Below are 57,671 nucleotides of genomic sequence, written 5' to 3' on the forward strand. Positions count from 1 at the left end.
CTTCTAGATAGTTGTTAGTAATGGTTTGATCGCGGTTAATCACGCGGATCCCGCCAGTATGTTCAACGCCATTACCCAAAAACACATTACTATCGATAATATTACCGTTACCGTGCCTTAAGGTTAATGTGCCTCTTGATTCATAAAATACGTTATTTTGAATACGGTTTTTACCCGATTTGACTGAAATAATTTCGACTTCGCCATCGCAGCGATCAAAATAATTATTTTCAACCACGGTAAAAGAATCCGTTAGTGAGTAATGGCTGGTGCCAATTCTGAGGGTTTCGCCACCATTAGAGCCTAAGATTGGGCGAGGACCAAAATAGTTATGATCAATTCGGTGATGGTTTTGCTGGCTGTTCTCACTGTCTAAACGCACCGCAACAGTTACGCCAACATTGCGTTTACCAACAAAGTGGTTGTGATCAAGTCGGTTATTTTGTCCATATAAGCTGACCCAATAATCAGACTCTTGGCGATCTAGATTGCTGTAGTTATCGATAACCACTTCGGTTACTCGTGAGTGATTGGCTAACTGAGTTTTACTTTTACGAAAAGCAATAACTTCATTACTTGGCGTAGAGCCATTTTTAAATACTAGCCCCGATACCTGTAAATATTCACCAGCCAGTTTAAGGTTCGATTGGCCAGACAGGATCACTTTACCTTTAGTTTCGGCAGTTAATTCAATAGGCGCATCGGCGGTGCCTGTCGCCATAAACAACACTTCAAAATTTTGCCATGTACCATTTTTTAAAATGATTTTATCGCCAGGCTCAACCAGCTTGAGTGCTTGTTTGTACTCAGCCTGGGTAGTCACTAAGCGATCTTTTGCCTGCACATAGATTGATGGGGTGCAAAGCATTAATAAGACTAACAACTGCGTGAATAACCAATGCCTTGACGATGACGTATTGTTATTTGAATGATTCATCTAGTCTCTCGTTTAATACTGTTAAAATGATATCCCCATGGCTACATTAAGTAGTTATCAAGGGGGAAAGGCTCAAAATTACTTTTTCACCTTAGAATTCGTTAGCGCCATAACGTGAATAATCAGCAACTGTGGTGTTGTTTTCACGGGGAATTATTTTGAGTTTACCCAACATGTTCAGGGCTTTGAAACAACGTGACCAATAATCTGCCACTGTAACGTTAGCCAACAAATTGAGGTCGCCCACTGTCATGCGCATAGTGATAAGTGCTGTCTGGAAATGGTAAGTTATTTGGCTGGGTGTCACTCTCACGGTATTGCTAAGTAAGCGTAACCGTAATTAAGCGTAGCCTAGTCCAATTACCTAGCATTTAAGAGACTGTGACGTGCTGTTTTTGTATTGACTCGTTTGTCTCTGTTGCACGTTCATGATTGCTTAATAGAGATATTAGTGTCGCGTCGTAAATTGCTGATCTTGATTGCGACTTTAATCCTGTTAATCTCAAAGTATTGCTTGTCTTAATAAATTTCACGTTAACCTCCCCAGATTAGTTGATTTCCTTTCCTTTCCTTTTCTTTACGAACACACAAAATTTAAATTATTCTGTTAAATGATCATTTGTGCTTGAATAGAAACTAACCAATCATTAAGATTATGTCAATAAATTGTTTTACCAATTACTATGATTTTACATTTTTAGTCTATTACCAATATTTTTAAAGGTATGACAATGTGCTATTATTTTTATATTGAGATTAACATAACATGTAATTTAGTTGTTTGCTGCTAAGGTATTAACCGATAATATGTCAGCATTAACCAGTAAATTGGTTTTACTTTTCGAAGGAAGGTATATGAAAAACCGTCGTTTATTTTGGCGAATAGTCGATACGATTGAAGCCGCTATCGCCAGTGGCGAGTATCCGGTAGGCAGTCGTTTACCCCCAGAGCGTGAGCTTGCTGAAAAGTTTGAAGTAAGCAGGCCAACCATTCGTGAAGCTATTATTGCACTAGAAGTGCGTGAAAAAGTGGAAGTGAAAACGGGTTCTGGCGTGTACGTGGTTGACCATCAGCAAAAACCGGTAGCGGTGAATAATGTTAACGCATTTGAATTAACCCAAGCACGTGCTTTAGTTGAAGGTGAAATAGCTGCTTTAGCAGCAAAAACCATTACTGCAGAAGAACTTGAAAAACTCCATGACACATTAGTAATGATGAAAGATATGCAAAATGTCGAAGAGGCAGACGAGCTGTTTCATCAGATCATCGCATATTCTACTCGTAACGGCGCGTTGATAAATTTGTTTGAAAACATGTGGGCGCTGCGTTCATCAAGTAATGAAATCATTGAAGATTATAATATTGTTTGTAGCACAGATAATAATAAAACCTTAGCAGAGCATACCGCAATTTATCAGGCATTATCACTGCACGATGCCGCTGAGGCTCGTTTAGCAATGCATAAGCATTTTAATCGCTTAATCAATGTATTATTTGATAAATTAGAACAGCAGGCATTAGAAGAAGTACGCCGCAAAAATAGTGCTAATCGCGACTTGTATTCAATTGAGAGTTTAGTAAAAACAAAAGGTTAATGCTTTTAAAGCGGATTAGCTCATTGCGATACAATTAACGCGCTCACGCTTAAGTGTTAGCGCGTTTTTTATGGTTTTTTATGAGTAATGTTATGAGTAATGTTATGAGGGATGTTGACCATAATATCGGTAACGATGACTTCATGATTTCAACTGCCAGCTTGAGATAACAAGCCATTTAGTTAACGCCATCAATAATCCTATCCCCAATGCAATGATGTGTCGCATTTTCAGCGGCCACTTTAGCTATTTTGTTACGTGACTTGTTTCTTGCGCTAATGGAGTTGCAACATTCCACATAAATGGCGACCAATTAAAGCAACTTGGTTAGGGTCTGCTGATCTTCATGGTCAACTTACAAAGAAAAGAGGCTGTTAAATTGGTCTTTCAAAAAACATAAAAAACCACTATTAACTTTAATATTATTGCAGAAAATTAGCTTGATTGTTTATTACAGCGGCTATTCTACCTAGGGAAATATGATTGAGTTCTATTGTTAACGCCATTTATACCCAGTTTGGTAATGTTATTAGAGGCGTATTTTATGCTTTCGTGTTAACCAATTATGTTTTCTTGGTAATGCCTGATGTGGATTGTTAAGGCACAGATTGGCGTTCGTCATAAGGTCATTGTGTCTATTTATCATTGTGTTCATTATCATAGAGGCTATTTATGCCTCGTTATTGCCAACGAGTGCTCAAATCAATGCGGCATATAGTTATTTATTCAAGGGATATGCACATCTAAAAGCGATTTGCTTTTGGTCACAACAAACCAGACCTGTATCGCCGTTTACACTGATGAATGTTCAATGGTTATTAATGCTCGTTAATGTGAGTGTACGAAATAAACAAGGTGTAGCGAGTAGCAAATACATACGAGTGAAGGGCTGCACATAAATTGTGTCGGCCCTCGCTCGTTACTATCAATATTGGTTTAGTTTTATATGCAGGGCCATGCAGGGCCATTTAGGGGAACATGACCTTAGTACCTCATTCAGGACATTATTTTATTGCTTGTAAAATGACAAACTTACCATTAGAGGCAACCGTGGTGCAGTTTTTAAAAATGCGGTTTATTTTAACGTGGTAGGCTAAATGTCGATTACCAACGATATGTAATAAACCGCCTTTTTTTAGGCGCTTATGTGCATCAACAAACATTTGCCAAGCGATATGGTCGGTAATGGCTTCACCTTGATGAAACGGAGGGTTACATATCACTAAATCTGGTTCAACATCAGCTGGTAAATTACTCAGGCAATCGTCCCAATGGAAAAAAGCTTGTGACGTTTGTTCAGTTTGAGGATCTTGGGATTGAAGATCTTGAGATGGAGTATCTAGCGCGTTCGCTTGCCAATTATGCTTTGCCGAGGCGATGGCCATATCAGAATCATCCACAAAGTGGATTTGCGCATTGGGATAACATTGCTTGGCGTGTAATCCTAAAATACCGTTACCACAGCCTAAGTCTATAATGTGGTTGAATTCACCTTTGGGCATGTTGTCGAGCATAATCCTTGCGCCAATATCGAGCTTATTGGCAGCAAATACATTCGCAAGGTTACTGATAGTGAGTTTTAGCTCATCGACATTCCAATTCACGGCTTTTGCTAATGGTCGTTTTTTACCATCGCTAATACAGCTAATTACTCGTGTTTTTTTCCACGCTAAACTGGCGGATGCGGGACCTAGATTTTTTTCAATACTGGCCAATAATGCTGGATTGATTGACTTGGCTTTAGCACCAATCAGTATTTGGGTTCCCGCAGGAAGCACCGTTGATAAACGCGCAAGCTGCTGGCCAAAGTAGTGTAGATTTTTTGGTAACTTCATCAGCACTAATTGAATATCTTGTGGCAGCGTTTCGCGGCTATTTAGCCAATGTATGTTGGTTGGTGCGAGTTTGTTGTGTAATAAATTTTGCTGATAACCTAATAAGCTGGTTTTAGCATCCGTTTCGACAAGCAATTCACTGTGTGGATGTTGCATGGTTAATGCACACGTGAGTGCCCCAAAGTTGTCATTAAGAATGGCGGTTGTGGTTGCTGTTATTTCGGTGTCGATTAAGTACTTTACTAGGTGTTCATCAGCGGCATCCCATGCTTGTAAGTTTGATGCTTGTTGGCTTGGATAACGAAAAAGCTCAAGCTCTATACCTGAACAAGCAAATTGGGTTGTCATAACGGTGTTACCTAATAAAAAAGAATATCGATAAAATAGCCCGATATTATCTCAGATATCACTTACCAGCGCGAGGCTTAGGCTTAAACAAGTTGATAAGGGGAATTTTGTGGAGTGGCGCTAGTTTTATTGAATATCAAAGTTTCTCTGTTTAACTCGTGTTAAACGACATGTTGAATGTAGGATACAGAACAAGATGATATTGATTGTTAACTTTGAAACTAAAACCTAATATCACGAACATGATTGTACTGCAGAGATGATTGCTATTAATTGTACGGTTCAGTAACATCAATATACTGACTTAAAATAATGGTTTTCAAGGGATATTGATGAAAGGTGCTGGTGGAACGTCAGGTGGAATGGGTCAGTTCTTTATTGGGCTAGTGATGATGTGCGGTGGCTTTTATATGCTATTAAATGCCATTAAAGTGACAAGCTCATTTGGCTTTAGCAGCCATTTATATCAGCTTGGCGGCTTTGGGCTTACCAGTGGAATGGTGATGATACCCTTTATGTTTGGTGTTGGACTGATGTTTTATAATGGCAGAAACATACTTGGGTGGTTACTGACATTTGGCTCATTAGTGGCATTGATTTTTGGCGTGATAAGCTCGATTAATTTTAGATTTTCTTACATGAGTGCATTTGATTTAATCGTTATATTGGTACTTTGTGTGGGGGGGATAGGGTTGTTTTTACGTTCGCTAAAAGCGATTGAAAAACGTTACCCTGAGTCTTAATGTTATGGTTTTTTAAACCCATTGATGTCTAACATCCGCTTGTTTGAACATCTATAACAGGTCGTGCGGTGGCTGATGTTACTTGCCTGTAACGTAAATAACATGCAGCAACGCCCGCATCCTCTTTAATGACACCATGCCAATATACCCATGCAGTTATAGGCAATGTACTTTTGCGTTGTTGCCAATCACCTTCGGGAATATTCATTAGCATTGCAATACCAGCGGCTGTTCCATCGGGATAGCCATAAGCTAAGTTAACATTGACCCCATCAATATTAAGCGTCGTAGTCGCAAGTCTTTCTACACCAGCAATAGCGGCTTTTGAATAGGTTAACGTTGCAGCTGATTGCATTGCTGTTTCCATTCCTACCATGGTAGATACAATTGCATCTTTGCGTAAGCTAATGAATTTACTGCTCGCGACAACGGCCAATAAGGCCAAAATAATAATCACAACAACCAACTCTATTAATGTAAAACCGTGCGATGGTCTTACATTATTTCTCATACTATTTCTCATACTATTTCTCATCTTATTGCTCATGCTATTTTTCATGTTATTTTTTAGTCGATACTAGCATCATTTTTTCGGCGGTCGTAATCCTGCCGTGCCGGCGCCTTATTGTTAAGGCATCTACAATGTTGTGTTTTATTGGTACTATCAGAATATCTTAGTTATATATGCTGGTTAATACTGTGACGAATCCAACGACGACTTCAACTGAGTCAATATCTTCTGCTAAACCTCCTTTAAAACATTCTGTTCTACCTTGGATTTTACAATTTCTGTCTCCTTATCGTATGAAAGTAGTGGCGGCGATTGTATTTCTGTTTATTGGATCGCTGGCATGGTTATCGCTTGGCCAAGGTGTTCGGTTAATGGTCGATGAAGGATTTATTGCCGATAATGCAGGGCGATTGAATGAGATCATGTTGTTTATTATTGCTATTACAGCAATCAGTGGAACTGCGGTTTTCTGTCGTTTTTATCTGATGACTTGGCTTGGCGAGCGGGTCAGTGCGGATATTCGGTTACAGGTTTACAATCATTTATTATCGTTATCGCCAGCTTTTTTTGCGACTCAGCGTACCGGTGAGGTTATTTCACGTTTTACGGCAGACAGTACCTTGTTACAAAGCGTTGTCGGTTCAAGTTTATCTATGGCGTTGCGTTCAAGTGTGACCGTGATTGGTGGCATCGTTATGATGGCGTTTACCAGTGTTAAGTTGACAGCATTAGTGTTGTTAGCCGTTCCTTTGGTATTAGGCCCGGTGATCTTTTTTGGCCGAAAAGTCAGAACCTTGTCGCGTAAAAGTCAAGATAGGGTAGGCGATCTTGGTGCTTATATTGATGAAACCTTACATGAAATTCATACCGTGCAAGCGTATACCCACGAGGCTAAAGACCGCCAGCTATTTGCTGACAGAGTCGAGGCGGTAATGGATGTGGCTAAAGGCCGTATTATGTATCGTGCGCTGCTTATTTCAACGGTAATGTTTTTAAGCATTGCAGCAATTGCTTTTGTTACATGGATTGGGGCGCAAGATGTGATGTCTGGCAGTATCACCGGTGGTGAGCTGTCTGCATTTATGTTTTATGCCGTGATGGTTGCAGGTGCTGTAGCGACCATCAGTGAAGTGTTTAGCGAAATACAACGCGCCTCTGGTGCGGCTGAACGTTTAGTTGAATTAGTCAAAACGCCCGTTGATATACCTCAGCAAGTTGTACCAAATAAGTTATTGTTGCCTGTTAATGGCTTGCTCAGTTTTGATAATGTGTGCTTTGCTTATCCATCTGATCTGGGTCAAGACGTGATCCGCCAATTGTCGATGGACATTGCACCGGGAGAGCGAGTCGCGTTAGTGGGCCCAAGCGGAGCAGGCAAAAGCACCTTATTTGAACTGATGATGCGTTTTTACCAGCCTAAACAGGGGCGGATATTATTAGATGGTATTGATATTTCGACGCTGTCGTTGGCAGATTTACGCCAACAGTATGCTCTTGTGCCGCAAGAGTCGGTGATTTTTGCCATGAACGTACTCGATAATGTGCGCTATGGTCGCTTAGATGCTAGCGATGAAGAGGTGAAGCAGGCTTGCATTGCGGCTAAAGCGGATGAGTTTATTCGCGAATTTACTGATGGTTATTCGACTTATTTAGGTGAACGTGGCGTACGTTTGTCGGGTGGGCAAAAGCAACGTATTGCAATCGCAAGAGCGATTCTTGCTGACAGACCAATATTACTACTTGATGAAGCGACGAGTGCGTTAGACGCGATAAGCGAAATCAAAGTAAAACAGGCCCTCGATTCACTTATGGCCAAACGTACCACTGTGATTATTGCCCATCGTTTAGCTACCGTGATCAATGCAGACCGGATTTTCGTGATAGATAAAGGACAACTTATTGCCAGTGGTACTCACAACGAATTAATGGCAAGTAATGAGCTATATCGCGAATTTGCTAGTTTACAGTTATTGATGGATAACGAGCCGTCATAATGGTTACTGCTTGGTGCAGTGAGCGTGTCGTTGAGAAATAAAAAAAGATGCCGAAGCATCTTTTTTATTTTCGAATCAATTAACTGTTTCAAATGATGTTAATCGCAGTTTGATAAGCAGTTATTGTTCTGCATTGAGGTTAGTTGCATAGCGTTTTAAGCAAGATAATATCTACTCTACTAGCGCAGTTTTTTTCTTGCTTGTGAAGCTCTTACTTACGTAGCTCTTATAACGTAGCTCTATTTACGTAGTTCTCGACGCAAAATTTTCCCTACAGCACTTTTCGGTAATTGTTCAGTAAACTCAATAATGCGTGGCACTTTATACGCAGTCAGTTGGCTGCGGCAGTAATCATTAATCGCCTGTTTGACGGCCTCGATATCCGCTGGCGGCTGTTTTAATACAATCACGGCTTTTACTGCTTCGCCAGAACGTTCATCTTCAACCCCGACGACAGCACACTCTAAAACTAACTCATTAGTTGAAAGTACGTCTTCAACTTCATTAGGATAGACGTTAAAACCAGAAACAATAATCATGTCTTTTTTACGATCGACAATGGTGTGATAACCATCTTCGCTGGCAATGCCAATATCGCCAGTTTTAAAGAATCCGTCTTTTGTCATGACGTTAGCGGTTTCTTCTGGTTTATTCCAATACCCTTGCATAACTTGCGGACCGCGCACGGCAAGTTCACCAGCTTGACCGATAGCCACTTCATTATCATCCATATCGAGCACATGAACTTCAGTGCCCAATACCGGTTTACCAATAGTACCAAGGCGTTGATACCCTGGTGCGTTAAGGCTGACAACAGGAGATGTTTCAGACAAGCCATAGCCTTCTGAAATCATACATTGGGTGGTTTGTTGCCATAAGTTAGCTGCTGCACTCGTTAATGCGGTACCACCCGAAATGGTTATTTTCATTTTACTGAAATCTAAGGCTTTAAATTCCGGCTGATGACATAAGCCAACAAATAGAGTGTTTAAACCCGCAAACCCAGTAAATGGATAGGCTTTCATGGTATTGATTAGCCCTGCAATATCACGAGGATTAGGAATTAATACTGAGCAACTACCTGACTCAAAATACAGCACCAAATTAACCATAAATGCATAGATATGGTAAATCGGTAATGGCGCGACAAATACATCATGTCCTTCGGTCATGGTGCTAGCAATTCGTGATTTTACTTGACTAGAATTAGCCAAAAGGTTGCCATGATTGAGCATAGCGCCTTTTGATAAACCGGTTGTGCCGCCAGTGTATTGCAGAGCAATTAAATCATCATGGTTAGGTTTTATTGACTGATAAGGATGCTTAGCACCTTCAACGAGCACAGAGGTAAATGCCACTTTGTTAAAAGGGGTTTCTGGTTGAGGTTGCGGTTGAATAAGATCCATTGCGTGGGTCGAAATCACCAACTCTACTGTTGTTTTGTCGATCACGTTAGTTAATGTGGGTAGTAAATCCGACAATACGACTAAGGCTTTTGCCCCTGAGTCGTTAAATTGGTGAATGAGTTCACGCTCGGTGTACATCGGATTGGTATTGACTAGCACCATACCGGCTCGAATTACCCCATAAGCCGCAATCACAAACTGAGTAATATTAGGCAACTGTATCGCTACTCTGTCGCCAGGTTGCAATGAAGTGCTGTGTTGCAAATAACTGGCAAAATGGCGCGAGCCTTGTTCTATTTCACGAAAACTAGTGCTTTTCCCAAGACATGCATATGCAATATTGTCTGCATACTTGTCACAAGCTTTTTCGATCAAATCAACTATGGATGTGTATTGGTGTAAATCAAGTACTGAATCTGCATCATAAGCCATGCATACCACCTTAGATATTTTTTGGTTATTATTATAAATCAAACGTCCGTTTAGATTATTTTTACTAACCTACACGGGTCAATATCAATTGGCAAAGGTTCACTGAAATTGAATCAATATTAGATTACTCGTTTAATACATCACCATCAAAACACGATTTCTTGTGTAAACTAATGGTTACACTTGTGTTTTGTGTTGATTTAATTAAAAAAGTTTACTTCTAGTAAATAATTCGATATGTGATCTATATCACTAAAAATCAACTGCTTAGAGTATTTTTTTGTAAATTGCTATTTAGCGCTTACTTATTTATCCCAAAAAGTGTTAGCAATTGTTTTTCAATTGTTATAAAAATGTAGTTGAGATAGGGAGTATTTCGATAGGGATAGACGTGTTTTTCATTCATTTTGTGAGAAACATCGTCGACAAACAACAATAATAAGCAGTTGAGAACATAATAATGATGCAATCAAAAAAATCTAAATTTGGTATCAGCTCTTTGAGCTTAGCCATTTCATTTGCACTTGCCGGATCTGTAGTTAGCACTCAAGCATTCGCAGCCGATGAAGAAGTTGCAAAGAAAGAAAACGTTGAAAAAATCGCAGTCGTGGGTTCTCGTGCGGCACCTCGTTCAATTGGTGACTCACCAGTTCCAATTGATATCATCAGCAGTGATGATTTAAAGAAAAACGGTTCGACTGACATGATCGACATGTTAGTAACATCAGTGCCTTCTTTTAACTCTCGAGCACAACCTATTAGTGATGCTGCAACGCTAGTTCGTCCGGTTAACTTACGTGGTTTACCGTCTGACAGTACGCTTATTTTGGTTAACGGCAAACGCCGTCATCGTGCGTCAGTTATTGCTTTCCAAGGTGGTGGCATTAACGATGGTGCACAAGGTCCAGATATATCTGTTATTCCTGGTGTGGCATTAAAGCAAGTTGAAGTATTACGTGACGGAGCTGCTGCTCAGTATGGTTCGGATGCGATTGCTGGTGTAATGAACTTCGTATTAAAAGATGCTTCTGAAGGTGGTTCTATCACTGTCAGCCAAGGTGAATACTACGAAGGTGACGGCGCAGCAACCACAATTGACGGTAACATTGGTTTACCTTTGACTGATGATGGCTTTGTTAACATCAGTGCACAATATAAAACGGCAGATGCGACTAGCCGCAGTGTACAGCGTCCAGATGCAGCAGCTATCGCTGATGCGGGTAATACCTCAATTCTTAATCCAGCACAAACTTGGGGTAACCCTGAGATCAATGATGATTTTACTGTATTCGTAAACTCCGGTTTTGATATTAACGACAATACCCATTTGTATGCGTTCGGTAACGTGTCATCACGTGAAGCAACTGGTGGTTTCTATTATCGTAACCCACATAATCGCGGTAACGTTTATTCTGTAGATGGTGGTGAAACATTATTAGTGGGCGCTGTTAATGGCGATCAATCCACCTGTGGTGTCGTGCCTGCTAACGTGGCTAACGTGCTTAATACTCCTGAGTATCAAGCAATGGTTGCCGATCCTAACTGTTTCTCTATGAACCAAATTCGTCCAGGCGGATATACACCTCAGTTCACCGGTAAAATTGAAGACATGTCTTTCTTCGCTGGTGTAAAAGGCGAGTCTGGCGAGTGGATGTATGATGTGAGCGCTGGTACGGGTAGTAATAAAGCCAGCTTTGGTTTAAAGAACTCACTAAACCCATCAATGGGTTTAGATACACCAACTGACTTTGATACTGGTTCATACGAGCAAGTAGAAACAACTTTTAATGCTGATTTTAGTCGATTCGTTACTATTGGTAGCTTAGAAGACATTAGCTTTGCTACTGGTTTTGAATGGCGTGAAGAGTCATTTGAGATTGGTCAAGGTGATGAAGCTTCATGGATTGCAGGTCCTTATGCTGATCAAGGCTTCAACATTGGCTCACACGGCTTTAAAGGTTTTGGTCCAGAATCAGCCGGTAAAAATGACCGAAGCAACATTGGTGTTTATACCGATATTGAAGCGTATTTAACCGAAGACTTATTATTAGGCTTTGCACTTCGTTATGAAAATTTCTCTACTTTTGGTGACACATTAAACTACAAGTTAACAGCGCAGTATGTTGCAACCGATGAATTATCATTCCGTGCATCGCACAGTACTGGTTTCCGTGCGCCAACCGTTGGTCAAGAAAACGTAGTTAACACTCAAACATCGATTGTTAACGGTGACTTGATTCAAACCTTCATTGCTCCACCAACAAATCCATTAGCGGCTTTCTATGGTGGTGAAGTACTTAATCCTGAAGAGTCTGTTAGCTATGCAGCAGGTTTTGTATACCAATATGATAACTTGTTCCTAACTGTTGATTACTACAACATTGAAGTAACTGGTCGTATTGCACAATCTAGCCAAATTTCGGTTGAAGCTAGTGACTACGATGCATTACGTGCCGCTGGTGTTGAGTTCCCTGAGTTGATTTCTGCGGTAACCTTCTACACTAATGATTTTGACACAACGACTCAAGGTGTTGATGTTGTAGCGTCTTATACTACAGAAATGTTATCAGGTGATGCGAAATTCAGTTTAGCCTACGGTTGGACTGATACCAGTGTTGATAAATATGACCCTGAAACAACTGATGCAGGTAAAGTTCGTCGTTTAGAAGATGGTATTCCTGCACACCGTGCAACCCTTACCTGGGGCCAAAGCTGGGATGATTTAAGCATGTCAGTTCGTGGTAATATGTTTGGTGAGTACTACGCAACACACGCTGATGATACTTCTGATTGGGGTTCTGAGGTGGCAGATGCTGCTGTGACTATCGATCTTGAAGTGAGCTATGCGGTACTTGATAACTTAACGGTATCAGTTGGCGCAAACAATATCTTCGATCAAGAAGCGCAGAAGCTAAAAGATGGCACTCTGGGTGAATTAGGTGCGGTGTACTACGAAAGTGGTCCATTTGATTACAACGGTGGTTTCTACTACGGCCGTGTTAATTATCGCTTCTAAGCGTTAGCGGCATTCAATAACTAAATCAATAACTAAAAAGACTGCTTCGGCAGTCTTTTTTATTGTGAAAGTTTTCTAGGCTTTTTGCTTGAAGATTACATATTCTGTTTTGAAGATTAAGAGTCTTACTTGACGACTAAAGCTAATGCTCGATACACATCGTCGATAATCAGCGCTTTGGGCAACTCAATGCCTTCTGGGTAAGACGGGGCATAGATTTTATTAAACGGCGTGCCAGCAACTGCCTGTTGCCCCATATACTGTTCAATGACGGTATCGGCTTGAGTCCAATTACCTTGCATGAGAATAATGTGTGGTTGGTTTAATTTATTTACGACTTGTTCGCGATGAAGTACGTTGGCTTTATTTGTTTGGCAGGGAACACACCAGTCGGCTGTAATATCAACAAACACAATATTGCCTTGTTTAACATAGGCGGCAATTTTTTCAGGTTCAAGTGGTTGCCAATTCAATGTTTGATATGCCTGATAGTTTTCACCTTTATTAACAAACGCAATGATCCCCGCAAAACAGATCCCCATCAAAATGAGCATGACTATCACTAAGGTCGGAATCGATTTACCTTTTATTTTAGCCCAAATCAATATTACTACGGCAATAAAAATAACCAAGAGTAATATCAGCATTAATGTCGTCATAGGTTTCCTCTGTAAATACGTTATTATACTCATCCATATAAGTGACGATACATTAACAACGCATACTTAACTGGTTGTTAAAATGTATTTTTGCAAAATATTAATAACTGGATAGTTGCAAATAAAGGAGTGTTATGACGTTAAGTGCTTGGCTGGGATTATTAGCGATATGCTGTTTGGGTGCCATGTCTCCAGGCCCGAGTTTAGCCATGGTAGTGAGGCATACACTCAGTGGTGGAAGATTACACGGCATAGTATGTGCTTGGGCGCATTCAATTGGTATCGGTGTGTATGCGCTGGTGACTCTATTGGGTTTGGCTGCAATATTAAAAGCATCACCATTAATGTTTAATGCCATTGCGATAATCGGAGCAATTTACTTAGCTTGGATGGGTATTCAAGCGCTTGGTTCCAAAGGCGGGATGCAGCAAAAATTAGCCGCTGGGGAAGCCACTAGTTTATGGATTGCAGCTCGTGATGGACTCGCTATTTCACTGCTTAACCCTAAAATATTATTATTTTTTCTAGCCTTATTTAGTCAGTTTGTCTTGGCAGCACAAACGACCACTGGCCAAGCATTGATTGTATTTACCCCGCTAATTATTGATGGCTTGTGGTATACCGTTATTGCATTCGTGTTATCACATTCTGCTGTATTACCTAAGTTACGAGCAAAGGCAAAACTGATTGATAGGCTCTCAGGTATTGTATTAATTTTGCTTTCTATTAGGGTTATTTACACGTTGTTATAGTACTGGCATCTACTCGGTTAACCGTGATTAATTATGTTGTTTATGCATAGGTCTAGTTGTTAAAGCGAACAGCGACAATAGTATGCGGTGAGCGGGGAGTGTTAAATGTGCTTTATTTTAAAAAGTAATCCCCACCAGATGTCCGGTAGGGATTATTGATTAACGGCTAATTATCAGTGACGTTGTTAGCGAATGCTAGGCACCTTTGAACATTTGTACGCTATCATCGCTTTTCTGCTCTTGTTGCGGTGCTGCTACAGGAGGATTAGCAATATGATCTTCTAAGTTTTCTTTTAACATGGCTTTAAATTCATCAGAAAACCAAGCTAATGCATGATCTTTTTCAGCGGCAAGATCAGCTGATTTAATTGAGGCTTCGAACGCATTAAAGCGTGCTGAAGCAAATCTCATTGCCGTACCCACTTTACCAATATCATTTTCTTGTTGGCTTAGTTGATTGGCTAGGGCAATAAATTGGTCAGCTATTTGATACATTGTTAATTCTGTTTTGGCTTCAGACATCAGATCCACTTTTTTGTGAGTTAATTTTCCATTGAGTGTAACGTCTTTATTGGAAAATATCAGGTAAAAAATTAGCTATTGGGATCTGAATCTACCAAGACTTGGCCGTTACGTGAGTCATAATATATCGACATAAGTGATAGCAAGTTGTAGTTATATCGGCATTGATCTGGATTGATATATTCGGCTTGGTAATCAGATGAACCTTTATCGGTACTGATAGAAACGCTTGGACCATCCTGCAACAGAGTCGGCCAGACTGAAAGGCAGTCATTAACATTATTCAGCCTTGGAGAGGCTTCGTAAGGTGGATAATTTTGCGCAGGATAGCCCCATTGGTTCATATCCAGTTCGCCATCGGTTCCGGCTTGACTGAAAATTGCTAAATTATCTGCTGGGCCTGAATACCCCATCGCGGCCCATTTTAAATGAGCCAAGGTTATTGCTGAAGAAAATGCCCCGCCAGTTGCTTTTACACTGGCTATTTTAGCGTCTTGGCCTAAATCGATGAATTTAGGCAAAGCGATAATTGCGATGATCCCAAGTATGATAATAACAACGACAAGTTCAATAAGGGTAAAACCGTTATTAGCAGTGCTTTTGTTATTATGTAATGGCATCATATTATTCATAAGGGTGATTAATCTGTTAATAGTAAACTAAAGACTAAGCAGTTCACAAATTTGTCGTTTTCATTTAAGGAATACATCGAATGACTTCCCATTGGCAAGAGCTGTTTGAGCAACAACAATCGCAGGCATATTATCAACATTTGCAACACTTTATAGCCTCACAAAGAGCCGATAATAAAACTGTTTATCCGCCTGATGATGAAGTATTCGCGGCTTTTGATTTAACACCGCTGTCAGAGGTTAAAGTCGTGATACTGGGGCAAGACCCTTACCATGGACCTAATCAAGCTCATGGGCTTTCTTTTTCGGTTAAAAATGGCATTAAACCGCCACCATCACTAGCGAATATCTATAAAGAGTTAACCAATGATATTGAAGGCTTTGTGACTCCCGAACATGGCAATTTAACCTCTTGGGCTAAGCAAGGCGTTTTATTATTGAATACGGTATTAACGGTAGAGCAGGGGTTGGCTCATTCACATGCTAAATCTGGCTGGGAGACATTTACTAATAATGTATTGCAGCGATTAAACCAACAATCTTCGCCGATTATATTTGTGTGTTGGGGTAATCATGCTATCAAGAAAGGTCATCTGATTACGGCTGCGCATCACCATGTATTGAACGGCCCACATCCATCGCCATTATCTGCTTACCGAGGCTTTTTTGGTTGCGGTCATTTTTCAAGCATTAATCAATTATTAATTGAACAAGGCAATTCAGCCATAAATTGGCAAGTTTGATCATAAAAAAAGGTGTGAATTGAGTATTCACACCTTTTTTATGCATCAACATCAACATCAACAATGAATTCATGATTGATTGTGGTAGTTACTCACTAATTGTTACTCACTACTGTTAATTACTATTAACTGCTGCAACTAACTGCTGCGATTAACTGACAAATGAGCTAACGAAATGAGTGCTTGCTTGTAGTTACTGTCAGGAAAAACACTGAGTGCATCTATGGCCTTCTGTGCTTCTGCTTGAGCTTTATCCTGAGTATAAACTAATGCGCCAGACTCCTCTAACGCCACCAAAATTTCATCAATTGCTTTGGTGCCATCACTTTGCTTAATTGCATCTCGAATGAGTTTTTTAGCCGTGTCAGATCCGTTTTCCATGGCATAAATTAGCGGTAATGTTGGTTTGCCTTCAGCAAGGTCATCACCGATGTTTTTACCTAGTTCGTCAGCGTTAGCAGTGTAATCCAGTAAATCATCCGTTAATTGAAAAGCTGTGCCGAGGTATTTACCGTAATCAGCTAATGCTTGTTCTTGCTCAGCGCTCACATTGGCTAAAACACCGGCTAACTGAGTTGCCGCTTCAAACAATTTTGCGGTTTTACAGTAGATCACCCGCATGTAGTTTGCTTCGGTGGTATCAGGGTCATTACAGTTCATCAACTGTAAAACTTCACCTTCGGCAAGTACGTTAGTGGTATGGGCAAGGACTTGCAGTACTTTCATGTTATCGAGCTCGGTCATCATTTGAAATGAACGAGTATATAAAAAGTCACCTACTAGTACGCTAGCACTATTACCAAATAAGGCATTGGCGGTTTCACGGCCGCGACGCAATGTCGACTCATCAACAACATCATCATGTAACAAAGACGCAGTATGGATAAACTCGATGATCGCCGCGAGTTTAAGGTGATGTTCACCTTGGTAGTCAACGGTCCGTGCGGCTAATACTGATAATAACGGACGTAAACGCTTACCACCGCCATTGATAATGTAAAAGCCTAATTGATTAATTAGGGCTACATCAGATTCAAGTTGTTTATATATCAGCTGATTGACTGCTTGCATATCAGTGTCAGCCAGTTGACGAATGGCGTTTAAATCCATAATAGTCTCTGGTTGTTGGGCGACAGGCTTGCACCCTTAATTAGTCATATCGAATTAGAGCGCATATCTTACAGGATATCAGTGCTATTTTTCAAAGTATGTATTTCCACAATTGAACATACAGAATCCTGATTTTACGATAGTTAGTAGGATTCTGACCAATTTAATTATAAAACTTAGGTATAAATTAACATGGTCATGTTAACTAAATTTTAAAGAAGGCACATTAGCTATTAATGAATAGTGTGCAGTGATGAGGTCTTTTTTATTTGATAGTGAATTAAGACTTGCCTGATGATAATTCTTCGCGTAGAATCCGCGCCCATTGTCATTAAAAGTTTTTTAGCACCTAGTCTCGTCAATAATATGAGTTAGTGTGTTAGTCATTTGGAGTAAAATAGCCATGTATGCTGTTTTTCAAAGTGGCGGAAAGCAACACCGTGTTGCTGAAGGTCATACAGTTCGTTTAGAAAAATTAGAAGTTGCTACTGGTGAAACCATAGAATTCGATCAAGTTTTGTTGATCGCTGATGGTGAAACAGTACACGTTGGAGCTCCTTTAGTTGCTGGCGGTAAAGTCGTAGCTGAAGTAGTTGGCCACGGTCGCGGCGAAAAGGTAACTATTATCAAGTTCCGTCGTCGTAAGCATCACGATAAGAAGATGGGCCACCGTCAGTGGTTCACTGAAGTTAAAATCACTGCGATTAGCGCATAATTTAGGAGTCTAACTCATGGCACATAAAAAAGCTGGCGGTAGTACTCGTAACGGCCGCGATTCGGAAAGTAAACGTCTTGGTGTTAAGCGTTTTGGTGGTGAATCAGTTCTAGCTGGTAACATTATCGTTCGTCAACGTGGTACTAAGTTCCACGCTGGTGTAAACGTAGGTATTGGTCGTGACCATACTTTGTTTGCATTAACAGACGGTAAAGTAAAGTTTCAAGTTAAAGGTCCTAATAACCGTAAGTTTATTAGCATCGAAGCTTAATTCTTTCTAAGCTAGATCTCGAAAGCCCTGCCTATGGTGGGGCTTTTGTGTTTTTTATATCATTAAACTGTTATTGATAGTTTAATGATTTTGTTTATATGCAGTAGGCGATATCGTGATGAATGCTATCTTCAGCGCTTTCCTGCAAATTCCAGTGATTTGGGATTATAATTACAGATTAAGTGGCGTCAGGAGTCAGTATGAAGTTTGTTGATGAAGCGAATATTCGCGTAGAAGCAGGTGACGGCGGAAGCGGTTGCGTGAGTTTTAGACGCGAAAAATATGTTCCAGATGGTGGTCCAGATGGTGGTGACGGTGGCGATGGCGGCAGTGTATATCTGCAAGCTAACGAAAACTTGAACACGCTGATTGATTATCGTTTTACTCGTTTTCATATGGCTGAACGTGGCACCAATGGTCGTGGCCGTGATTGTACCGGGCATGGTGGTAGTGATTTGGTTCTGCAAGTACCAGTAGGTACTCGTGCTATCGATCAAGAAACAGAAGAGTCACTTGGCGATCTTACTGTAAATGGACAAAAGCTGCTTGTTGCTAAAGGTGGTTTCCACGGTTTAGGTAACACCCGTTTTAAAAGTAGTACTAACCGTGCTCCGCGCCAAAAGACATTAGGTACCCCTGGTGAAGTACGCTCAATTAAACTTGAGTTATTGTTACTTGCTGATGTGGGTTTACTAGGGATGCCAAACGCAGGTAAATCAACCTTTATCCGCTCTGTATCACGTGCGACGCCTAAAGTTGCGGATTATCCGTTTACGACTTTAGTGCCAAACCTTGGTGTGGTTAATCCGCGTCCAGGTCAAAGCTTTGTTATTGCCGATATCCCAGGTCTAATTGAAGGTGCTGCTGAAGGTGCCGGCTTAGGTATTCGTTTCTTAAAGCATCTTGAACGTTGCCGTATGTTGTTACACATTATCGACATCGAACCTATTGATGGCGTAGACCCAGTTTATTCTGCTCGTGCAATTGTCGGTGAACTTGAAAAATACTCTCCAAAACTAGCGGCAAAACCGCGTTGGTTAGTGTTTAATAAAACTGATTTACTGCTAGATGAAGAGATACAAGCTAAAATCGATCGTATTGTCAAAGAGTTAGATTGGCAGGGTGATGTTTATACTATGTCAGCTTACAATCGAACTGGTACTGAAGAGCTAAGCATTAAGATGCTTGACTACATTAGAAGTTTACCGGCTATTGTGGAAGAAATTACCGCTGATGCTGACGTTGAGTTTAAATGGGATAATTACCATAGCGCTGAAGATGAAAACGCTAATGAAAATTATGATGATGACTTTGACGAAGATTTTGATGATGATGACTATGATGTAGAAGTCATCTATCAACGTTAAAGAGCTCATTTGAGGACGTCGTGTACGAAGATAGCCAAAATGAAATTACCCGCCTTGTAGTACGCTGTGCGCAGCTACTACTGGCATATGGTGCTGAGTCTGATCTCGTTGAAGAGATTAGTCAGCGCCTTGGTAAAGCACTCGGTATTGCTAGCATTGAATTATCAATATCATCCAATGCATTAGTATTAACTAGCTTGGTACACGGTAGATGCATTACCACAACCCGTCGTATTCGTGCTCATGGCATTAATATGATGGTGATTTGTGAGCTTCAACGAATTTGCATACTAGCCGAAAAAGGTATTTATGGTGCCAATGAAGTTCGTAGACGCCTCGCTCATATTTCTCCTAAAACATACCCCGCAATTGCCGTAGTTCCTATGATAGGTTTGTCGTGCGCAAGTTTCTGTCACTTATTTGATGGCGACATGATGGCATGCTTGATCACATTTTTTGCCTCAGCGGTTGGAATGATAGTACGCCTTTTTCTGGCATCTCGACATTTCAATTTATTGGTTAACTTCTCACTGACTGCATTTGTGATCACGGCTATAGCTCAAATCGGCTATCTTGGATCTATCTCCGAAACTCCTCAAGCAGCAATGGCGGCAAGCGTGTTGATGCTAGTACCAGGGTTTCCGTTGATTAATGCAATTTCGGATATGGTCAAAGGTCACATGAATGTGGGTATTTCCCGCTGGGGTCATGCAACCCTATTAACTTTAGCATCGGTTATTGGTATTACCATTGCGATGCAAATGGGAGGGATATTTTAATGTTATCCTTTCTAAGTTTATTGCTGCATGATGCCTTTTTTTCGGCGATACCTGCGGTCGGTTTTGCGATGGTGTTTAATGTCCCTAAACGCTATTTAATTTATTGTGCCATCGCCGGTGCTATTGGCCACAGCTCAAGAACTTTCTTATTACATTTTTCAATGCCAATTGAATGGGCGACATTTATCGCCGCAGCTATTGTTGGCTTGATTACTATTCAGTTTGCTAAACGTCACCTTGCTCCACCATTGATGTACGCTGTTGCTGCCATTATTCCAATGGTACCAGGAACGTATGCATTCAATACTGTCATTGCATTAATTCAACTCACAGCACAGAGTCAGGTTAGTCCCGAACTCACAGCTCAGGTCATCGTCAACGGTTTAAAAACAGTATTTATCTTAGGTGCGCTGGCGGTAGGGTTAGCGTTACCAAGTTTGCTTTACTACCGTAACAGACCAATTATTTAACCATAAGGATTTTGCTTTAATGCGTATCGCAATGATTGCCGCAATGGCCAACAATAGAGTTATAGGTAAAGACAATAAAATGCCTTGGCATTTACCTGAAGATTTACGTCATTTTAAAGCGATGACCTTGTCAAAACCTGTTGTTATGGGGCGCAAAACCTATGAGTCAATTGGTCGACCATTGCCCGGGCGCCACAATATAGTGATTAGCCGTAATAGTCAGTTGAGTATTGAAGGTGTTACCTGTGTAAAAAGTTTCGATGAAGCTATCACTGCAGCGGGTGATTGTGAAGAAATGGTGGTGATTGGTGGTGGTCAACTTTATCAACAACTATTGCCTCAAGCTGACGTATTATATCTAACGTTAATTGATGTCGATGTAGAGGGTGACACGGTATTTCCTGCCTGGGATGATGGTTCTTGGGATTTACAGAACTCAGTAACTGCAACAAACGACAAAGGATTGCAATATAGCTTTAACACTTTAGTTAAAAAGTGTTAAATTAGTCGGGTTTACCCCTGAAATTAATATGTAAAAGTGATCTAAAGCATGATCTCTATACATAGTTATATAACTATAAAATATAAAGGAGTGTCAGATGCGTCTATTGCCTGTAGCTATTGCAGCCCTGATTGCAGCATCTTTTGTGTCAGCCCCTGCTATCGCCGATACAGATCAATTAGTTGCAAATATTTGTGATTATGTGAAATCAGACGACAAAAGCCGTTTACGTAAGAAGATGAAAGAAAGTCGTGTTAAATTACGTAATGTTTATTCAGGCATTTCTTGTGATGGCAGCAGTTTATTGCGTACTGCCTACAATTCAAATGCTAATGATGTCGGTGAGTTTATCGCAAAGCGTCTACCTTCAAGTGATTTAGCTATTCCTGAGGCTGATGGCAAAACCATTCTAGATTGGGCAGCTGCTAATGGTCATGACGGTAGCCCGATTACTGCCGCGATTAAAGACCGAGTTGGTGGCTAATTCTGGCGATGTGTCATCGTTGAGTCAGTCAATGTAATTAGAAATGCCGATAAGTAATTATCGGCATTTTTTATGTCGATAATTTACCCATTAGGTTGATTAGCAATGACGGATTACATTCGCCTTATATTTATTTGTTGTTTGCTTTCAATTTTCAGCCTGTTTACTGATAACTTGCTACTTACTGCGACCTATCTGCACATCAATTTGAGTCTAAAATCCATGTTCTATTAATGCCAGACAAGCCATTGGTTTCTGGCTTGCGTCACCAATTACAATCAAGGTTACCACACGCGTGAGTTGATAGTTGAAAGCGTGCTCTGTGGCTGTTCAGCGACTAGTTTAGGCATAATATTTTGCTTGTTATAAATCGATTTATTTCATTTACCATCAGAGTGTCAGTTACTCGTAATCAAATATTACAGGCAATAAAAAAGGCCCACTAAGGGCCTTTTATGAATACTAACTTATATTGTATAGATTAAACCTTGAACTCGCGTACCGACGCTTGTAGTTCTTCAGCAAGCATCGCAACTTGCTGACTTGATTGTGCCGTTTGATCCGCACCTATTGAGGTTTCTTCTGAAATAGAGGCAATATGTTCGAGCTTTTCTGAAACTTGTTGGCTAACGATATTTTGCTCTTGGGCTGCTTGGGCAATATGGTTACCAGAATCAAAGGCTCTGTGAACTGACTTACTAATGGTCTCTAAGGCAAGATTTGATTGTTCATTCTTTTCAACACAGCTCTGTGCTTGAGTACGACCCAATTCCATCACTGCAACGGCTTCTTGCGTACCAAGTTGCAATACTTCAATCATTTGCTGAATTTCACTGGTTGAGTGTTGGGTACGTGATGCTAAGTTACGCACCTCATCAGCCACAACAGCAAAGCCTCGTCCTTGTTCTCCAGCTCTTGCAGCTTCAATAGCCGCGTTTAGCGCAAGTAAGTTAGTTTGATCTGCAATCCCACGGATCACATCTAAAATAGAGCCGATTGACGCACTATCGGAATGGACTTTATTAATAACAATACCGGCTTTAGCGACTTCTTCAGCAAGGGCAATAATGGTATTTTTGCTTTCTTCTGCAAGCGTACGCATATGCTGTGTTTCTTGGTCAGCTTGTTTAATCTCATTCAGTGCTTGATCTGCGCTCATTGATACCTGTTGTGCACTCGAGCTCAGTTCCGTGGTTGCAGCAGCAACTTGGTCCACTTGGCTCTTTTGCTCTTGAATACCGATAGTGGTTTGCGAGGTAATTGCAGAGGTTTCTTCTGCTGCAGCAGCTAACTGATTTGAGCGATCAACGATGCCAATAATAAGACTTCGTAGGCTGTCGACTAACCGGTTGCAGTTTTTGGCTAATTCTGCGAATTCATCATGGCCAGTGTCATCTAATTTATGGGTTAAATCACCTGAAGCTAGCACATTTAACGCTTTATTGACTTTCTCTAACGAGCGGGTCAATGGTTTAACAACAGCAATACTGACAATAATGGCAACGATAATGGCAGTTAATACTACCAGTAACGTTTTAATGGCTGCTGAATCAATGATTTCTAAGGCAGTGGTGCTGATATCACTCGCGAAAGTGTCGATGGCTTTTGCCAAAACAGTCATTTTCTTGTTGACGTCTTTTGCTTCGCTTTGTGTATCGATTAACTGTTTAGCGGCCGCAAACTCGTGATTTAATTGTTGTTGTTTTAGTTCGATAATTGAACCGCTGCCTTTTAGCAACTTAAATACTTTTGCACTTTCAGCGGTTAAATCTTCTAAAACTGAACTGCTGACAATACCACTGCCCTGACGACCAATATGATCTAATTTTGATGAAGCTTCGCTGACCATGTAATCGAGTTCTTTAATGATCAGGTCATATTTACTTTGTTCGGTTGAGGCCACCAAATCATAAATTGTGGTAATGATATTGATGAATGTACCATCAACTAAGCTGGCTGACGCAGCCAAACTGCGTTCAGTTTCATCTTCGCTGGTTTCTAGATCGATAATATCTAATAAAATAGATGAAGAGTCATCTGCTGCATTTTCCAGGTTACTGCGCATTTTGAGTAACTTCTCTTGCAAGCTAAGAGCACTCTCACGCTCTACGATCATTTTTTTTGCACTCGTTTCATACACTGTGTAGCTTTTCGTTAACGCAGCTAATGGCGCAGTAAGCTGATTCTGTTTGCTTACTAAATTATTTAAGCGTGTAAGATCTTTTTCGAATGCGTTATCTAAATCAGTGAGCTTCTTTTCTATCGCTGGAATCTTTGATGAATGCGCACTGTAATAAGCGAGTAACGCTTCAATTTGCTGGGTGCTTAAGTTTTCACTTAAAATACTCGTCGATTCAAGTGCCGGTAGGCTGACCGTCTTAAGAATAGTCGTCCCGTCTTTAATACTGTTGTTGCTCAGCATGGTCACGCCACCGAGGACCATCAATAACAGTGTCACCACGGTAAAACCGCCAATGACCCTGGTCGCTACATTAATTTTCATACAGTACTCCGGCTATTATTATTTGATCCTGATTTTTATCTTGTATGTGCTATCGCATACCACGATATGAATTTATTAAAGGGCGATTGTTTCTCAGGCAAGCGTAATAAATTCTACATTTAGCTATCGGCTAAATGGTACTTTAGTTTAACGTTAAATTAACTTTTTTTGGGTAATTTTTTCATTCTTTTCAAGATGCCATAGTGTTAAATGCTCTCCCCAGCAGCAGCCAGTATCTAATGCGAGAACGTGCGGATTACTTGTTTGGCCCATTAAGGCCGCCCAGTGCCCAAATATGATGGTGTTTTGCGGTACTGTTTTTGATTCTAATTCAAACCATGGACGTAACTCGGCAGAATGCTGTTCGCTGGGTGGTGATTTACATTTAAAATCAAGACGGCCATCAAGGTGTAAAAAACGCATACGTGTTAATGCATTGATACAATAACGTAGTCTGTCAATACCGTGCAAAGATGGAGACCAGTGCTCAGAATCTTCTGTGTACATTTTGGCAATTAATGCACTTAGATAATCATTTTGCTGTAATGCAAAGCTGACTTGCTCTGCTTCATGTTCAAGGGTTGCTATATCCCATTGTGGAGGCACTCCCGCATGGGTCATGATTATATTATGTTCAGGTAAGGTTCTGACTAAAGGCTGTTGGCGGAGCCAATTGACTAAATTATCAATATCAGGAGCGTTGAGTAATTCATCAAGATGATCTTGTGGGTTGGCTCGTTTTAGCTTCCCGTGCAGAGCCAAAAGATGTAAGTCATGATTGCCCAGTACCACTTTTGCTGAATCTTGTAATGATTGGAAGAAGCGAAGGGTTGCTAACGATTCAGTACCTCTGGCCACAAGATCGCCAACCGCCCAAAGTTGATCTTTGGATGGGTTAAAGGCCACCTTCTGTAGCAATAGTTGTAACTCGGAGTTACATCCCTGAACATCGCCGACAAAATAGTGTGCCATGGGTTATTGAAATATCCCAGGAACAGCAAGGCGAAAAGGTGGAATGGTCGCTAAAAAGCGCTCGCCTTTATGATTTTCCATACCATAAGATCCTTGCATAAAGCCCACCGGCGTTTCCATCACAGTGCCACTGGTATACTGGTAAGCAGTATTGGGTGCAATAGTGGGGGTTTCACCAACAACGCCAGGGCCTTTTACTTCATTCTGTTCGCCGTCAGCATCGGTGATGATCCAATGACGGTCTTTAAGAGTCACCTTATTATCACCTAAGTTGATGATGGTAATGGTATAGCTAAAAAGGTATTTATTATCGGCAGCATCGGATTGTTGTTCTAAATATTGGGTGTCGACTTTAATCTTAATAGGCGATTCAACTTGGGTCATGTTATGTCCTAAAGCAAAAGGGCATGCTCAATATGCATGCCCTTATAATTAATCTTTTTTATCACACAGCATATTAGCCATTGCCACATATTGTGGGACACTAATTTGTTCTGGCCGCAGACTTGCGTCAATTTGCAGTGTTGCAAAATCTTCGTCTGAGATTAAGGTTTTTAAATTATTACGCAAAGTCTTACGGCGCATATTAAATGCTGTCGTGACTAAGTGTCTTAATACATCGACATTTTTACACGGCCAAGGTTTGACTTCAAAAGGCAATAATCTTATCACTGCAGAATCGACTTTCGGAGCAGGAGTAAAGCTTGTTGGTGGCACTTCTAAAACGGGTACTACCTGGCAATAATATTGCGCCATCACCGTTAAACGGCCATAAGCTTTGGTGCCAGGACTTGCAGATAAGCGCAAAACCACTTCTTTTTGCAACATAAAATGCATCGTTTCTATTTGTTCAGCAAACTCAAACAAATGGAACATCAGTGGCGTTGAAATATTGTAAGGAAGGTTACCGAACACTTTCATTTTCTTGCCAGGCTGTTGCAACTGACCAAAATCAAACTGTAACGCATCACCTTGGTGAATGGTCAGTTTGTCTTTAAGTACTGGGTGATATTGTAAGCGTTTAACCAAGTCACGATCTAATTCAACAACGGTTAAGTTATCAATCATATCTGCAACAGGTTCAGTTAATGCACCTAAACCAGGTCCAATTTCAACCATTACATGATCATTATCAGGTGCAATAGCGCCTACGATGCTGCTAATCACGCCTTGGTCGGTTAAGAAGTTCTGTCCAAAACGCTTTCTGGCCGTGTGGCCTAAATGTACTTTATTACTCATTAAAATGGGTTACTTACTTTTTGAGGCCAATTCGATGGCTTTGTTTAATGCACAGGTAAAACTGCCGCAATCCGCTTTACCACTGCCGGCCAATTCTAGCGCGGTGCCGTGATCGACTGAGGTGCGAATATAAGGTAAACCTAAGGTGATATTGACCGACTTGCCAAAACCTAATGATTTAAGCACAGGTAATCCTTGGTCATGATACATAGCTAATACCACGTCAGCTTGTTCGAGATACTTAGGCTGGAATAAGGTATCGGCTGGCAACGGGCCAACAATATCCATGCCTTGTTCTCGTAACTCGTTGAGCGCAGGTATGATGGTATCGATTTCTTCACGGCCTAAATGGCCGTCTTCTCCTGCGTGTGGATTGAGTCCACACACATAAATTTTGGGTGAGCCTAAACCAAATTTACTGACCAATTCACGATGCAAAATGGTAATAATGTGATGTAGTCTGTCGCGGGTAATGGCTTTTGCAACGTAAGCTAATGGAATATGTGTGGTCATTAGTGCCACTTGTAACCCTGGGGCTGCAAGCATCATGACGACATCTGCACAATTAGCTTGTAGTGCAAAAAATTCGGTATGACCGCTAAATGGAATACCTGCTTGGTTAATAATACCTTTGTGCACAGGACCGGTAACGACCGCGTCGAATTCATTCGACATATTTTTTTCACCGGCGTAGCGCAAAGTTTCTACTACATAAGCGCTGTTAGCTTCATTCAGTACACCACACTCAACTTCTTCTGCTACTGCAAAAGGAGCAATGGTTAATGTGCCTGCTGTTTGCGGCTTCGGTGGTTGCGATGGTTGATAAGGCCTGAGTTGTAAAGGCAGTCCAAGCATTTTTGCTCGTGTCATGAGCAAATTTTGGTCGGCACAAACAACTAACTCAACAGGCCAGGCCTGTTGAGCGAGTTTGATGACTAAGTCGGGACCAATACTTGCTGGTTCGCCGGGAGTGATGGCAATACGTTTAGTCATTAATTTTGCTTAGCCTCGTTTGCTTTCTGGCTCAACGATTTCGATATACGCTTCTGAACGCATTTCGTCTAACCAGTTTTGTAGCTCTTCATTAAACTTACGACGGAAGATTAATTGATGAGCACGGTTACTGTTAAATTGTTCGGTTGCATCAGTTTTACGGCGCGATTCAAGTTGCACTACATGCCAGCCATGAGTTGTTCGGAAAGGCTCACTGTATTGGCCTTCCTGAAGACTGGCTAATGTTTGCGTAAACTCTGGCACATACATGCTTGGGTCTGCCCAACCTAACTCACCACCTTTAGCTGCAGAACCTGGATCTTCAGAGTACTGAGTGGCTAATTTAGCAAAATCTGCGTCACCTGCACGAACTTGAGTCAAAAAGTTAGCTAACATCGCTTTTGCGCGATCTTCCGATAATATCGGCGATGGCTTTAACAGGATATGGCGTGATTTTACTTCTTCAACTTCTTGGGTTTGTAAACCACGAGTGTCGACTACTTTAATAATATGGAAGCCTGAACCCGATTTAATCGGACCGATTATGTCACCTTTTTTGGCGTTACTGATAACTTCAGCAAACAAGGTTGGCATTTCGTTAATGTTCATAAAGTCCCAAATCCCGCCTTCTAACGCTTTAGGACCTGATGAAGACGCAATAGCGGTACTACGGAAATCGTCGCCATTGTTTAAACGTTTAAGCACGATTTCTGCACGGCGGCTAGCACTTTCAAGTTGTTCGCTCGTTGGGTTGCTTGGTATTTCAATCAGAATGTGACCAATTTGAAACTCAACATCTTTTAAGCCTTGCTCTTGAATCAATTTCACTAAGCCACTAATTTCTTGTGGTGAAACCTGAATACGGCGTTGCACTTGAATACGCTGAATTTCACCTAGAGTGACTTCTTGACGTAACTGTTCGCGATATTGGCTAAAGCTCGTACCTTCGCTTTCAATAGTTTGTTGCATTTGCGCAACAGTGACTTTTTGTTCTTTAGCGATGTTTTCAATCGTTTGGTCTAATTGTAAATCACCAATCTGCAAGCCGATACGTTCAGCCATTTGCATTTGCAAGTGAGTTAAAATGAGACGTTCGATAACCTGGGTACGTAAGGCATCATCAGACGGTAATGTTTGTTTAGCTGCTTTAGCATTGGCTTTAACAGTTGAAACCATGTTGGTGATTTCACTCTCAAGAATGATGCCATCATTAATTTGTACTGATACGCGATCTAATGGCATTGGCGCAGCAACACTGGTGTTACTCATAGCTAATGCTAGTAATGCAAAAATTATTTTTTTACTGTGTTTCATCCACAAAATCCTTGGCACATTCGATTCAATATAAACTGGCAATACATCGCCAAAATAAGGTTACTACTTCATACTCAACAGCATGTTTGTTGTTATTGGACTATGAGTTTGTCGCTAGGTTCAGCAATCTATCACAAAAGAATGCTAATTCCTCAAGTAAAGTGGTTTACGGTAGTTAAATAAGCCTTCATTTAACATGTCGTCTACCCCTAACGGACCTGATCCGCCTAAGCCTTTAATGACAAAGTTTAGGTAAACACCGCTTTCAAACTCTTCGCGTCCGTCAACGCTTTCTGATAAATCATCATCGTAGTTGGTTTTGATACGATAATGATAACTTAAGCGCAATGCCCAGCAACATGACTCGTATTGTACGCCAGTGTAAGTTTCAATATTACGAGATTCATTGAGGTCGTAATAGTAGTTACCGACAAAATATAAGTTGTCACTAATAGGCCACGATGTGCGCACGCCTGCTTGGGAAATATCAACTTGATCATTGGTGTTGGTATTTAATAAGTCGGGTACATAACGGTAGCTTAACTGCAATAATCGGTCGCTACTTGGGCGATAATCCAAAGTGATTTCATTCTTTTTGTTTTCACCCGTTTCAGTGTCGTGTTGTACTGAACCACTCACAAACCAATCGTTGTATAACTGGGCATCTAATTCAGCCGCTAATACCGATGTTGACTGGGTTGTTTCTTCGAAAGCATCGTCAATACTGACTTTAGAGTTTTCCAAATACATGATTTGCCCCACGCTAAACTTGAGTTTTTCGCGGTTAGTTTGATCAAATAAACGAGTGGTAAAACCTAAGGTAAATTGGTTGGCATCAGCAACACGGTCTAAGCCTGAGTATTGGCGATCGCGGAACAGACCATAATAGTCTTCTTGTAATTGTGCGGTGTCATAAATACCAATATTGGATTGGTCTTCATAGCCGACATAAAGATATTGAATCTGAGGTTCAAGGGTTTGACGGTATTGTTCATCAAACAATTGGGTTGCTCGCTCAAAATTCACCTGACCGTGTAAACGCGCTTGAGGAATCGTACGGCTTATACTGTCGTCTAATGTTGAGTCTTCGTCGATGTTTTGCTGCCAATACTGAGTTTGCAGTAATTTAACTTCACTGGTAAATGAACCTGCTGGCCCTTGTATTGGCCAAATTAAGCTAGGCACTAAATGTAAGCGGGTAGCGGTATTATATTCATTATCTTGATGACGGAAATTGGTCAGTTCTGAATTAAATTTAAAGTCGATAGAGTTAAAAATGTCTGCAGAACGATAATTAAAGTTTAGCTGTGGCATCACTTGATACGGTTTTTCATCTTCACCAAGCACTTTAATGTCTTGCACGCGCATGTTGAAGTCCCAGTTGCGTTCAAAATAACTGGCTTCACCGATCCGTGATAACTGGTTGTCGGTTGACTGATTAACGTCGGAATTTAAATCGTTGAAATAATTGTTATCAGACACATCGGTATAGTCTGATCTTACTCGCCAGTTTTTGTTGACTGCGCCTTGATGGCTCCAGTGATACAAATAACGGTCAGCATTAGAGGTTAGCTTACTGTCGCTACCTAAATATTCGACATTGAACTGGCCATTTTGCTGTTCGCCAGCGAGATAGCGAAATTCCGTTTTGGTATACAACCCACGCGAAGACATGAAGTCCGGGGTGAAAGTTAAGTCAAACTCTGGGGCGATATTCCAATAATACGGGGTGCTAACTTCTACACCGTTAGTGGTGCTGGTACTAAAACTTGGGAATAAGAAGCCGGTTTTACGCTTATCTGATACAGGCACTGTCATATACGGGATATATAATACTGGGATGTTGGCAATACGCAGCTTGGCATTCCAAATTTCACCCCATTCTTCTTTGCTGTCAATTTTGATCATATCGGCTTCAAGTAACCATGATTCATCACCAGGAGGGCAGGTAGTGAAGTTGGTTTTTGTTAGCAATAGATTATTGTCTGAAGTTATCTGTAGTTTTTCTGCATCGCCATGTACTTGTTGCCCATGTAGCCAATACTGAGCCCCTTTTAAGGTGGCGTTATTAGTGCTCATTTGCGCTTCTAAGGTATCTGCTGTGACGGTAAATAACTCATCTTTAAAGATAAGGTTACCTTCTGCATTTAAGCGTTGTTGTTTTTGATCTAATACCGCGTTGTCAGCAGCGATATGGCGAAGTCCCTGGCTGAAACTCACATCACCCGAAAACTCAGCTTGGTTATTGTAAGCAACGGCAGAGTGATCGCTAATGATAACAATTTGATCGTCTGATATGCCGGTTAATGCTGCACGGTCTTCGAATGAACGAGACACAGGCGGAGCAACAACGCATTGCAATGAAGGCGCTTCTGTCGTTGTAGGCTCATCGGCCAACACGATATTTGGGAGTAGGCTTAGTGCCAGAAAATAACGGATCTGCATTGTTGTCAATAATTTATGAATTCTGATTCCGGAAAGTTTTGGAGAGAAAAAGATACTCAGCTAGATGAAACATTCCATTCTTTAGCTGTTTCCAAATGTTATGCTGGCTATAATAAAGCAATTTTTCGTTAAGAGCCATTGAGATGATTTTATCTGACCCAAGATTTGTCGCGTTAAGTAACTGGTTATACCAATATTTCGGCGATAAAGTTGCCATTAACTTGATCTGCGGCGACGCCAGTTTTCGACGCTATTTTCGTCTTCATCATCAAGGTATTGATTACATTGTTTCAGATTCACCGATCGACTTAGTGCCCATCGCGCCATTTGTGGCAATGGCCAAGGCTTATCAACATGCAGGCTTACTGGTACCCGAAGTGCTTGCAACCTGCGAAGACTATGGTTTTGTCTTACAAACTGATGTAGGCGAATTACAACTTTTGTCGGTGCTGAATAAAGACAATGTGAGCGACTATTATAAGCAGGCATTAAACTTATTGCCGGTCATTGCCACGGTAACGAAAACCGAAGATGGACCGTTAGCTGATTACGATGACGTTTTTGTGGCAAGAGAATTAGCTATTTTTGTCGATTGGTTACTAAAAGAGCATTTAGATTACGCATTGACGGATAATGAGCAACAAATGATTGCGGCTACGTTTGCAGCCTTAACCGACAATGCACTGGCGCAGCCAAAAGTGGGCATGCATCGTGATTACCATAGCCGTAATTTACTGATAAATGATCAAGCGTTAGCGGTGATTGACTTTCAAGATGCAGTGCATGGGCCAGTGACTTATGATGCGGTATCATTGCTGCGCGATTGTTACGTGCGTTGGCCAGATGATATCGTTAATCACTTGATGAGATATCATTTTCAGCTCGCTATAGATCACCAATTAATGGATGAAAATGTTGATTACGTTACTTATACCCAGTGGTTTGATTTAATGGGATTACAACGTCATATCAAAGCTGCGGGTATTTTTGCGCGGTTATATCATCGTGACGGTAAGCGCAGTTATCTGGCTGATATTCCATTAACCTTACAATATGTTGCTGATATTGGGATGAAATACCCACAAACTACCGATTTTAGTCTGTGGGTTCACAGGGTGATTTTACCGTTAGTAAACCACAAAAATACTAATGAGGCGGTAAGCGAAGCATGAAAGCGATGATACTGGCTGCAGGACGCGGGGAGCGTTTGCGCCCGTTAACAGACTCCTTACCTAAACCATTAGTGAGCGTTGCAGGTAAACCTTTAATTGAATATCACTTAGAAAAGCTCGCGTTAATTGGCGTGACTGAGGTTGTGATCAATCAAGCTTGGTTAGGGCATAAGTTACCTGAAATGCTAGGCGATGGGAGTCGATGGGGTTTGCAGATTAACTACAGCGAAGAAACCACAGCGTTAGAAACTGCTGGGGGGATCAAGCAAGCATTACCTTGGTTGGGGGACGAACCTTTTTTGGTTATCAATGGTGATATTTTTATCGATCACTTGCCCGACGTCACCTTGGCATATCAGCGCGTTTACCAAGGTGAAGCACAAGCTTATTTGTGGTTAGTGGATAATCCAGAACATCATCAACAGGGTGATTTTGCTATTGATGCCCAAGGTAAATTAACCTTGAGCGATGAACAAAGGTTAACGTTTGCTGGACTGGGGATTTATCATCCTCAATTATTTAGTCAGTTGCCTGAAGGTAAACAGGCTTTGGGTCCTTTGCTTAAAGAATCCATTGGCCAGCAACAAATACAAGGTGAGCATTTTGATGCTTATTGGTGCGATGTCGGCACACTTGAGCGATTGGATAAATTACAGCGTCGCTTGGTCGATATAGAGACTCTGTTACCGCTTTAAGCTACGCCATCTGATGGTGGCTAGTTATGTATTAATTATTAACCGTAGTGGAAAACAACATGCGAATTTGGGGTAAAGTTTTTGGGTTTATCATTGGGTATATGTTCGGGCGGTTTTTTGGTGCGATTTTAGGATTATGGTTAGGCCATGCTTTCGATAGGCGCCAAGGACTAACCTCGATAATGCGCAAAGGCAGTGAACGTCAGGCGATGTTTTTTAATTCTACATTTGCCGTAATGGGCCATGTTGCTAAAGCGTCAGGGCGAGTGACTGAAACTGATATTCGTATTGCTACCATGTTAATGGATCAAATGAAGTTGTCTGGTCAGTCTCGTATCGATGCGCAAACGGCTTTTCGTCAAGGTCGCCAAGCAGATTTTGATTTGCTAAAGCAGCTAGAACTGTTTCGACAAGCCACTCAAGGGCGGGTTGAGCTAGCACAAATGTTCTTGGAAATCCAAATTCAAACAGCCTTGGCCGATGGTGAATTACATGCCAATGAAAAGCAAATATTGTCGGTTATTGCCACTAAGCTTGGCCTTGCTGCACAACTGGATGCTTTACTGGCGCGTTGGCAAGCTGAGTTTAGTCATCATCAGTCGCCACAAGGTAATAAAATGCCGCTTACTGATGCCTATGTGCTGCTGGGCGTGCAAGAATCTGCTAGCGATCAAGACGTAAAACGAACTTACCGCAAGTTGATGAATGAACATCATCCAGACAAACTTGTGGCTAAAGGCTTACCTGAAGAGATGATGGAATTAGCCAACACCAAAGCACAAGATATTCAAGCCGCTTATGAGCGCATTAAAACCTCTAGAGGAATGCGTTAGCGCAAGCCAATAACGTATTTTTGTAAGCAATGAAATGGGGCAGTAAATGAAAATAGTGGTATTAGATGGTTATACACTTAATCCGGGTGATTTGAGTTGGCAAGCGCTTGAGGCATTAGGCGAATGTGATATTTACGACCATACAACACTCGACCAAATCGTCAGTCGTTGCCAAGGTGCGCACATCGTACTGACCAATAAAACCCTATTGAGTGCCGCGACCTTAAAGCAACTGCCCGCATTAACCTATATTGGTGTTCTCGCCACTGGAACCAATGTGGTCGATGTTGATGCAGCAACAGCGCAGGGCATTGTTGTCACTAATATTCCTGCTTATGGCCCCGATGCCGTAGCACAAATGGTGTTTGCCCATATTTTACATCATAAGCAACAAGTTGCTTTACATGACCAAGCCGTAAAACAAGGACAATGGGTAACGCAACGAGATTTTTGTTTTACCTTATCACCCTTAACTTCATTAAAAGGCCTCACGCTGGGTGTGGTAGGTTATGGTGATATTGGCCAACAGGTTGCCAATTTAGGTGTCGCATTTGGCATGAAAGTGTTGATTACCAGTGCTAAACCTAAAACCAATTTACCTGATGCCATTCAATGGTGCGAACGTGACATCCTGCTGCAACAAGCCGATATTATTTCGCTGCATTGTCCGCTGAGTACAGCAACCAAATACATGATCAATAGCGACAGTTTATGCTTACTTAAACAGGGTTGTTTATTAGTGAATACCGCCCGTGGCGATTTGATTAATGAAAATGATCTCGCTCAATGGCTTAACAATGGTAACGGCTTTGCGGCAGTTGACGTGTTATCGACAGAGCCACCCAGTAGCAATAACCCACTACTGAGTGCAGCCAACATTACTATCACGCCGCATATTGCATGGGCGACATTACAAGCTAGACAAAATCTGCTTAATATTGCGGTTGAAAATGTACGCAAATTTCAACAAGGTAAAATGTTGAATCGAATTAACGACTAAAAACGAGCACTCATCACTCACTTTGAATGTGTTGAGTGTAAAACTTTAGTGTTCAGCATTGAGCCCTGAACGGGACCTGCACATGTCACTCTGAAAATTTTGTTTGATTTTGTCGATAAAGAACGTACAAGATTTGATAACGTGCTTCATGACACTCATGCACTGCAATTTGAAATTGAATCGAATATTGATTTTATTGTGGATGGCTTGGGGCAAAATTCAGTGCTGCCGACATTATCAAGGGGCGAGAAACTCAAGCGTTTGATAAAGCGATGCTGTCGGGATTACATATTCGTCAGACTAAGTTGGCTCCGCAAACCATTGACGGTTATAAAGAGTTTGATAAATACTTAGACCATCAAAGCGATGTGTTAGTTAGCAATCTATACATGAAAATAGCTGTGTTGCGCAAATTGATTAACGCGGGCACGCTTGAGTAAGATCGTAAGCTTAAGGCGCTGTTTCGATTATTGATGTTAGTGCACTTTCATTTAGCGGATAAACCTCTACCTAAACCAATGCTTAAAACAAAAAACTAAGCCGCAGATATTCCACGGCTTAGTTCATCGTTAAGTTAGACGTTAAAATAGTACCTTGATATGACTGGCAACAGTTTTCGCTTTTTCGACCGCTTGTTCTACCGAGTTATCGCGGGCTAGCGCTACACCTAAGCGCCGGCGGCCATCAATGTCTGGCTTACCAAACAAGCGTAATTGAGTATCGGCTGGCGCTAAGGCGGCAGCCATACCCTGGTAACGGATATTGGTGGATGTGCCTTCGGCAAGAATAACCGCAGAAGCACTTGGACCATGCTGCACAATATTGCTTATTGGTAATCCTAAAATCGCACGTACATGCAAGGCAAACTCAGATAAATCCTGGCTGATTAAGGTCACTAAACCTGTATCGTGTGGTCTAGGTGACACTTCAGAAAAATAAACGTCATCACCTTTTACAAACAACTCGACTCCAAATAAACCATAACCACCAAGGGCTTCAACCACTTTTTGACTCATAGCTTGGGCTTTTTGTAGCACTGCCGCCGACATCGCTTGTGGCTGCCATGATTCACGATAATCACCATCTTCTTGGCGGTGACCTATTGGCTCGCAAAAGTGAATCCCACTGACGGCACTGATAGTCAGTAAGGTAATTTCGTAATCAAATGGAATAAAAGCTTCAACAATCACTCGTCCTTTACCTGCACGACCACCTTCTTGGGCGTAAGCCCATGCTTGCTGAATGGTTTGTGCAGACTTAATCACACTCTGGCCTTTACCAGACGAACTCATTACTGGCTTAACCACGCATGGAATGCCAATGTCGGTAACGGCCTGTTCAAATTCAGCTAGAGTGTCACAGAAAAAGTACTTTGATGTTGGTATTGATAACGTTTCTGCCGCAAGTCGGCGAATACCTTCACGATCCATGGTGAGTTTAGCCGCGTTAGCGGTTGGCACTACGTGCAATCCTTGCTGCTCTAGTTCCACTAACGTTTGGGTGGCAATGGCTTCAATTTCTGGAATCACTAAATCTGGCTGTTCAAGCTCGATAACATCTTTTAATGCTTTTGCATCCAGCATGTTAATCACATGAAAACGATGGGCAATTTGCATTGCTGGGGCATTGGGATAGCGATCAACTCCGATAACTTCAATTCCGTAACGTTGTAGCTCAATGGCAACTTCTTTGCCGAGCTCTCCGCAACCTAATAGCATCGCCTTAATCGTGCCAGAAGAATTTGCTGTGCCAAATGTAGTAGCAATAGACATGGTAATTTACAGCCTCTGTGTAGGGATATTCTTATATGCAGAACAGTGTAACGAGGTGAGGTATTAAAAATCCAATATAAAATGAACTAATTGGCTAAAACGCCTGTATTTCGAGGTTTTTTGTGATGAAAGATTGTTTTTAATTACGATAAGTCTAGATGTATAGGAATGTAGGAGTGTGGTGGTCGAAAATGCCAAGTGTGAGTGGGTAAGAGTCATAACACTACAGCGTTGAATTCAGGGGGATAAGATAAAAAAAGCCAACATTATTGGATTAATGTTGGCTAGATTCTATTTGAATTTGGCGTTAACTAAGGTTTAACGAGTAACTCAGCAGCGGTTAAAATTAGCTCTGGCGCAGGGCGAACCTTGTAGTTTGGATTTACATATTGAAAATGAATTAAACCATTTTTATCTGCCAAATAGACAGCTGGCACGGGTAACACTAAACGTTTATCACCCGCTGGGGTAGTAAACAGTTCATTGGTTACCGCTAAACTGGCAGTATATTTTTTAGTGATATCTGCACTGGTGTAATAGGCTAAACCAAATGCTTGCGATGCCGCCATTGAGGTGTCAGACAGCAATAAATAATCGAGTTCTTGCTTATTCATCGACGCGCGCATTTTTTCAGGGGTGTCAGGTGAAATACCCACTAACTGGAAACCCATCTCAATCAGTTTTGGTTCAATGGCTTTTAACTGACCCATTTGCGAATTACAAAATGGACACCAACCGCCACGGTAAAAGAAAAATATAGTCGGCTTTTGAGCCACAAGTTTACTGAGTTCAACCGCTTTACCATCAACATCTTGCAGGGTTATTGCTGGTATTTGGTGGCCATTGAGCAGTGGCATGACATTGTTCTCGTCACTGGCAATAGGCTTAGCCACACTGGCTAAACTGGTTAACGTAAGTGCGGTGGCAATTAGCAGAGTTTTTAACATGATAAGTCCTTATAGAGTAATGTCCCGACTAAAGTAGACCTCATAATCACACAATTCATTTCATTCAAACACAAAAAAAGCGCCTAAGCGCTTTTTTCTATTACCATTAACTCTTTCGAGTTGAGTTATTTAATCTTTTTGTATTTAACCGTGCTGCTGACTTTACCCACTTTAACACGACGTCCGTCCATGTTTTTCTCAGCAATCATCTGGGCGCCAGCGTTATCACCACGTTGTTGTTTTTTAGCAAAACTACGGCGCTTTTCAATCTGCTTAAGCAGTACTTCACGGCTACCGACTTCATAACCCGGTACTGTGACTCGACGAATTGGCTGACCGATTAGCTTTTCAATATCAGCTAGAGTGCGTTCTTCTTCGCGGCTCACAAACGAAATTGCCACACCGGTTTTACCTGCACGACCTGTACGGCCAATACGGTGGACGTAATCTTCGGCTAAAAATGGTAAATCGTAGTTAACAACGTATTCAAGATTTTTAATATCAAGGCCACGAGCGGCGACTTCGGTGGCCACTAATACGCGAATTTTACCTTCAACAAATTCACGTAACGCACGACGACGGCTGCCTTGTGCTTTCTCGCCATGAACCACACCCGATGGAATACCATCTAAGTTAAGCTCTTTGACCAATTTGTCTGCAGCGTCACGAGTCGCGGTAAACACCAACACCTGTTGCCAGTTTTTGGTACCAATAAGTTCAGATATTAATTCACGCTTACGACGCTGCTCTACTGGATATACCACCTGGCTAACGGTGTCGGCAGTAGTGTTTTGTTTATCAACAGTAATCACTTTAGGCTTTTCAAGCATGTCATTCGCTAGCTTTTTAACCTCAGAAGAGAAGGTCGCAGAGAACAACATGTTTTGACGCTTTTTGTTTACTGCCTGGAGAATCTTTTTAATGTCAGCACTAAAGCCCATATCAAGCATACGGTCGGCTTCATCGAGTACTAAAAACTCAACATTCGACAAACTTAAGTTACACGCCACAATGTGTTCAAGTAAACGACCTGGTGTAGCAACAATAACGTCGGCACCGCGTTTAAGTTTTTGTGATTGGGTCTCTATTTTAACGCCACCATAAATGGTTAATACCGTTAAATTAAGATGCTTACTGTAAGCGCTAATGTTGTCTGCAACCTGTGCGGCAAGCTCACGAGTTGGAGTCAGAATTAAGGTACGAGTGTTAGACGGCATCGTCTCTTTTGGGTTATCACACATTCTTTGTAATATAGGCAGCGCAAATGCTGCTGTTTTACCCGTGCCTGTTTGAGCGCTTGCTAGGACATCTTCACCACGACGGATTGCTGGGATCGCTTGTTGTTGAATTGGCGTCATAGATTGATAACCGCACTCAGCGATCGCGCGTAATATTTCTGGGGCGAAGCTAAAAGATTCGAATTTCATGGTGCGGTTCCTGTATGTACATCAAAACAAAGCGATTTAGTTGCAACAAGCTAAGTTAGCTCCACAAGGTCAATCTAGAGTATTTGGGCCGATAGCCATTATTAATGGCAGATCTCATGCTTAACTGGGTTGATTAACGTCTTAGGATAGTTGAAAAACGTTAAGCTTGAATGATACACCCCATTGAGTGCCATCGATAAGCGGCCGCGGAGTATAACAAACTTTTGTTTAAATCCTGAACTTTATCTGTGTCTAACGAAAAGATTTTTTAGCGGAGAATTGTTTAGATGATATGGATTGATAGCAATGGCATTTACAGCACCTTGAGTGTGGAACTGTTAACTCGTTTTTGGACAAAAGTGTATTTAAGATATGGCCTGCGGCCACTAACGTCTGGCGCAGGGCAGAAAAAAGAATCGTTCACGGCTCCTTGATATTCAACCTATCTCTATTCCATTGCTCCAAATCCAGATATGACATCGAACAATTCCGCATCGATACCACTTTGACGTAAGCTGTGAAATTTTTGCTTAAGACTTGCATGCAGTTCATCGATATTTTTTTCTGCCCGCTGCATTGCAGACAAGCGACTGGCATTTTCACTGTTAAGTGATTCAGCACAAGCCCTAAACAGACTGACAAATAGATATTCACGCATCATAGCGCTTAGTGTTTCAGACCGCTCGGGCATAACTTCGGGTAAGTTATTAGTTGGCCATTGAATACTTGCAAAGTTTTGACTCCAGTGAGCATCTAGGGGTAAAAGTTGTTGGCTCACAGGAGTATAAATTGAATCGACATTTGGGCGATGATGAAAAATATACACCCGATCGATTGTCCCTTTCTCTCGTTGCGCTTCCATTTCAATCAAAATTGTACCGACTAGCGTTGAAATGACATCAACTGAATTTGGCAATATAAAACCTTGCTTTAGCACGAGTTTAGTTTCTAAAAGCCTTGACTGAAGACGATCTCCCACTGTCCAGACCAATTTATTCCCCGGCATTTTCTGCAATGACTCACAGACAAATTCGACCATTACTTCGTTAAATTGACCGACTAAACCCTGATCGGTTCCAAATACTATGACGCCAATGGCTGCTTTATTTGACGGTGGCCTTTTTGTTTTAATACTAGGGGATTGATATTGCTGGAAACAGGCGGCTAAGCCAAGTTGCACAGTACGATAATAATCATCTAATGAGTGAACTGCATTTTCGTATTGGCAGATATTAGATGACGCCATTGCCTTCATGCTGCGCACGACAGACTCAAGATCATCAGCACTGTTAATCTGATGACGCAGACTTGCGAGGCCTTCACTCATACTATTCCCTCTGCTTTCTGGCTGGACATAAATTGTGCTAATGCATTATGGACAGACTGGATAATGGCGTCTCTATCTTCTGCTGTTAATTCTTCAGATGTCTCTAAACGAGTGATTATTTCAGCTGGAAAATCGGCAGCAGCATTGCGGACTGCCAACTCGGCTTCACTCATTAGTGTCAACGGTATGTCATCAAATAGATTGGCCGTTAATGCCAGCAAGACCGCAATTTGTTCAACCATAGAAATTGGCGTAGATTCAGCTTGCTTTAGGCAAGCGCGAATACGTCGACCGTGGCCGATTGTTTTTAATGTGTTGTCATCTAATCGAGCGCCAAAACTCGAAAATGTTTCCAGCTCTTCAAACTGCGCATAAGCCAATTTTAGGTTTGATGCAACGGACCGATAAGCAGCACGTTGTGCCTTACCCCCAACACGAGAAACAGATTTCCCTACGTTGATAGCAGGCAGCACGCCCAGTTCAAATAACGAGGGTGAAAGATAGATCTGCCCATCGGTGATAGAAATGAGATTCGTAGGAATATAGGCAGATATATCCTGTGCTTCAGTTTCAATAATGGGCAGCGCCGTTAATGAACCACCACCTTGTTCTTGACTTAAGTGAGTAGCCCGCTCCAATAAACGCGAGTGAATATAAAATATATCACCGGGAAAAGCTTCACGTCCTGGAGGGCGACGCAACAGCAGTGACAGCTCGCGGTAAGTGCGTGCGTGGTGTGTTAAGTCATCATAAACAATTAATACGTCGCGTCCTTGCTGCATAAAATATTCGGCAATACTGGTTGCTGCATAAGGGGCAATATAGGCGAGGCCTGGAGGATCATTACCTTCGGTAACCACTACAACGGTATATTCCATAGCGCCTTGTTTTTCTAATGTGGCAATGACTTTGGCAACACCAGATGTACGTTGGCCAATAGCACAATATACGCAAAGTACATTTTTACCGCGCTGGTTCAGTATGGTGTCAAGGGCAATAGCCGTTTTACCAGTTTGTCTATCGCCGAGAATTAACTCTCGTTGGCCACGCCCCACCGGAATAAGGGCGTCAATTACTTTGATACCTGTTTGCAAGGGAACACTCACCGCTGCACGATCCATAATTGCAGGCGATGGACGTTCAACGGGGAGACGGGTACTTGATAGCAATCGGCCTCTGCCATCTAAGGGTTCTCCGATAGGATTGATAATACGGCCTATCAAGCCATCTCCTACAGGAACATCCACTATATGCCCACAACGTTCTACTTCATCACCGGCTTGTAAATGCCAATACTCTCCCAATAGTACAACGCCAATTTCATTTTCATTCACATTGAATGCAATGCCAAAAATGTCACCAGGGAACTTAAGCACTTCTTCAAAACCGACTTTTGGCAAGCCAGACACGATTGCAATACCAGTGGCAATACTGGTAATTATGCCGACTTCTCGCGGTTGCAATAGGGGTGAAAAAGATTGCCGCGCTTGTTGCAGAGTCGAAAATGTTTGCTCAAATATTGATTGTAAGAAATCAGGCGCTGGTTTCATGATTATTATCCTGTGCGCTTGAGGGACTTAAGTCTGAATTCTCGATACTGCTGGTGGTTAATAGTAATTCATCAACACGTTTTGCCAGTGATCTGAGATATTCGTTAATGCTCCAAGATATTTTTTGACCATTGATACTGATCTCTATCCCGCTGATGACCTTGGGCTCAATGGCGAATTGAAGTGTTATCTCGTGGCCCAATATTTTTTCTATTTCTGTTTTAATAACAGAGCATTGCGGCTTTGGAAGTGTAAAGGCTGTTTGAACAAGAATAGGTTTAGCTGATAAGTTAAATGCTGCGGTAAAATCAGTCGTCTCTTTATCCGTTAATTCATGTAAACGGCGAATAAAAATCTCTGTCATGGACGCTTCCAAAGAGGTTTCAGCAAGATCGTCGAGAACCTTACGTGTGATGGAAAATATTTCTTCGCGCGCACTTTGGCTAAGCGCCACTTGTAAATTGAGTTGCTCATTTTTAAGGGCTAATTGTAATATTTTACGGAGATCTTCTGCTTCTTGTCTAACCGTTTCGAGTAACTGAGCCCGCTCGGCTTTTGTATCTTCTATTAATTTATTCATGCGGGTTGTTTTTTGCTGTTCAAACTCAGCATTTTTCTGCTCAAATTCATTGCGCTGCTGCTCTGCTTTGGCACTTTTGGCATCCGCGTCGGCAATTTCTGTGGCGATCCTTTTCTCTCGGGCATCGATATTATTAATAATAGGTCGGTATAAAAATCGTTTCAGTAACCATATGAGTACCAAAAAGTTAACCACTTGAGCAAATACGGTAAACCAGTCAATTAGCATAACTTATATACCTGCAGCTAGGTCGATAAAGTAATTCCAAAATGGATTGGCAAACAACAAAATCATCGATACAACAAAGCAATAAATTGCAGTGGATTCTATCATCGCCAAGCCGACAAGCAGGGTACGAGTGATAGTGGCAGATGCATCAGGTTGTTGGGCTAATGCAGATAATGCCGTTGCAACAGCCTTGCCTTCGGCTAATGACGGTCCAATAACGCCGATAGTGATGGTTAATCCCGCGGTGATAATCGATACCATTGCAATAATTGTTATGCTGTCCATACTTGCTCCTAAATCAATTTAAGGTGTTGGATCATTGCTGAGAGCCTGGTTTAGTGTCTTGATCTTCAATGGTGTCAGAGCTGTCTTGTGCAAGTTCATCCTCCGTTTTTTGAATGCGTGTTGCTGCAGTGATGTATACGGTTGCCAAAATAAAAAATATATAGGCTTGTATAATGCCCGTGAGTAAACCGAGTAGTGTCATTACTATCGGAAATATAAATGGGGTAATACTCAGTAAAATACCGATGATCATTGCACCACTCATCATATTGCCAAACAATCGCACCGCTAAGGCCAGCGTACGCGACAGTTCACTAATAATGTTAAATGGCAAAATAATAACGGTTGGCTTGGTATAGGAGACTAGGTAGCCGCGCAAGCCTTGCTCCTCAATGCCAAATAATGGCACTGCTACAAATACAGATAATGCCAAAGCGACGGTACAGGAAAGTGAGCCAGTCGGCGGTTCGAAGCCGGGAAAGACCGTACAAATGGCGGAGGCGGCGATAAATAAAAATAGCGATCCAAGAAAGCCTAGATACTTATGGGGATTACTCAGACCAACTTCTTCAATTTGTCTGCTAATCATGATGACAAGCATTTCTAGCAAGTTTTGCCAGCGGGTGCGGCGCATATTTTTGGATAATTTTCTGGTAATAACAATGGAACTTATCACCAATAACAGCATGACTAACCAAGTAAATACTATCGTCGCGTTGAGCTTAACAAAGCCCATTTGCCAGAAAATAATTTGGTCAGGACTAAGGTTCATAAAACGTCTTCCTCAGTATCGAGTATGAGATCGTTGTTTAACGAGTGTGTATGTTGTTTGAGTTGAATGTATCTCGTTGTAATTAAACGTACTAACATAAACCCAAATAAACCCGCCAGTAAATTATGCCAATCTTTGCCGATAATAAAATAGAATCCAGCAATTACTATAGTTGAGCGTACTAACAAACTGATGATAAATAGCAGTGCAACATGTTGGCTTGATTGCAGCTGATTAACCGTCCACCAAAGCCCTGCGAAAAAAAGTATTCCCAGCAATGTGCCTACTAGCAAAGCCAATGCTAGCTCTACAAATATGTTGCCTACCAATAAGTTTTCCATAAGTCGGTTTCCATCAAATAAGTTGCCTACAGGGTTTATTAAGTTAATCGCCTCGGTGGATTTCTTTATCTTCTTTGTCAATCCAATACCAGGCATTGGCACAACCTAGGCATAAACCGAGAACCAATAACATCAAGGTTCTTGAATGTTCACCGGGATAGTGTTTATCAAGCCAAATACCCAATACTGTACCGAGTATGGTCGGTACCACCACTGACCAACCAATGAGTCCCATCATGCCAAACCCCATCCAAACTATTTTGTTTACATGGCGTTGAGCCTTTAATTTTCGCGTTGCCATATTGTCAACTTGTCGGCTAAACTTTTCGTTGTTGGACTTATATTTTTCGGGCTTTGTTGTGTCGGCATTTGGTTTTAGCGACGTTTTTTTTTGCGATTTATTATTCATAATTACACTCGCTCATGATGAAAATCAGTCAAGCGGTGGATAAAATCACTTTCCATTTTTATCAGTACTGAACGCAATTGTTGTTCCTGCTCATCTAGGTGCATAAACTCTTGCTCAACGGCTTGATGTAATTCACTCAGCCCCAAACCGCCTATGGCGTTACGCACTGATATCAATACATCAAAGCCCGTTTTAACTAATACACCTTCATCAATGGCAACGTAGACTTCATCAGCCCCCTCGCATTCATAAACCAGTAACCCTGCGGTTAATGACGCTACACAGTCTAGTCTATGGGGCAAAATACCAAACGAACCTTGATGGGTTACTGCGACAATACGTACAATATTTTGCTGCTCGGTAAACACTTTATATGGCAATAGAATTTTAAGGTTCATGTGTGCTGATAACATGTTACGTACCTTGTTTGTCCGTTTGCTTATCTACAGTTGGCTGTGCGTTTATTTTCTCAAGCTTAGGGTTTATGGCTTCATCAATTGAGCCAATCATATACAGAGCACTTTCTGGATAGTCTTTAAATTCATCGAGTAGAATTCGTTCGCAGCCATCTAATGCTTCACTAAGACTTACCAATTTCCCTGGCATACTGGTGAACTGTTCTGTGGTAAAAAAAGGTTGAGTAAAAAAACGTTCAAGGCGACGAGCACGTGCCACAATTTTATGATCTGCTACCGATAGCTGTTCCATACCTAACATGGCGATAATGTCTTTAAGTTCTTCATATTGTGCCAACGTGCTGCGTATTTTCTGCGCCAAGTCGTAGTGGCGTTGACCGATAATACTCGGAGTGGCCATTTTAGAATTAGATTGCAACGGATCAATAGCTGGGTAAAGTCCTTCACTGGCCCGTTTCCGCGATAGCACAATTGATGCCGATAGATGTGAAAAAGTATGCACCGCAGCGGGATCGGTAAAGTCGTCTGCCGGCACGTATACCGCTTGAATGGAAGTAATCGCACCCGTATCAGTATTGGCAATACGATCTTCGAGTTGTGACAATTCAGTACCTAAGGTTGGCTGGTACCCCAAGCGTGCTGGCATTTGGCCCATTAAACCAGACACTTCCATACCCGCCTGAATAAAACGAAAAATATTATCAATCAGTAACAACACATCACGATGTTCATCGTCACGAAAATATTCGGCCATGGTTAATGCGGCATGACCCACACGAAAGCGTGCTCCAGGTGGCTCATTCATTTGTCCGAATACCATTACCATATTATCCAATACGCCTGCTGCTTTCATCTCTCGGTAGAGTTCTTCACCTTCTCGACAACGCTCACCAATACCGCAAAAAATACTCACCCCAGCATGCTGACCTACCATATTGTGGATCATTTCGGTCAGTAACACCGTTTTGCCCACTCCGGCACCGCCAAAAAGTCCAGCCTTACCACCACGTTCAAGAGGCATTAATACATCAATTACTTTGATACCGGATTCGAATACTTCGGATTTAGTTGCAAGCTGGTCGATTGCTGGCGGTTCGTTATGTACAGAACGCCACTGGGTATCTATTGGTGGTGGTTTATGATCAATGGCGTTGCCAAAAACATCAAACATCCGCGATATAATTGTCTTACCCACAGGTGCCAATAGTGGTCCGCCGCTGTCATCTACCACCATGCCTCTAGCCAGCCCTTGGGTTGGTGTCAGCGCAATGCAGCGCACTCGATGTTCATCTAGTTGCGAAAAAACTTCGAGAAAAACTTGTCCCTTTTCTCCGGTAGTTAATAAAGTTCGAATAGGCGGGAGTTGCTGAGCAAATAGAATATCGACAACACTACCGCGTATCGCTATAACTGTACCTGAATTGGGTGAGGCATTTTTTCTATCCATCATATTCTGTCGATTATCTCCGATAACCAGATTGAAGTGCATAGAGGTTAATAACGAGTAAGAGGCTTACTAACTTACTATTATCGCAAGGCTTTGATTAAGTTGAAGTCTCCATTTTTTACCGCTAGTCAATGACTTGTTCTATTCGAACGTTATAGGTTTATTCAGTTATAGTACTCGCTGCGTCGTTTTACCATTTGTTTGCTTTGTTCTATAGCAATAAGTCATCACATTGGACATTATTTTAAAGGAATAAAAAAACCGTAATAAGTCCGTGTATTAACCTCAAACATATATTTATTCAACTTAACGCCTAGCAATTAATGCTTCCAAACACTTACCAATATTTAGCTCATTACCTCATTAAAAACCTTTTGGCGTGCTTTGCGTTGACGCAGATCAATTCAGAGTAATAGAGCTGCAGCAACCTCTGTTTTACCCTTATCTAATGCAAGATTAATCAATTCGAATGCTGGTGGTTATTGGCGAGGTGACATTGGTTTATTGAATATTCGGCAAGTTCGCGATGCTGGCAGTCGCGATCTTGATTGTCATCGTCAAGCAGTGGGTCTGCTAAACTAGCGTTCTGTCGTTAACCGATATTTATGTCGAAAACAAAAAAGGCCAGCCTCGATGGCTGGCCTTAATATTCGCTCAATAATGGTGTTAAATCGCCCAACCACCCATGTAAAAGGCGACTAAACCGAGAGTGATTAAGATAACCCCAAGTTGCAGTTTTCGCCACTCGCCACTGCATATGCGGCCAATAACCAAGGTAACAAACCCAAGCATAATCCCAGTAACGATATTACAGCTTAAAATAATAAATACCGCGCAGGTTAGGCCCGCCATTGCGTCCACTTTATCGTCAAAATTAAGCTTGGTGACGTTACTTAGCATCAGTAATCCAACATACATTAGCGCTGGAGCTGTCGCATAAGCAGGCACTAAAAAGCTTAACGGCGCTAAGAACATCATTATCAAAAATAGTAAGCCGACGATGGTCGCGGTCAGGCCTGTTTTGCCACCTGCTGCAGTTCCCGCTGCGGATTCAATATAAACAGCGGCTGGAGCGCCGCCGACTACGCCAGCAAAAATACTGCTGACTGAATCTGATGTCAGTGCCTTACCACCGCCAACAATATTGTCTTTATCATCGAGAAGTTCCGCTTGCCCTGCAACCGCTCTAATTGTGCCAGTTGCATCGAAGATAGCGGTCATCACTAATGCCAACACAATGGGCAGGACCACTGGATTCAGTGCGCCCATAATATCGAGCTGGCCAATAAGCGACGTTTCAGACATCAAGTCAGGCAAAGCAAATAGGCCTTGATAAGTCACGCTAGGATCAAATATTAACCCAAAGATCGATAGCCCGACGATGACCAACAATATGCCACCCGGTGTGCCTCGGCGCTCAAGCCCAATTGTCATAGCAAGACCAACAATTGTAGCGATAACCGGTAAGCTATTAATATCACCAAGCTTTACGGGTAAACCGGCATCGTTTGATACAATCAATTTCACGCTATTGGTGGCAATAAGGAGTAAAAACAAACCAATACCAATACCCGTACCGTGAGCAATACCGGTTGGCAGGTTAGTGAGTACCCATTGACGAATGCCAGTGACACTCACCAGTGTAAACACGATACCCATTAGGAAAATAGCGCCAAGGGTGACAGGAATCGATATTCCCTGACCTAGCACCATGCTAAATGCAGTAAATGCGGTGAGTGATATTGCACAACCAATGGCCATTGGCAAATTAGCCCATAGCCCCATGAGCAACGAACCAAACGCGGCAATTAAACAGGTAGCGATAAACACTGCCGCAGGGTCAAACCCCGCAGTGCCCAACATGTTTGGCACCACAATCACCGAATAAACCATAGCCAAAAACGTCGTTAAGCCAGCAATGACTTCACGTTTTAAGGTACTTCCACGGGCAGAAATATTGAAATAGCGATCCAAAAACGAATCAGAAACAGCAGCAGAATTAGAGATAGTCTGTTCAGACTTCATAGTGATTATACCTTTTGATCTCTTAAATTATCAGTTAACCAATGGTTATTCATTGGCGACACGGCTATGGCAGGTAGAGCCCCAAACGAGAACGACTTAGGTGAGAGATCCACTTGGCGCATATAGCGTTAGTGACCTGCGAGTATTGTGGTAAACAAATTTGTTATACACATGTCTGGTAAAATTTACTCTTACCAACACAGCCTTTGTTGGCGCGGAGTTTACAACAATCGACAATGGGGAAATAGGAAGCGGCTAACATTTTTTTGCTATGTGGGTAAAAAACGCACCACAAAAACAGATTGCTCGTATATCTCACCATAAAAGTCACTCGTTGTGGTAATGACAGCCTTTGAGCATTTATCACTAATAACTGATTACCGTCTTGGCATGGCAATTTAATACCATTTTTTAGGAATTATAATGTTTGCTGTGAGTAGGTAGATTCACTGGCGTTTTAGTTTGCACTTGATGGTGCTTTAATTAAAAGGGCTTTGGACATGTTATTGCTCCAAAGCCCTATATTCAGTGCTTACGCGTTATGTTGAACTGGATGGCACTTAAATCGCGATAGTCACTTTATTGAGCCATGCTAACTCGTCACCTTGCATTAATGGCGCTAAGGTTTGACGTACTTTTTGTTGATATTGATTAAACCAATTCACTTCAAAGTCGGTTAGCAATGATTTGTCGATTAAGCGTGCATCCATTGGAATATGGGTTAATACATCAAACTCATACATTTCACGCTCTGCACCTGCCAACGCTTGGCAATGTTGCACTGTGACGAGGTTTTCGATGCGAATACCAAAACCATCGGCGCGGTAATAACCAGGCTCATTCGACAATACCATGCCTGGCAGTAATGCCACGCCATTGACGTTTTTACCAATGCGCTGCGGGCCTTCGTGAACACTTAAAAAGTGACCGACTCCATGGCCAGTACCGTGGTCATAATCAAAACCATGTTGCCATAAATATTGGCGAGCAAACGCATCGAGTTGCACACCAGAGGTGCCTTTAGGGAAGCGGGCTGTATCAAGGGCTATGTGGCCTTTTAATACCAGCGTGACCATTTTTCTCTGCTCGTCTGTCACCTTGCCAATGGCGATGGTGCGGGTGACGTCGGTGGTGCCGTCTATGTACTGAGCGCCAGAATCGACCAAGTAAATACTGTTCATGGTCATGGTGCTTGGGGTGCCATTATTATGGTTGTAATGGCACATAGCGGCATTGGCACCAGTGGCAGAAATAGTGTCAAAGCTTGGCTCGCGGTACAGCGAGTCTTGTAATCTAAAGCTTTCTAATTTGTCAGCCAGTTGTGCTTCATCGTGCATAATGTTCTGTTCAACTTGGCTGTCTAACCAGGCTAAAAAGCGGCTGACGGCAACACCATCACGAATATGACACGCTCGTATACCAGCTAATTCGGCGTTATTTTTTTGTGCTTTAGGTAATGCAACCGGGTCGGTACCCACAATCAGTTTAGCACCGCCTTTTTGTGCCAGTAATTGCGAATAGGCGTTGGCAGAATGAGGGTCGGCCAATAGCTTAACCCCATTCATTTGCGCTAATACGGTTGCCAGTTCTGCTTCATCTTTAAAGCTCACCCCAGCACCTACGTGTTGTTCAATATTTTGCGGCACTTTAGCTAAATCGGTAAAAAAGGTCATATCGCCATTACTAGATAATAATCCGCAGCCAAGTATGACGGGGAAGCGTGGAACATCGTTTCCACGGATATTTAGTAACCAACAACATGAATCTAATGCGGCAATAAGGGCTACATCGGCGCCTTGCTTGTTAACCAGCTGACCAATTTGTTGACGTTTGTCGACGCTATTACGTCCTGCACCTTGGTGGCTAAATAAAGTCATGGTGGATGCTGACGGTGCAGGGCGGTCTAACCAACTCACATCAATCGGGTTGTTATCTACTTCAACTAAATTGATTTGGGCTTTATCAAATTGCGCTTTGGTTTGTTGATACCAAGCAAGGGTATGTAGGCGACTGTCGATGCCGACGTTAGCGCCTGCAGCTAATGTATCAATTAACCAGTCAATTTGCGGGTCGTCATACAGGCTTAAATATTCAAATAAGTTACCGTCTACTTGTTGGCGTACTTGCACTGTGTAACGGCCGTCGGTAAATATTGCTGCGCGGTCTTTTAACACGATTGCCATGCCAGCAGAACCCGTAAAGCCAGTGGCCCAATGTAAACGCTCGTTACGAGCAGGGACATACTCACCTAAATATTCGTCAGCGCGAGGAATGATGAATGCATCTATTTGGTTTACTTCAAGCTGTTGGCGAATGGCGTTAAGACGCGTAGCAATAATATTGGACATGGTTTCTCCGTTGGAGGCGACTGATGAACTCAGCTCTGTAGAATGAACTGCGATTATCGCAAGCGTGACGGCAAACTGGCAAGTGAAGTCGCTGACATAATGTGGAACAGACTGATTAAAATTGTAAACTTATATTGTATACAATGGTAACAAAGCGATACAGACGGTATCCTTGTTGATATTGATTATCTTGTATATTTGAACAAGGTAAGACGATTTGATTTCCACAGACTCTAGATAAATAACAATAAAAATAACCAAAGGAAAACCTATGACAATCGGTGTCGGCGGCGTTAGCCCGCAACAAGCATTAGCCACACTCACGAATATGACTCACGGTGTAGCAGCGATAAGTGATGATGAATTTAATCAACGAATTCAACATGCACAACGATTGATGGCGCAACATGGTTTAGAAGCAATCTATGTGAATGCTGGTACTAATTTGTACTATTTTACGGGTACTCGTTGGTTTTCTAGCGAACGTATGGTGGGTGCTATTATCCCCGCTGTGGGTGAGGTTCAGTATATTGCACCTGCATTTGAACTCGACACGTTACAGGGTTATATGACCATAAAAGGTCAAGTAAATACGTGGCATGAAGATGAAAGCCCATATCAGTTATTTGCCGATGTGCTGGATAACATCGGCTTGAGCCAAGCAAAAATCGGTATTGATGAGTCAACCGCCTTTTTTATTAGCGATGGCATTGCCCAAGCAGCTCCTCAGCATCGATTTGTAAGTGCGACAACAGTAACGGCAGGATGTCGGATGATTAAGTCGGTTGCCGAAATTGCCTTAATGCAACGCGCTAAAGACATGACCCTTGAAGTGCATAAAGCCACTGCCAGTATTTTACGTGAGGGCATCACCACTGCAGAAGTGGAAGACTTTATTAACCAAGCTCACTATGCCGTGGGCGCAGCCAAAGGTTCGTATTTTTGTATCGTGCTATTTGGTGAAGATACAGCGTATCCGCATGGGGTTAAATCACCTAAAGCGCTTGAGAAAAATGACACGGTATTGATTGATACCGGTTGCCAGTTACAAGGCTATAACTCTGATATTACTCGTACTTACGTATTTGGTGAGCCTAATGCTCGTCAGCGTCAATTATGGCAACTTGAACAGGATGCACAAATTGCTGCGTTTGATGCTGCTACCTTAGGAACCTTGTGTAGTGAAGTGGATGCAGCTGCTCGTGTCGTGTTAGAAGCCGCAGGCTTTGGTCCAGATTACAACGTGCCAGGTTTACCTCATCGTACTGGTCATGGTATCGGTTTAGATATTCATGAATGGCCATATTTGGTGCGTAATGATGTTACGCCACTGGCGGTTGGTATGTGTTTTAGCAACGAGCCAATGTTATGTGTACCTGGGGAGTTTGGGATCCGTCACGAAGACCATTTTTACATGACAGCGCAAGGGCCTAAATGGTTTACAGCGCCAGCGAAGTCGATTGATGATCCGTTTTATTTAGCATGATAATCAAATGCTTATGGAGTAAAGGCTCAATTTAAATAACCAAGAGCCGATAATCAATAGCAAAAAGCCTCCGACATGGAGGCTTTTTCATTTTCTGCTTAAACTGATCTTCATTGCTGATTAGTTAATTTCAAATAACTCAACATCAAAAATCAGTACTGAGCCGCCGGCGATTTTACCGGTTGAGCGATTGCCATAAGCCAATTGGCTTGGAATATAAAAACGGAATTTATCGCCAATATTCATGAGTTGTACACCCTCGGTCCAACCGGCTATCACTTGATTTAAACCAAAGCTGATTGTTTCGCCGCGATCAACAGAGCTGTCGAATACGCTACCGTCAATGAGTGTGCCGTTGTATTAACAACTACAGTTTATTTTTTAGTATTAACGGCGAATATTTTGCTTAAAATGGGAAGGTAAAATCATCTAAAACTTCTTTTTGTGTTTTAGGATCGAGTTTTTTTAATGACTCAAATGCTTCTTGAACAGCTCTGCATATTGCTGAGTCTGTTTCATCAATAGGAGCGACATCTGCAATAAAACCGCTTGAATCCATCAAATATGATTTTTCTGTGCGATTGTCTTTTATTCTGGTTACTTTAAAGTCACCTGTCGCCACTAAAAATTCATGCCAATATTCATAATCGTTAGGTTTAGGCATAGTCTCAATATTATGTTTAGCACAGTATTCTTTTTCAAACATGCCTTCTATGAATTGATGAAAGGTTTTAGCTTCAGCCTTCAAATCAATTTCAGTAATTTTTTCTTCAGCATGTTCAGCATCTGTAGTTCTAAGTAATACTTTTATTAATTCAGCTGATTTTTCAGTCGCTATCTTTAAGTCATCAATTAGCCTATTTGTGATTCGCGAGTCATCAGCTCTTTTTCTTTCTGCTAGCAAGTCATACATCATTCCTGCCCATTGCTTCTTTAGATAGCTTTCCATATCTGCAAAGTTGTTAAATGAAACTAAGGCATTGTTAATAATGTTTTTTCTTACTTCATCAATGAAGCTAAAAATCTTAATGTTGTCGATACTTGGATATGTTATTTGCTCAAAAAAATCAGGATTACTTTTCTTGTTTGAAAGATAAGTATGATGGTCTGAATAAACTGCATTCTCAACTAACGCAAAAATAGGAATCTTATTTTTGACAGCTTCTCGATACTCATTATTAGTAATAGACCCTTCTTTGTCTTTATGTTCACCACCGTATCGCCCGCCAATGATCAAGATGAACAATTGGCAAGTAGCAACTTCACTCAGGCAAGCGTCATGTGTATGTGTATCTACACCGTAGTAAACATCACCATCGTCAGAAAGTACTGGCTCGTAACCTATGGTTTTAACAAAGTATTTCAGGTTTTCTCTGATATGTTTTAAGTCGTAACAAGTGGAACTGATAAAGACTCTAGGGATAGCCAATGTGTAATCCTTTACTGGGCGATAGTTGAAAAATATCGGGTTATTATTGTTATGTTTAACCTGTTGGTTAGAACTGTCAACAACAGTTTAAAATTAATAAAGTACTTAGTAACTCAGAAAATGCAAAAGCCTCCCGAAGGAGGCTTTCATCTACGGAACAGACAATTAGTTGATTTCAAATAACTCAACATCAAAAATCAGTACTGAACCACCTTCAATGTTACCTGTTGAGCGATTGCCGTAAGCCAATTGGCTTGGAATATAAAAACGGAATTTGTCGCCAATACTCATGAGTTGTACACCTTCGGTCCAACCGGCTATCACTTGATTTAAACCAAAGCTGATTGTTTCGCCGCGATCAACAGAGCTGTCGAATACGCTACCGTCAATGAGTGTGCCGTGATAATGCACGGTAACCTTACTTTTTGCGCTAGGGTGTTCAGTATTCTCGCTTTTAACGAGTACTTCATATTGTAAGCCAGATAAGGTTTGGCTGACGCCTTCGCGTTTGGTATTTTCAGCTAAAAAAATCTTACCTTTCTCAATATTTTCTTTAGCGGCTTTAGAATTGTTAGATTGAGTGAAAAAATAAAAAATAACGCCCGCAATGACCAGCACGGCCAAAATCATACGCATAATTGATCTCGAATTGTTGGGTAGATAGTGTGGCTAGTTTAGCGTAAAAATTGCTGAGCTAATACTCATCAACACGATTGAAGCGACAATTGAACCAACAGCTTAACGGTATGCGTCTAATAACGGATGCCACAGCTGATAACACAATAAGCTGACTCCAACTGAGTTGAGTATGATGCAACACCACAATATCCGTTTAAAAGACGATTTTTGGGTTTTATGACGTAAGTGATACTGGCCGAGTAGCGCTGCTGGCCAGCCGCCAATTAAAGAAAAAAACTGTAAGGTGCTTTCTTTTATGCGCCATTGCCCCTGTTTAGCCGCCGATTTATCACGATAATACAAACTATAAGTGACCACATTAATTAGGCCATATACCCCAGCTAACCAGGGCTGAATAGTGGCAAAAATAGCGCCAATGAGCAGCAACATCAACCAAGCAAACTTATTCATTTTAGTGCCTGCTCTGTGAGATTAATTTTATCATATTGATTTCGTCATACTGATGAGGTCAATCAGCATTGCACACAATGGTAGTTGCATAGATTCTTCTTTTAAGTGTATATGTTTCATTAGCTTGTGCGGGAGACTAACACACGCCAAAGCTTTTCTAATGGGCCTTGATTGAATTTGCGTAAATAGACATCCGCTAACAACAGTTGAAATACACTGTAGATAATCGCAATTGAGACGTAACCTATTCGGTCTAGTGAGTACAGCCAGTCTGGTGCGATATAACGTAACAGTAAAATACCGACTATTGACTGGAGAATGTACAAACTAAACGCCATCCGCCCGACGTTTTGCAGTAGTTTCAGTCTATGTGGCGTATTTTGGCAGAATTTAACAATAATGTGGATATAAATCAAAGCTGTCGCAATAGCGCTGAACCACAATAAAAGATCAGACATCGACTCCAACATCTGATTGCCACTTAGACTTAATATCGAGTCTAATGATGCTAATGTGATGGCCCAAAATACACATTGCCACAGGGTTTTATTATCCAATCCATCAACAAAGATATTGCGTTTATATAACGCCATCCCTAAAAGCATTAAGCCGGTGATATACCACATTAACGTTAATGGAATAACCGCCAGCATGTACGCAAACATGGTTAGGTGCAGGGTCAGTTGTTGTTGGTAGCTACCGGTCCAAGCAGCAAGTTGCTCGATGAAGAAAGCTGAATCTCGTGAATAAACTTGATCGTCTGGCATGAGCGAAATAAGTGCGATGGGTATAAATGATAAAAAGATAAACCATTTAGCTTTACGGATTAGTTCATCGGCACTGAGGCTAATGTAGCGAAAAGCTAATAATCCACTGACACCATAAGACAATAATATATCGCCAGGAAAGATGAAAATAGCGTGTATTACGCCAAAGGCAATTAACCAATACAGACGGCTTTTTATGCGTTTATTCTGCTGAGTAGTGGTGGCTGTCTCCATTCTCATTTGCTGGCGTTGGTATTGGATTAGCATTCCCACCCCAAAAATCATCGCAAATAGGCTAAAGAAACGACCTTCTAAAAAGAAATTGCTAAAAATGAGTAGGATAATGTCGCTGGTGGGTTGAACCTCATGAGGAGCGTAACCGAAAAAACTATTGCCCATAAAATAGATATTAAGGAAGAAAATACCTAATACGCCAAGCCCTCTGATAGCGTCAAGATTAGCCAAACGAGCTTGTTGGACCGGAGCGCTATGCTCATCCATGTAGGTTGCAGTGTTAATCGCTTAATTCCTTTTATTTTTAGCTGTTTATAAACCCTCTTTATTCATTAAAGAGGCGCTGTTAGAGATTACCAGCCAAAAGCGGTAATGCAACTAGATAATACGTTTAGGTGAGGCAAGATGATGATAAAAAAACAAGCGTTCAGTATTAATACCGAACGCTTGTTTTGTGAAGTATGCAGTTTGGTTTATTTGGTTGTTTGCACTTCAAGGAACGGGATAGTACCAGTAGGTAACATGGTTGTTGGTAAGCGCCCATCCCAACGTTCCGCTTTAGTCAATTCAACTAAATTTTGATTTTGCGCTAGCGCTTCAGCACGAATTTTAATGGCTGATGCTTCTGCGTTACCTTTAATACGGATACTTTCTGCTTCGGCAATTGCGCGGGCCAATTGTGAATCTGCTTCCGCTTGTGCTTGAGTGACGGCAATTTGGGCACTAACACGCTCTTTTTCAAGATTCTGTAATTGGGTTTGTACTTCTACTTCTGCACGCATTCTGTCTTCTACTGATTTCTCGTATGCGTTGCTAAAATCGATATTTTCAATCTGTACCGAATTAATGGTCACCGGGCCTTTAATTGATTTAGTAATGGCGTCAGTGACATCAATACCAAACTTGATACGTTCTTGAACCGCAGAAATAGCAGTGTACTTACCAAAAATATTCTCAATTTGGGTTGGCACTTGGCGGTCGAGTAAGCGTGACACCATTAAGTCGATACTTTTGAAATTAGCATATACTTCTTCAACACGATCTGGCGGTATGCTAAATGTGACTGATGCGCGTAAGGTGGCAGGTTGTTGATCGCGGCTATACGCCTGTAAACCTTGGTAGTTTGCGGTATGAGTTTGGGTTGATATTTTAACCACGGTATCCATCAGTGGAATTTTAAATCCAAGACCGGGTTCTGCAGTATCGATAATTTTACCGTTACGCAGCAATACCCCACGTTCACCCTGATCAATGGTATACCAGCTGCCATATAAACTGATCAGCATTAGCAGTAAAACTGCGACTGGAATGATTTTACCGAGATGATTTGTGTTAGCTTGCGCCAGACCATTTTTTAACATTATGCTTCCCTAGCAAAAGTGAATAAAGGTGATTAAATTACTTAGTTATTTTTGAGGTTTCTCTGAAATCCATAGCTTAATATGCCCTTGGACCACCACAACACCGTTAGTGTCATAGGCTTTTACGTCGACTAACATATCACCCACTTGCCATTGTTCTGGTTTTACCTCTGCCACACATAAAATGTCGCTGCCCGCTTTGGCGGTGTAATCAACGCTCATGCCTTTAGGGATCCAGCGTAAATGAGCCGGGATTGATGCTTCTGCCATCGTACCCATGGCCATTTCCAGACCATTACAAATGGCAATCACATGCACGGTTCCAATATGATTTTGGACTTTCTTGCGCTTTTTGATTAAACATTCGCAGCGGTTAACGCGTAAATCACTTATGTAAGGGTGTACTGTGCCAAAATAGGGCGCCATTCGAGACACCATTTT

At 41.6% G+C, this 57,671-nt stretch carries 55 protein-coding genes and 1 pseudogene (2 of these 56 cut by a window edge); 19 read left to right on the forward strand and 37 right to left on the reverse strand.

The features are described 5' to 3' along the window. On the reverse strand, window positions 1–937 hold the beginning of the coding sequence (locus tag CXF88_RS21145) for a polysaccharide lyase 6 family protein (RefSeq protein ID WP_101088734.1). 1,355 nt of this gene lie to the left of the window's left edge; 937 of the gene's 2,292 nt are visible here — the first part of the coding sequence; its start codon is at window positions 935–937; the stop codon falls past the left edge of the window. Window positions 938–1,028: 91 nt separating this feature from the next. Beyond that, window positions 1,029–1,196, reverse strand: coding sequence for a hypothetical protein (locus CXF88_RS21945; protein ID WP_157822844.1), 168 nt, complete (start codon window positions 1,194–1,196; stop codon window positions 1,029–1,031). 596 nt (window positions 1,197–1,792) lie between these two features. Here CXF88_RS21945 and CXF88_RS21150 point away from each other — a divergent pair. Beyond that, a complete protein-coding gene (locus CXF88_RS21150; RefSeq protein WP_101088735.1) occupies window positions 1,793–2,533 on the forward strand; it encodes a FadR/GntR family transcriptional regulator in 741 nt (246 codons plus the stop codon). A gap of 1,004 nt (window positions 2,534–3,537) precedes the next feature. Here the strand turns inward: CXF88_RS21150 and CXF88_RS21155 are convergent. Continuing rightward, window positions 3,538–4,716 carry a methyltransferase gene (locus CXF88_RS21155; protein ID WP_101088736.1) on the reverse strand — a complete coding sequence of 393 codons (1,179 nt, stop codon included), beginning with the start codon at window positions 4,714–4,716 and terminating at the stop codon, window positions 3,538–3,540. A gap of 332 nt (window positions 4,717–5,048) precedes the next feature. Here CXF88_RS21155 and CXF88_RS21160 point away from each other — a divergent pair, with 332 nt between their 5' ends. After that, window positions 5,049–5,459, forward strand: coding sequence for a hypothetical protein (locus CXF88_RS21160; protein WP_101088737.1), 411 nt, complete (start codon window positions 5,049–5,051; stop codon window positions 5,457–5,459). A 28-nt stretch (window positions 5,460–5,487) separates the two neighbouring features. On the opposite strand, the gene CXF88_RS21165 is transcribed toward CXF88_RS21160, so the two are convergent. Beyond that, window positions 5,488–5,970, reverse strand: a complete 483-nt coding sequence (locus CXF88_RS21165; protein WP_157822845.1) for a prepilin-type N-terminal cleavage/methylation domain-containing protein — start codon at window positions 5,968–5,970, stop codon at window positions 5,488–5,490. A gap of 173 nt (window positions 5,971–6,143) precedes the next feature. Between CXF88_RS21165 and CXF88_RS21170 the strand changes: the two genes are divergently transcribed. Then, entirely contained in the window at window positions 6,144–7,964 is a 1,821-nt protein-coding gene (locus tag CXF88_RS21170) for an ABC transporter transmembrane domain-containing protein (protein WP_182744283.1), read from the forward strand. Between the two features lie 239 nt (window positions 7,965–8,203). On the opposite strand, the gene CXF88_RS21175 is transcribed toward CXF88_RS21170, so the two are convergent. Next, window positions 8,204–9,802 carry an AMP-binding protein gene (locus CXF88_RS21175; protein WP_101088739.1) on the reverse strand — a complete coding sequence of 533 codons (1,599 nt, stop codon included), beginning with the start codon at window positions 9,800–9,802 and terminating at the stop codon, window positions 8,204–8,206. Window positions 9,803–10,262: 460 nt separating this feature from the next. Between CXF88_RS21175 and CXF88_RS21180 the strand changes: the two genes are divergently transcribed. Continuing rightward, entirely contained in the window at window positions 10,263–12,818 is a 2,556-nt protein-coding gene (locus tag CXF88_RS21180; protein ID WP_101088740.1) for a TonB-dependent receptor, read from the forward strand. A 125-nt stretch (window positions 12,819–12,943) separates the two neighbouring features. Here CXF88_RS21180 and CXF88_RS21185 read toward each other — a convergent pair whose 3' ends face one another. Beyond that, window positions 12,944–13,477, reverse strand: a complete 534-nt coding sequence (locus CXF88_RS21185; protein WP_101088741.1) for a thioredoxin family protein — start codon at window positions 13,475–13,477, stop codon at window positions 12,944–12,946. Window positions 13,478–13,611: 134 nt separating this feature from the next. Between CXF88_RS21185 and CXF88_RS21190 the strand changes: the two genes are divergently transcribed. After that, window positions 13,612–14,229, forward strand: a complete 618-nt coding sequence (locus CXF88_RS21190) for a LysE family translocator (RefSeq protein WP_101088742.1) — start codon at window positions 13,612–13,614, stop codon at window positions 14,227–14,229. A gap of 195 nt (window positions 14,230–14,424) precedes the next feature. Here CXF88_RS21190 and CXF88_RS21195 read toward each other — a convergent pair whose 3' ends face one another. Both CXF88_RS21195 and CXF88_RS21200 read right to left on the reverse strand, forming a co-directional pair. Next, a complete protein-coding gene (locus tag CXF88_RS21195; protein ID WP_101088743.1) occupies window positions 14,425–14,751 on the reverse strand; it encodes a DUF3144 domain-containing protein in 327 nt (108 codons plus the stop codon). A 71-nt stretch (window positions 14,752–14,822) separates the two neighbouring features. Beyond that, on the reverse strand, window positions 14,823–15,383 hold the full coding sequence (locus CXF88_RS21200) for a prepilin-type N-terminal cleavage/methylation domain-containing protein (protein WP_101088744.1): 561 nt from the start codon (window positions 15,381–15,383) through the stop codon (window positions 14,823–14,825). Window positions 15,384–15,463: 80 nt separating this feature from the next. Between CXF88_RS21200 and ung the strand changes: the two genes are divergently transcribed. Beyond that, complete coding sequence (gene ung, locus CXF88_RS21205; RefSeq protein ID WP_101088745.1) at window positions 15,464–16,126, forward strand: uracil-DNA glycosylase; 663 nt, start codon at window positions 15,464–15,466, stop codon at window positions 16,124–16,126. A gap of 138 nt (window positions 16,127–16,264) precedes the next feature. Here the strand turns inward: ung and ispB are convergent, their stop codons facing one another. Continuing rightward, window positions 16,265–17,236 carry an octaprenyl diphosphate synthase gene (gene ispB, locus CXF88_RS21210; protein ID WP_101088746.1) on the reverse strand — a complete coding sequence of 324 codons (972 nt, stop codon included), beginning with the start codon at window positions 17,234–17,236 and terminating at the stop codon, window positions 16,265–16,267. 403 nt (window positions 17,237–17,639) lie between these two features. Between ispB and rplU the strand changes: the two genes are divergently transcribed. The 7 genes from rplU (at window position 17,640) to CXF88_RS21245 (ending at window position 21,824) form a co-directional block, all read left to right on the forward strand. Beyond that, window positions 17,640–17,951 (forward strand): 50S ribosomal protein L21, encoded by a 312-nt coding sequence (rplU, locus tag CXF88_RS21215; RefSeq protein WP_101088747.1) that lies wholly within the window; start codon window positions 17,640–17,642, stop codon window positions 17,949–17,951. 16 nt (window positions 17,952–17,967) lie between these two features. After that, a complete protein-coding gene (gene rpmA / locus CXF88_RS21220) occupies window positions 17,968–18,222 on the forward strand; it encodes a 50S ribosomal protein L27 (protein ID WP_011638531.1) in 255 nt (84 codons plus the stop codon). A 200-nt stretch (window positions 18,223–18,422) separates the two neighbouring features. Beyond that, the gene (gene cgtA, locus CXF88_RS21225; protein ID WP_011638530.1) at window positions 18,423–19,589 is read left to right on the forward strand and encodes an Obg family GTPase CgtA; all 1,167 of its coding nucleotides are present in this window, start codon (window positions 18,423–18,425) and stop codon (window positions 19,587–19,589) included. 20 nt (window positions 19,590–19,609) lie between these two features. Then, window positions 19,610–20,368 (forward strand): threonine/serine exporter family protein, encoded by a 759-nt coding sequence (locus CXF88_RS21230; RefSeq protein WP_101088748.1) that lies wholly within the window; start codon window positions 19,610–19,612, stop codon window positions 20,366–20,368. Then, window positions 20,368–20,838, forward strand: coding sequence for a threonine/serine exporter family protein (locus tag CXF88_RS21235; protein WP_101088749.1), 471 nt, complete (start codon window positions 20,368–20,370; stop codon window positions 20,836–20,838). Before CXF88_RS21230 ends, CXF88_RS21235 begins: the two co-directional genes overlap by 1 nt. Window positions 20,839–20,857: 19 nt before the next feature. Then, complete coding sequence (folA, locus tag CXF88_RS21240; protein ID WP_101088750.1) at window positions 20,858–21,340, forward strand: type 3 dihydrofolate reductase; 483 nt, start codon at window positions 20,858–20,860, stop codon at window positions 21,338–21,340. Between the two features lie 97 nt (window positions 21,341–21,437). Continuing rightward, the gene (locus CXF88_RS21245; RefSeq protein WP_101088751.1) at window positions 21,438–21,824 is read left to right on the forward strand and encodes a DUF3718 domain-containing protein; all 387 of its coding nucleotides are present in this window, start codon (window positions 21,438–21,440) and stop codon (window positions 21,822–21,824) included. Window positions 21,825–22,305: 481 nt separating this feature from the next. Here CXF88_RS21245 and CXF88_RS21250 read toward each other — a convergent pair whose 3' ends face one another. From CXF88_RS21250 to lptD, 7 genes are all read right to left on the reverse strand, one after another. After that, a complete protein-coding gene (locus tag CXF88_RS21250) occupies window positions 22,306–24,327 on the reverse strand; it encodes a methyl-accepting chemotaxis protein (protein WP_101088752.1) in 2,022 nt (673 codons plus the stop codon). 153 nt (window positions 24,328–24,480) lie between these two features. Further along, on the reverse strand, window positions 24,481–25,299 hold the full coding sequence (locus tag CXF88_RS21255) for a symmetrical bis(5'-nucleosyl)-tetraphosphatase (protein WP_101088753.1): 819 nt from the start codon (window positions 25,297–25,299) through the stop codon (window positions 24,481–24,483). A gap of 3 nt (window positions 25,300–25,302) precedes the next feature. Further along, window positions 25,303–25,683, reverse strand: coding sequence for a Co2+/Mg2+ efflux protein ApaG (gene apaG, locus CXF88_RS21260; protein ID WP_101088754.1), 381 nt, complete (start codon window positions 25,681–25,683; stop codon window positions 25,303–25,305). 48 nt (window positions 25,684–25,731) lie between these two features. Next, entirely contained in the window at window positions 25,732–26,538 is an 807-nt protein-coding gene (rsmA, locus tag CXF88_RS21265; RefSeq protein ID WP_101088755.1) for a 16S rRNA (adenine(1518)-N(6)/adenine(1519)-N(6))-dimethyltransferase RsmA, read from the reverse strand. Window positions 26,539–26,547: 9 nt separating this feature from the next. Further along, complete coding sequence (pdxA, locus tag CXF88_RS21270; RefSeq protein WP_101088756.1) at window positions 26,548–27,531, reverse strand: 4-hydroxythreonine-4-phosphate dehydrogenase PdxA; 984 nt, start codon at window positions 27,529–27,531, stop codon at window positions 26,548–26,550. Window positions 27,532–27,540: 9 nt separating this feature from the next. After that, window positions 27,541–28,845: a peptidylprolyl isomerase SurA gene (surA, locus tag CXF88_RS21275; RefSeq protein WP_101088757.1), complete on the reverse strand. Its 1,305-nt coding sequence runs from the start codon at window positions 28,843–28,845 to the stop codon at window positions 27,541–27,543. Between the two features lie 144 nt (window positions 28,846–28,989). Continuing rightward, on the reverse strand, window positions 28,990–31,290 hold the full coding sequence (gene lptD / locus CXF88_RS21280) for an LPS assembly protein LptD (protein ID WP_101088758.1): 2,301 nt from the start codon (window positions 31,288–31,290) through the stop codon (window positions 28,990–28,992). Between the two features lie 143 nt (window positions 31,291–31,433). Here lptD and CXF88_RS21285 point away from each other — a divergent pair, with 143 nt between their 5' ends. The 5 genes from CXF88_RS21285 (at window position 31,434) to CXF88_RS21950 (ending at window position 35,430) form a co-directional block, all read left to right on the forward strand. Further along, window positions 31,434–32,462: a phosphotransferase gene (locus CXF88_RS21285; protein WP_101088759.1), complete on the forward strand. Its 1,029-nt coding sequence runs from the start codon at window positions 31,434–31,436 to the stop codon at window positions 32,460–32,462. Continuing rightward, window positions 32,459–33,157: an N-acetylmuramate alpha-1-phosphate uridylyltransferase MurU gene (gene murU / locus CXF88_RS21290; protein WP_101088760.1), complete on the forward strand. Its 699-nt coding sequence runs from the start codon at window positions 32,459–32,461 to the stop codon at window positions 33,155–33,157. The genes CXF88_RS21285 and murU overlap by 4 nt, the downstream gene beginning before the upstream one ends. A gap of 59 nt (window positions 33,158–33,216) precedes the next feature. Further along, on the forward strand, window positions 33,217–33,990 hold the full coding sequence (gene djlA, locus CXF88_RS21295) for a co-chaperone DjlA (protein WP_011638516.1): 774 nt from the start codon (window positions 33,217–33,219) through the stop codon (window positions 33,988–33,990). 46 nt (window positions 33,991–34,036) lie between these two features. Continuing rightward, window positions 34,037–34,990 carry a D-2-hydroxyacid dehydrogenase gene (locus tag CXF88_RS21300; RefSeq protein ID WP_101088761.1) on the forward strand — a complete coding sequence of 318 codons (954 nt, stop codon included), beginning with the start codon at window positions 34,037–34,039 and terminating at the stop codon, window positions 34,988–34,990. 272 nt (window positions 34,991–35,262) lie between these two features. Next, a complete protein-coding gene (locus CXF88_RS21950; protein ID WP_157822846.1) occupies window positions 35,263–35,430 on the forward strand; it encodes a hypothetical protein in 168 nt (55 codons plus the stop codon). 141 nt (window positions 35,431–35,571) lie between these two features. Here CXF88_RS21950 and purT read toward each other — a convergent pair whose 3' ends face one another. The 14 genes from purT to CXF88_RS21370 all read right to left on the reverse strand — a co-directional run bounded on the left by purT (window position 35,572) and on the right by CXF88_RS21370 (window position 50,864). Then, on the reverse strand, window positions 35,572–36,762 hold the full coding sequence (gene purT / locus CXF88_RS21305) for a formate-dependent phosphoribosylglycinamide formyltransferase (RefSeq protein ID WP_059744722.1): 1,191 nt from the start codon (window positions 36,760–36,762) through the stop codon (window positions 35,572–35,574). A gap of 311 nt (window positions 36,763–37,073) precedes the next feature. Continuing rightward, window positions 37,074–37,709 carry a peroxiredoxin-like family protein gene (locus tag CXF88_RS21310; RefSeq protein WP_101088762.1) on the reverse strand — a complete coding sequence of 212 codons (636 nt, stop codon included), beginning with the start codon at window positions 37,707–37,709 and terminating at the stop codon, window positions 37,074–37,076. Between the two features lie 125 nt (window positions 37,710–37,834). Then, window positions 37,835–39,136, reverse strand: a complete 1,302-nt coding sequence (locus tag CXF88_RS21315; RefSeq protein ID WP_059744719.1) for a DEAD/DEAH box helicase — start codon at window positions 39,134–39,136, stop codon at window positions 37,835–37,837. A 448-nt stretch (window positions 39,137–39,584) separates the two neighbouring features. Then, on the reverse strand, window positions 39,585–40,463 hold the full coding sequence (locus tag CXF88_RS21320) for a F0F1 ATP synthase subunit gamma (protein WP_101088763.1): 879 nt from the start codon (window positions 40,461–40,463) through the stop codon (window positions 39,585–39,587). Continuing rightward, a complete protein-coding gene (locus CXF88_RS21325) occupies window positions 40,460–42,013 on the reverse strand; it encodes an alternate F1F0 ATPase, F1 subunit alpha (RefSeq protein WP_101088764.1) in 1,554 nt (517 codons plus the stop codon). Before CXF88_RS21325 ends, CXF88_RS21320 begins: the two co-directional genes overlap by 4 nt. After that, complete coding sequence (locus tag CXF88_RS21330) at window positions 41,997–42,821, reverse strand: F0F1 ATP synthase subunit delta (protein WP_101088765.1); 825 nt, start codon at window positions 42,819–42,821, stop codon at window positions 41,997–41,999. Before CXF88_RS21330 ends, CXF88_RS21325 begins: the two co-directional genes overlap by 17 nt. Before the next feature lie 3 nt (window positions 42,822–42,824). Further along, a complete protein-coding gene (locus CXF88_RS21335) occupies window positions 42,825–43,106 on the reverse strand; it encodes a F0F1 ATP synthase subunit C (protein WP_101088766.1) in 282 nt (93 codons plus the stop codon). Window positions 43,107–43,137: 31 nt separating this feature from the next. Next, the gene (locus CXF88_RS21340) at window positions 43,138–43,878 is read right to left on the reverse strand and encodes a F0F1 ATP synthase subunit A (RefSeq protein WP_101088767.1); all 741 of its coding nucleotides are present in this window, start codon (window positions 43,876–43,878) and stop codon (window positions 43,138–43,140) included. Beyond that, window positions 43,875–44,315 (reverse strand): ATP synthase subunit I, encoded by a 441-nt coding sequence (locus tag CXF88_RS21345; protein ID WP_242445221.1) that lies wholly within the window; start codon window positions 44,313–44,315, stop codon window positions 43,875–43,877. The genes CXF88_RS21340 and CXF88_RS21345 overlap by 4 nt, the downstream gene beginning before the upstream one ends. Beyond that, complete coding sequence (locus CXF88_RS21350) at window positions 44,263–44,628, reverse strand: AtpZ/AtpI family protein (protein ID WP_101088769.1); 366 nt, start codon at window positions 44,626–44,628, stop codon at window positions 44,263–44,265. Before CXF88_RS21350 ends, CXF88_RS21345 begins: the two co-directional genes overlap by 53 nt. A gap of 2 nt (window positions 44,629–44,630) precedes the next feature. Then, window positions 44,631–45,041 carry a F0F1 ATP synthase subunit epsilon gene (locus CXF88_RS21355; protein ID WP_101088770.1) on the reverse strand — a complete coding sequence of 137 codons (411 nt, stop codon included), beginning with the start codon at window positions 45,039–45,041 and terminating at the stop codon, window positions 44,631–44,633. Window position 45,042: 1 nt separating this feature from the next. Next, entirely contained in the window at window positions 45,043–46,494 is a 1,452-nt protein-coding gene (atpD, locus tag CXF88_RS21360) for a F0F1 ATP synthase subunit beta (protein ID WP_101088771.1), read from the reverse strand. A 663-nt stretch (window positions 46,495–47,157) separates the two neighbouring features. Then, entirely contained in the window at window positions 47,158–48,516 is a 1,359-nt protein-coding gene (locus tag CXF88_RS21365; protein WP_101088772.1) for an NCS2 family permease, read from the reverse strand. Between the two features lie 560 nt (window positions 48,517–49,076). After that, the gene (locus CXF88_RS21370; protein ID WP_101088773.1) at window positions 49,077–50,864 is read right to left on the reverse strand and encodes an aminopeptidase P family protein; all 1,788 of its coding nucleotides are present in this window, start codon (window positions 50,862–50,864) and stop codon (window positions 49,077–49,079) included. A 271-nt stretch (window positions 50,865–51,135) separates the two neighbouring features. Between CXF88_RS21370 and CXF88_RS21375 the strand changes: the two genes are divergently transcribed. After that, the gene (locus CXF88_RS21375) at window positions 51,136–52,350 is read left to right on the forward strand and encodes a Xaa-Pro peptidase family protein (RefSeq protein ID WP_101088774.1); all 1,215 of its coding nucleotides are present in this window, start codon (window positions 51,136–51,138) and stop codon (window positions 52,348–52,350) included. Window positions 52,351–52,470: 120 nt separating this feature from the next. On the opposite strand, the pseudogene CXF88_RS21380 reads toward CXF88_RS21375, so the two are convergent. The 7 genes and pseudogenes from CXF88_RS21380 to CXF88_RS21410 all read right to left on the reverse strand — a co-directional run. Continuing rightward, window positions 52,471–52,710 (reverse strand): annotated as a pseudogene (locus tag CXF88_RS21380) (FKBP-type peptidyl-prolyl cis-trans isomerase); the annotation flags it as partial. A gap of 46 nt (window positions 52,711–52,756) precedes the next feature. Then, window positions 52,757–53,779, reverse strand: coding sequence for a DUF4062 domain-containing protein (locus CXF88_RS21385; RefSeq protein ID WP_157822847.1), 1,023 nt, complete (start codon window positions 53,777–53,779; stop codon window positions 52,757–52,759). A 165-nt stretch (window positions 53,780–53,944) separates the two neighbouring features. Continuing rightward, the gene (locus CXF88_RS21390; protein WP_101088776.1) at window positions 53,945–54,415 is read right to left on the reverse strand and encodes an FKBP-type peptidyl-prolyl cis-trans isomerase; all 471 of its coding nucleotides are present in this window, start codon (window positions 54,413–54,415) and stop codon (window positions 53,945–53,947) included. Window positions 54,416–54,517: 102 nt separating this feature from the next. Continuing rightward, entirely contained in the window at window positions 54,518–54,868 is a 351-nt protein-coding gene (locus tag CXF88_RS21395; RefSeq protein WP_101088777.1) for a DUF1294 domain-containing protein, read from the reverse strand. Window positions 54,869–54,987: 119 nt separating this feature from the next. Beyond that, complete coding sequence (locus CXF88_RS21400; RefSeq protein WP_101088778.1) at window positions 54,988–56,136, reverse strand: DUF418 domain-containing protein; 1,149 nt, start codon at window positions 56,134–56,136, stop codon at window positions 54,988–54,990. A gap of 206 nt (window positions 56,137–56,342) precedes the next feature. Continuing rightward, window positions 56,343–57,230, reverse strand: coding sequence for an SPFH domain-containing protein (locus tag CXF88_RS21405; RefSeq protein WP_101088779.1), 888 nt, complete (start codon window positions 57,228–57,230; stop codon window positions 56,343–56,345). 45 nt (window positions 57,231–57,275) lie between these two features. Then, on the reverse strand, window positions 57,276–57,671 hold the 3' portion of the coding sequence (locus CXF88_RS21410; RefSeq protein WP_101088780.1) for a hotdog fold domain-containing protein. 81 nt of this gene lie beyond the right edge of the window; only the last 396 of its 477 coding nucleotides appear in the window; the start codon falls outside the window, past its right edge — the gene reads right to left on this strand; it ends in the stop codon at window positions 57,276–57,278.

Origin of the sequence: Shewanella sp. ALD9, assembly GCF_002836315.1 — a bacterium.
In the GTDB taxonomy this organism is placed as follows: Bacteria; Pseudomonadota; Gammaproteobacteria; order Enterobacterales; family Shewanellaceae; genus Shewanella.

Coding starts and splice junctions, on each gene's coding strand:
- CXF88_RS21945 (WP_157822844.1), bottom strand. CDS start 1,196: ATGCGCATGACAGTGGGCGACCTCAATTTGTTGGCTAACGTTACAGTG.
- CXF88_RS21150 (WP_101088735.1), top strand. CDS start 1,793: ATGAAAAACCGTCGTTTATTTTGGCGAATAGTCGATACGATTGAAGCC.
- CXF88_RS21155 (WP_101088736.1), bottom strand. CDS start 4,716: ATGACAACCCAATTTGCTTGTTCAGGTATAGAGCTTGAGCTTTTTCGT.
- CXF88_RS21160 (WP_101088737.1), top strand. CDS start 5,049: ATGAAAGGTGCTGGTGGAACGTCAGGTGGAATGGGTCAGTTCTTTATT.
- CXF88_RS21165 (WP_157822845.1), bottom strand. CDS start 5,970: ATGAGAAATAATGTAAGACCATCGCACGGTTTTACATTAATAGAGTTG.
- CXF88_RS21170 (WP_182744283.1), top strand. CDS start 6,144: ATGCTGGTTAATACTGTGACGAATCCAACGACGACTTCAACTGAGTCA.
- CXF88_RS21175 (WP_101088739.1), bottom strand. CDS start 9,802: ATGGCTTATGATGCAGATTCAGTACTTGATTTACACCAATACACATCC.
- CXF88_RS21180 (WP_101088740.1), top strand. CDS start 10,263: ATGATGCAATCAAAAAAATCTAAATTTGGTATCAGCTCTTTGAGCTTA.
- CXF88_RS21185 (WP_101088741.1), bottom strand. CDS start 13,477: ATGACGACATTAATGCTGATATTACTCTTGGTTATTTTTATTGCCGTA.
- CXF88_RS21190 (WP_101088742.1), top strand. CDS start 13,612: ATGACGTTAAGTGCTTGGCTGGGATTATTAGCGATATGCTGTTTGGGT.
- CXF88_RS21195 (WP_101088743.1), bottom strand. CDS start 14,751: ATGTCTGAAGCCAAAACAGAATTAACAATGTATCAAATAGCTGACCAA.
- CXF88_RS21200 (WP_101088744.1), bottom strand. CDS start 15,383: ATGAATAATATGATGCCATTACATAATAACAAAAGCACTGCTAATAAC.
- ung (WP_101088745.1), top strand. CDS start 15,464: ATGACTTCCCATTGGCAAGAGCTGTTTGAGCAACAACAATCGCAGGCA.
- ispB (WP_101088746.1), bottom strand. CDS start 17,236: ATGGATTTAAACGCCATTCGTCAACTGGCTGACACTGATATGCAAGCA.
- rplU (WP_101088747.1), top strand. CDS start 17,640: ATGTATGCTGTTTTTCAAAGTGGCGGAAAGCAACACCGTGTTGCTGAA.
- rpmA (WP_011638531.1), top strand. CDS start 17,968: ATGGCACATAAAAAAGCTGGCGGTAGTACTCGTAACGGCCGCGATTCG.
- cgtA (WP_011638530.1), top strand. CDS start 18,423: ATGAAGTTTGTTGATGAAGCGAATATTCGCGTAGAAGCAGGTGACGGC.
- CXF88_RS21235 (WP_101088749.1), top strand. CDS start 20,368: ATGTTATCCTTTCTAAGTTTATTGCTGCATGATGCCTTTTTTTCGGCG.
- folA (WP_101088750.1), top strand. CDS start 20,858: ATGCGTATCGCAATGATTGCCGCAATGGCCAACAATAGAGTTATAGGT.
- CXF88_RS21245 (WP_101088751.1), top strand. CDS start 21,438: ATGCGTCTATTGCCTGTAGCTATTGCAGCCCTGATTGCAGCATCTTTT.
- CXF88_RS21250 (WP_101088752.1), bottom strand. CDS start 24,327: ATGAAAATTAATGTAGCGACCAGGGTCATTGGCGGTTTTACCGTGGTG.
- CXF88_RS21255 (WP_101088753.1), bottom strand. CDS start 25,299: ATGGCACACTATTTTGTCGGCGATGTTCAGGGATGTAACTCCGAGTTA.
- apaG (WP_101088754.1), bottom strand. CDS start 25,683: ATGACCCAAGTTGAATCGCCTATTAAGATTAAAGTCGACACCCAATAT.
- rsmA (WP_101088755.1), bottom strand. CDS start 26,538: ATGAGTAATAAAGTACATTTAGGCCACACGGCCAGAAAGCGTTTTGGA.
- pdxA (WP_101088756.1), bottom strand. CDS start 27,531: ATGACTAAACGTATTGCCATCACTCCCGGCGAACCAGCAAGTATTGGT.
- surA (WP_101088757.1), bottom strand. CDS start 28,845: ATGAAACACAGTAAAAAAATAATTTTTGCATTACTAGCATTAGCTATG.
- lptD (WP_101088758.1), bottom strand. CDS start 31,290: ATGCAGATCCGTTATTTTCTGGCACTAAGCCTACTCCCAAATATCGTG.
- CXF88_RS21285 (WP_101088759.1), top strand. CDS start 31,434: ATGATTTTATCTGACCCAAGATTTGTCGCGTTAAGTAACTGGTTATAC.
- murU (WP_101088760.1), top strand. CDS start 32,459: ATGAAAGCGATGATACTGGCTGCAGGACGCGGGGAGCGTTTGCGCCCG.
- djlA (WP_011638516.1), top strand. CDS start 33,217: ATGCGAATTTGGGGTAAAGTTTTTGGGTTTATCATTGGGTATATGTTC.
- CXF88_RS21300 (WP_101088761.1), top strand. CDS start 34,037: ATGAAAATAGTGGTATTAGATGGTTATACACTTAATCCGGGTGATTTG.
- CXF88_RS21950 (WP_157822846.1), top strand. CDS start 35,263: ATGCTGTCGGGATTACATATTCGTCAGACTAAGTTGGCTCCGCAAACC.
- purT (WP_059744722.1), bottom strand. CDS start 36,762: ATGTCTATTGCTACTACATTTGGCACAGCAAATTCTTCTGGCACGATT.
- CXF88_RS21310 (WP_101088762.1), bottom strand. CDS start 37,709: ATGTTAAAAACTCTGCTAATTGCCACCGCACTTACGTTAACCAGTTTA.
- CXF88_RS21315 (WP_059744719.1), bottom strand. CDS start 39,136: ATGAAATTCGAATCTTTTAGCTTCGCCCCAGAAATATTACGCGCGATC.
- CXF88_RS21320 (WP_101088763.1), bottom strand. CDS start 40,463: ATGAGTGAAGGCCTCGCAAGTCTGCGTCATCAGATTAACAGTGCTGAT.
- CXF88_RS21325 (WP_101088764.1), bottom strand. CDS start 42,013: ATGAAACCAGCGCCTGATTTCTTACAATCAATATTTGAGCAAACATTT.
- CXF88_RS21330 (WP_101088765.1), bottom strand. CDS start 42,821: ATGCTAATTGACTGGTTTACCGTATTTGCTCAAGTGGTTAACTTTTTG.
- CXF88_RS21335 (WP_101088766.1), bottom strand. CDS start 43,106: ATGGACAGCATAACAATTATTGCAATGGTATCGATTATCACCGCGGGA.
- CXF88_RS21340 (WP_101088767.1), bottom strand. CDS start 43,878: ATGAACCTTAGTCCTGACCAAATTATTTTCTGGCAAATGGGCTTTGTT.
- CXF88_RS21345 (WP_242445221.1), bottom strand. CDS start 44,315: ATGCCTGGTATTGGATTGACAAAGAAGATAAAGAAATCCACCGAGGCG.
- CXF88_RS21350 (WP_101088769.1), bottom strand. CDS start 44,628: ATGAATAATAAATCGCAAAAAAAAACGTCGCTAAAACCAAATGCCGAC.
- CXF88_RS21355 (WP_101088770.1), bottom strand. CDS start 45,041: ATGTTATCAGCACACATGAACCTTAAAATTCTATTGCCATATAAAGTG.
- atpD (WP_101088771.1), bottom strand. CDS start 46,494: ATGATGGATAGAAAAAATGCCTCACCCAATTCAGGTACAGTTATAGCG.
- CXF88_RS21365 (WP_101088772.1), bottom strand. CDS start 48,516: ATGAAGTCTGAACAGACTATCTCTAATTCTGCTGCTGTTTCTGATTCG.
- CXF88_RS21370 (WP_101088773.1), bottom strand. CDS start 50,864: ATGTCCAATATTATTGCTACGCGTCTTAACGCCATTCGCCAACAGCTT.
- CXF88_RS21375 (WP_101088774.1), top strand. CDS start 51,136: ATGACAATCGGTGTCGGCGGCGTTAGCCCGCAACAAGCATTAGCCACA.
- CXF88_RS21390 (WP_101088776.1), bottom strand. CDS start 54,415: ATGCGTATGATTTTGGCCGTGCTGGTCATTGCGGGCGTTATTTTTTAT.
- CXF88_RS21395 (WP_101088777.1), bottom strand. CDS start 54,868: ATGAATAAGTTTGCTTGGTTGATGTTGCTGCTCATTGGCGCTATTTTT.
- CXF88_RS21400 (WP_101088778.1), bottom strand. CDS start 56,136: ATGGATGAGCATAGCGCTCCGGTCCAACAAGCTCGTTTGGCTAATCTT.
- CXF88_RS21405 (WP_101088779.1), bottom strand. CDS start 57,230: ATGTTAAAAAATGGTCTGGCGCAAGCTAACACAAATCATCTCGGTAAA.